This is a genomic window from Nonomuraea guangzhouensis (assembly GCF_019396345.1).
GTDB classification, from domain to species: Bacteria; Actinomycetota; Actinomycetes; order Streptosporangiales; family Streptosporangiaceae; genus Nonomuraea; species Nonomuraea guangzhouensis.
This window is the reverse complement of the sequence record NZ_JAHKRM010000006.1, coordinates 224,324-281,994: the sequence shown is the minus strand read 5'-3', so window position 1 is coordinate 281,994 and position 57,671 is coordinate 224,324. Positions and strand designations below refer to the sequence as shown.

Below are 57,671 nucleotides of genomic sequence, written 5' to 3'. Positions count from 1 at the left end.
CGTTCGGCCGGGTCGACCGCGGTGCCGCCCAGCCGCGCGCTGATCCACTCCGTACGATCGGGCAGCGGCTCGGGGATCCACTCGCCCACGTAGCGCTCCCGCCGGGCCCGGGCCGAGCCGAGCAGGTCCAGGCAGATGCGACTGGCCACCGTCGTCAGCCAGGCGCCGGGCGATTCGATGGCGTCCTGCTGCTGCCGGGACATGGCGTACCAGCGGGTGTAGGTCTCCTGGACGACATCCTCGGCATCGGCCAGGGAGCCGAGCAGCCGGTACGCCAGATTGATCAGCTGACGCCGCTCGCTCATGATCGCGCTCAGGCTCGGGTCTGGGGTGGTCATGGTGTCGTCGGCTCCCTTGGTCGCGGCGGCCCTCACCCGTTCGACGAAACAGCGCCCTGAACTGTGAGGTCGGCGCGTCGCCTCACATTCCCGGCGGTTGTGTCGTCGGCTACTGAAACACCGCTGAAATCGAGAGAGGAAGACCTCGCGATGCCCGCTCAGGACGACCTTCGGTCGCGTCTGCCCTACCCCACCCAGTTCTTTCCCGAGGTGGGAATCATCGCCGGGGCCATGTCCAGGGCCGTTATGAACGGTTCGATTCCGCAGATTACCGTCGGTCTGGTGCAGCTCCGCGCCGGGCAGATCGTCGGCGCCACGTACCATACCGTCCGGCAGACCGGCCTCCTCCGCAAGGCCGGGGAGACAGAGGAGCGCATCACCGCCGTGGCGTCATGGCGGGACGCCCCCTACTTCACCGATGCCGAACGGGTCGCGCTGGAGGTCCTGGAGGCCGTCCTCACCCCGAACCCGTTCGGGGAACGCGTTCCCGACGAGTTGTACGCCAGGGCATCCGCTCACTACGACGACAAGGCACTCTGGTCGCTGACCCTGGCGATCAGCCAGATCTGCTTCTTCATCCCTGTCGCTCTTATCGCCAAGCCGATCCCCGGCAAGCCCGTGGGGAAGAATTACCGGACGTAACAGGTCGTCACCGATCGCGTCGTAGCGGACTATGTGTGTCTACGCCAGGAGCAGTGACACCGGCGGACCATAACGGGAAAGGGGACGATCCACTCCCTTCCACTCTCAACCTATAGCGCACCGGGGGGCTTGCGGCAAGACCCCGGTCGTGCCGCATGATTGCCGACCGTAAGGCCAGAACCTGCGGAAATGGGAGCGCGAAATCGGAGCCAATCACGTGAACCCGCTGACCACCAGCGCGTTTGATCTTCCCGACCACCTCTCTCCCAAGGCCGACCCGAAGCTGATCGCCGGCGACGAGCAGCACTTCGCGGCCATCGCGGACAGCCTTGAGCAGGCGATCGCCGACCTGTCCGACCGTCTCGACGCCGCGCGCAAGGCGCCCGGCGGCAAGGGCCGGCAGGCGTTGGACCGGGACCTGGAGGTCCACCGGCTGACCGCTCGCCTGCGCGCACTGAGGCGCTTCGGTCTGGACCTGTGCCTCGGGCACATGGTCAGCGCGGACGACCCCGAGCCCGTGTACATCGGACGACTCGGCCTCACGGACAGCGCGGGCCGCCGGCTGCTGCTCGACTGGCGCTCCCCCGCGGCCGAGCCGTTCTTCGGAGCCACCCATGGCAACCCGATGGGTCTGGCGAGCCGCCGCAGGTACCGCTGGACCCGGGGCCTGATCAGCGACTACTGGGACGAGGTGTTCACCTCGGACGGGTTCGAAGGGCACGCCGCGCTCGACGACCAGTCCGCCTTCATCGCCAGCCTGGGCGGCAACCGGTCGGCCCGGATGCGAGACGTGCTCGGCACCATCCAGGCCGACCAGGACGCCATCATCCGCGCGGGATCCAGCGGCGCGCTCGTCGTCGACGGCGGTCCGGGTACGGGGAAGACCGTCGTCGCCCTGCACCGCTCGGCCTACCTCCTCTACTCCGACCCTCGCCTCGGTCACCGCCGGGGCGGGGTGCTGTTCGTCGGTCCGCACCAGCCCTACCTGGCCTACGTCGCCGACGTCCTGCCCAGCCTCGGAGAGGAGGGCGTACAGACCTGCACGCTGCGGGACCTCGTCGCCGAGGGAGCCGCGGCCGCGATCGAGCCCGACCCGGACGTGGCCCTCCTGAAGTCGTCCGCGGACCTGGTGAAGGCGATCGAGCCGGCCGTCAGGTTCTACGAGAACCCGCCCACCAAGGGGATGACGGTCACGACCCCCTGGTCCGACATCCGGCTGAGCGCCGACGACTGGGCCGAGGCGTTCGAAGCGGCGGAACCCGGCACTCCGCACAACGAGGCACGCGACCAGATCTGGGAGGAGCTGCTCACGATCCTGGCCGACAAGCACGACGATGAGGACATCTCGCCCGACCTGCTCCGCAAGTCGCTGCTGCGGAACAGGGAACTGCTGACGGTCTTCAACCGCGCGTGGCCGCTGATCGAAGCGGCTGACCTCGTCGGAGACCTGTGGACGGTCCCCGCCTACCTGCGGATGTGCGCTCCCTGGCTCAGCGTCGACGACGTTCGGCGACTGCGGCGCGCGGACGCCCAGGCCTGGACGGTGTCCGACCTGCCGCTCCTGGACGCGGCCCGGCAACGCCTCGGTGACCCGGAGGCGTCACGACGCAAGCGCCGGCAGAAGGCCTCCGTCGCCGCCGAACGCGAGCGCATGGCCGGCGTCGTCGACAACCTGCTCGAGGCCGATGACGACGGTGAAGGCGCGGTGACGATGCTTCGCGGACAGGACCTACGGGACGCCCTGGTCGACGAGGCCGCGCTGCTCAGCACCGAACCGGACCTGCTCGCCGGCCCGTTCGCCCACATCGTCGTGGACGAGGCCCAGGAACTGACCGACGCGGAGTGGCAGATGTTGCTGCTGCGCTGCCCGTCCCGGAGCTTCACCATCGTCGGGGACCGTGCCCAGGCCAGGCACGGGTTCACGGAGTCGTGGCAGGAACGCCTCGAACGGATCGGGCTCGACCGGATCAATCTGGCCTCCCTGAGCATCAACTACCGGACCCCGGAAGAGATCATGGCGGAAGCCGAGCCGGTCATCCGGGCCGTGCTCCCGGACGCCAACGTGCCGACCTCCATCCGCGGCAGCGGCGTCCCCGTCGTACACGGATCCACCTCGGACCTGGGCTCGATCCTCGACACCTGGCTCGCCGCGCATGCCGACGGGATCGCCTGCGTCATCGGTGATCCCACCTTCCGGGCGACGTCCCGCGTACGGTCACTGACTCCGGAGCTGTCGAAGGGGCTCGAGTTCGACCTGGTCGTCCTCATCGACCCCGAGGCGTTCGGCGAGGGCATCGAAGGAGGGGTCGACCGTTATGTCGCGATGACCCGAGCGACCCAGCAACTCGTCATCCTCACAAGCTCCTGACGTCGACCGGACGAAGGTCCGGTCGCGTGGCACCACGGGGGGCGGGGTAGCCGCCGTCGTTTCTCTCCGGCATGCGCGAGCACGTGTCGGAGCGTGGCGAGGACCCGTTGGCCACCGCCCCCATCCTCAGGGAGCGATCAGAACCGGCGTCCCCAGAGGCAGTCCTGCCAGCACCTTGAGCGCGCGAGCAGGCACCCTGATGCAGCCGTGCGTGACCGCCTTACCGAACACCTTCCGGTCCGGCCAGCCATGGAAGGCGACTGTCCCGGGACCGCCGCCGAAGGTGTCGAGCGTCGACGAGTGCGTGCCGAGCGGCAGGATCAGCGGGCTGTAGGCCTTCTTCTTCGGCGACACGAGGGCCAGCAGGAAGGTCCTGCCCACCGGGGTGGGCGTCTCAGGGCCGCCGACGGCCACCGTCCAGGTGCCGAGCTTCTTGCTGGCGGCCATCACGGTCAGCTGCCTGGTGCCCAGTTTCACGATGGCGCGGTAGCGACTGCGCGCCTTCTTCAGGCCCTTGGCCTTGATCCAGCCGGTCACGTGGTTGGGCTTGCTGGGCAGGAGCACGCGGTACCAGCCCTTGCGCGCCTCCACCACCGGCACCCAGGTCTGGCTGCCGAGCTGCTTGGCTGGGAGGGTGGCCGTGGGCTTGCCGCCAGGCAGGGCGTAGACGGCCACCGTGCGTGCGGGGTGAACCACGATGCCGCTCAGCTTGCCGTACGTGTCGGCGTCCTGTGGGAGACCGCTCAACTCCGTGAACGTGGTGGCCTTGGGGAGTGCGGTCGCCGTGACCGAGGCGACGGTGGCGAGGGTGACGGGCGACGCGGCGACGCCGGCGGGGGTCGAGGCGACAAGGCTTATGGCGACGAGCGCGGAGCCGATGACTCGGCAGGGGACATCGAGCGACACGATCGGCTCCTGAGATTTCGATGACACCTGCGTGTCAAGTTTTGCCTGCTAGATAACGGTTTGGAACGGTTGAAGCTACTAGCCCAATAGTGTGACACTTTTGGACAGATGAGCCTAGTGAGGCTCAAGTTCTCTCAGGACACCCGAGGTGCCGCCGTGACTCCTACCACCCCCTCTTCACTTCGTCGCTGGATCACAGCGGCGCTCATGTTCGCAGTGGCAGCGCTGACGGTGCTCGTCATCTCCAATACAGCCTCCGCTGGAGCGGTCCATGGGAAGCCGCCCGGCGACAACGGCGACGTCAAGATCCACAAGTGGACGACGCCGGAGGACGACCAGCGCGACGAACCGAACGTCTGCGTGTTCTATCTGGTCGGGTTCAACTTCGACGCGGCCGAGCAGGTGAGCTGGGAGATCAAGTCCTGGCCGCCCACGGGAGACAAGACCACGGTGAAGAGCAGCACTCTCGTGCTCGACAAGGACGGGCATGGCCGTACCGCCGACATGACCCTGCCTAACGGGCACTACAAGCTGTTCTGGACCTTCGCGGGGGAGCATGGCGCGGCCAAGCAGAAGGTGTTCTGGGTCGCGTGTGAGCCCACGTCCACCCCGACGCCCACCCCGACGGTGACACCCACCCCGACTTCGACGCCAACTGTGACGCCGACTCCGACGCCCACGGGCACGCCCACGGTGACCCCGACTCCCACGCGGACGCCCACCTCGACGCCGACACCGAACAACACGCCGCCCCCTACTCACCCCGGTAGGGATGATCACGGGACGGTGGCCCACGACTGGATCAAGTGGGACGAGAATGTCACGCAGACGCAGGATGAGCCCACGCCCGCGCCCACCCCGACGCCGGTGAAGACCGACATCCCGGTCACTGGCTGACACGCGACACCGAACGCCGGAGGGCCCGGATCAACGCGATTCGGGCCCTCCGGCGTCTTCTGCTGATGCGGATCTCGATGTCGAACGCATACACGACCGAAGCGGACGCGGACCGGTCGGTCGCCGCAATCAGCCGCGGCGGGGTGGCGCGATCGCACGGAACAGCGAATCACTCTGATCACGCTGGGGTCTCCGATCTCGCTCGCGCCAAGGGCTTTTATCAGGCCCTGGGACTGATCCTGTGGGGTCGCGACAAACTCGCGAAGGACTGCGACTGCCCATGGCGGGAGCGGGTAGCAGCCCCCGAGCAGTGACTGGTCCACGTCCACATGCGCGAACGTGGGGACGCTCCGCGTCATCGGTGATCCCACCTTCCGGGCGACGTCCCGTGTCCGGTCGAGGAACAGCCGCCGAGCGTCAGGCATGAGCGGCACCTCGTTCGACAGCGATTTTATCTAGCGGTACCATTTTTTATCTATGCAGATAAAAAAGCAGTCGAGAGACAGCGTCACCAACGCCGCCCGCCGGGCGCAGATCGTCCGAGCGGCCATCGAGACCATTGCCGAGATCGGCTACGAGAAGGCCACCTTCGCCACGATCACCGAGCGCGCCGGCCTCAGCAGTCCCCGCATGATCTCGTATCACTTCGCGGGCAAGCAGGACCTCATCCGGCAGATCGTCGAAGACGTCTACCACGCGGGAGCCGCCTACATCCTGGAGCGCGTCAAAGCCGAGACCACCGCCCCCGGGCGCCTCCGGGCCTACCTTGAGTCGAATCTGGAGTTCCTGCGGGAGCACCCGACCGACCTGGCCGCCCTGACCGAGATCGGACCTCATCTACGGGACCAGGCGGGCGAGCCGTACTCCACCGCCGGCTACCAGGAGCCGAGCGTCCAGGGGGTCGTCATGCTGCTGGAGGAGGGACAGCGCGGCGGTGAATTCGGCGACTTCGACGCCCGATCGATGGCGGTGATGATCCGCGCGGCCATCGACGCGGCGGCCCCTCGGATGCGCGGCGTGCCCGCGCTCGACTTCGACGCCTACCGCAGCACCGTCGTCGGAACATTCGTCCGAGCCACACAGCCGGCCGGGGTGGAGCAGTGAGCGGGCCGCATCGCGGCCTGGTGACCGTCGCCGCCCTGGAGTTCGCCGGACCGCTCGTGATCTTCTACGGGCTCCGGGCGGCCGGGGTGAGCCAGTGGATCGCGCTGCTGGCCGCGGGCACGCTGTCCGCGGCGCGAGCCGTCCACGGCCTGGTCGTCGAGCGGCGCGTCAGCGGGATCACCATGTTCGTGCTCGGCGCGATGGTGATCACCATCGCCATGTCGTTCGTCTCCGGCAGCCCGCGCGTGCTGCTGATCCGCAACGCTTGGGGCACCTGCGCACTGGGCCTGTGGGCACTGATCACGCTCTGCGGCCGGCGCCCGTTCCTGTACGAGGCCATGCGGGTGATCTCAGATCGCGACAAACAACAGCAATGGGCGGCGAACTGGACGGACCATCCCGCGTTCCGCCACCTGCTCCGGATCATGACGGCGGTGTGGGGCGCCGCCCTGCTGACCGACGCCGCCCTGCGCGTCGTCATGGCCGCCACCCTGCCCATCGACGCGGTGCCGCTGCTGGACGACGTCCTGCTCATCGTCACCCTCGCCGCCCTGCTCGCCTTCCAGCGGCTGTACGGCCGCGGCTACCTGCGCCGTCACGGTCTGCGGCTCAGAGGTGTCGAGCTGTCCCGCATACCGGAAGAACCGTCCGGTACGCCCGAGGAGCGACGTTGACCGTGATGCTGATCACCGGCGGCGCCAGCGGCATCGGCGCGGCCATAGCGCGGCGTATGGCGGGTAAAGGCCGAAAAGTGCTCATCGCCGACAAAGACCGTTCGCGTGGGCAGGAAGTCGCCGCAGAGCTCGGCGCCCGGTTCGTCGCGGCCGACGTCTCCCGCCTGGAGGACAATCAGGCGGCCGTGGCCGCGGCGATCTCGGCCTACGGCAGGCTCGACGTGGCAGTATTCAACGCGGGCATCCCGGGGCAATGCGGCTGGCACGACTTCGTCCCCGCCGCGTACCACAAGACCATCGCCACCAACCTGGACAGCGCCGTCTACGGAATCCACGCCGCCCTGCCGCACCTGCGGGGACACGGCTCGATCATCGTCACCTCCAGCCTGGCCGGTCTCAAGGAGGCTCCCGACCCGTTCTACGCCGCGAGCAAGCACGCCCTTGTCGGCCTCGTACGGTCCACGGCCACGCTCCTGGCCGGCGCCGGTGTCAAGGTCAACGCGCTCTGTCCGGGCCTGGTCGACACCCCGCTGCTCGCCCCGTTCCGCGAGCTGCTCGCCGAGGCGGGACATGCCGTCGCCACCCCTGACGAGGCAGCCGACGCGGTGGAGACCATCCTGGCCGATGAGCGGACCGGACAGGCCTGGGTCCTCCTGAACGGGCAGCCCCCCTACCCGGCGCGGTTCCCCGACGTCTCGTAACAGCGCGGTCCGAGACCAGGCCCGTCACCGTGAACCGTACGCGGGCTAGATCGTTTCCAGGATCGCCACGACCTCGCCGACCCGGGGGTCGTCCATGGCCTTCCATTCGGCCAGCGCGGACAGCAGGACGTGTCTGGCCGGTTCGCGGCGGCCGGCGTCCGCCAGTGCCTGGCCCAGATCGGTCAGGGCCGTGGCCAGCCAGCGGCGGTTGCCCTTGCCCTGGTACAGGGCCACCGCCTCGCGGAAGGAGCGCAGGGCCCGGCGCCAGTCCCGCAGGGCCGCGTACGCACGTCCGAGGTGGCTCAGAACGTCGCCGCGCACATCTGTGTTGCCGTTGAGCGTGGCGGCATCGAGGGCCCGGCAGAAATAGTGCACCGCGAGCACGTGGTCGCCGGCCAGGTGGCTCACGGTGCCCAGATTGTCGAGGAGGTGCGCGATTCCGTACTGGCCGCCGAGCCGTTCGTACAGCGTCAGCGCCCGTTCCAGGCAGCGTCTGCCCTCGGCGGGATCGCCGAGTTCGCCGTGGACCAGGCCGATGTTGCCCAGCAGCATCGCCTCGCCTCTGGCATGCCCGGCCTGCTGGAAGTGGGACAGCGACCGCTTGAAGCAGGACAGGGCGACCGGGTGGTCGCCCATGTCGAAGTGGACGCAGCCGAGTGAGTTGAGTGTGTAACCCTGCCCGGCCGGCTCGCCGGCGATCTCGGCCGCCCGCAGCGCCGACCGGGCGAATTCCAGGCCGTCGTGCCAGGGGATGTACCGGTCGAAGAAGGTGGTCATGGCGATCGAGATGCGCCACGCGTGCCCGGCCCGGCCGTTCGCCGCCGCCCAGGCGATCACGGATCGCAGGCAGTGGTACTCCCGTTCCAGCCAGCTCATCGCCTGGCGGTGGTCGCCGAACGCCAGTTGCGGAATCTCGGTGGTGTACGGCTCGACGAAGTCCCGGACGCGGTGCGGCAGCAGGTGCCGATCGGCCTCGACGACGGTGTACAGGTACCAGTCCAGCAGCCGGTCCACCGCGGCGTCACGCTCACCGGCCTGCTCCTCCTCCATGGCGCGGCCGGTGGCGTACAGGTGCACCAGGTCGTGCAGCTCGAAGCGGTCCGGCTGGACCTGTTTGACCAGATGGGCGGCGACGAGCTGGTCGAGCAGCGCGTTCGCCTCCCACGGCGGCACGCCGACCAGCGCGGCCGCGGCCTCCAGCGAAAGATCTCCGGTGGGATGCAGGCCGAGCAGGCGGAACAGCCTGGCCACCGGCGGGGTCAGCGCCCGGTAGGACCACAGCAGGGCGGTGTTGAGGTCGGCGAGCGGGTCGTCCTCGCCGATCCGGAACTGCTCCAGGCGGGCCTTCTCGTCCTCCAGCGCGCTGACGATCCTGGCCAGGCCGCCGCCGCGATGGGCACGTTCGGCGATGACGGACAGCGCCAGCGGCAGGCCGTCGCAGAGCTCCACCAGGCGTACGGCCGCGTCACGCTCGTCGGCCACCTGCCGCGCGCCGATCACCTTCTCCAGCAGCTCAAGGGATTCGGGCCTGGTGAGGGTGTCGAGAGTGAGCTGGCGGGCGCCGTCTCTCGCGGCCAGCCCGCGGAGCTGGTTGCGGCTGGTGACCAGGACCAGCGAGTTGGCTCCCGGCAGCAGGGGCCGTACCTGCGCGCTGTCGCGGGCGTTGTCCAGGAGGAGGAGCATGCGCCGGCCCGCCAGCGTGCTGCGCAGCATCGCCGCGCGCGCGTCCAGGTCGGCGGACAGGCTGGTGGCGGAGACGCCCATCGCGCGGAGCAGCGTCTCGATGGCGACCATCGGTTCCATGGGCGCACCGGGGCCAAACCCGCGCAGGTTCAGGTAGAGCTGCCCGCCGGGGAAGCGGTCGATCATCTGATGCGCCCAATGGACCGCCAGCGCGGACTTGCCCGCGCCTCCCGGGCCGCCGATCACCACGATCTCGGTACGCCCCGGCACATCGGCCACGAGCCGGTCCAGCCGGTCCAGCTCGGCCAGCCTCCCGGTGAAGTGCGCGACGCCGGAGGGTAACTGCTGCGGCGTCATCGAGGCGGCGACCACCTCGCTCTCACCCGCGGTCAGGATGGACTGGTGGGCCCGGCGTAACAGCTCGCCGGGGCGTACGTCCAGGTCCTCGCGGAGCCGGTGGGCAACACTCTGATAGGCCTCCATGGCCTCCGCCTGCCGTCCCGAGCGGTGCAGAGCGCGGATGAGGTTGGCCCACAGGCGCTCGCTGTAGGGATGCCTGGCGGTGGCCGCCCTGAGGACGGCGATCCCCTGCTCCGGCCTGCCCCATTCGAGGTGGAGGTCCGACCAGCGTTCCAGGGTACGCAGCTGCTCCTCGACGAGCAGGGAGATCTCCTCGCGATGAAGCGCCTCCGAGGGAACGTTCGCCAGCAGCGGCTCTCCGCAGAGCGCCATCGCCTCGGTCAGCGCGGCCAGCTCCTCGGCCGGCTCACCTCTCCGGGACCGTCTGCAGATCTCCCGATAACGCAGCAGGTCGAGGCTGTCGGGGGTGGCGGTGATGGTGTAGCTGCCGTCGAAGGTCCGGATGAGACCGGGGGCGCCCAGGGCCTGGCGCAGGCGGGTCAGGTGGGTCTGCAGGGCCGCCCGCGCGTTGGCCGACTCGTCACCGTCCCACATCCGTGTGATCAGGTGGTCGGCTGAGACGCGTTCGTTGGCGTGCAGCAGCAGCGTCGCGAGCGCGATGCGCTGCTTGGGCCCGGACAAGGAGATCTCCGCTCCGGCACTCCTGACTCGCAGCGAACCCAGGACGCTGAAGTGGATCAAGCGACCCGCCCTACACCCCTGTGCATTCGGCTCAGCCTAGGGGCCGCCGACGACAAGTTCAAAGACCGTGGCCGCCATACCAGCCTGTCCGGCCGAGGTGCCTGGGATGTTCGGTGGGGTTCACGCGTCGGCCCGTCCGGCGGCCACCGCCCGAAGCGTTCACACATCGGCCAGGTGGTCGCGAAGGAGGGGGTGAACGAAGTGGTACGTCCCCGAACGTTCGCGCAGCAGCCCGGACTGGACCGCCGCGCTGAGCAGGTCCAGCACGCGGTCGTGCTCGATGCCGGCGTGGAACAGAGCGCTCTTGACGTCAGGGTGGTCGTGGGAGAAGAGGTCCTGGTTGCCGTTCCTGGTCCAGCGGGCCAGCTCCCGCAGGCCACGCGTGACCACGTCCCGGTCGAAACCGGATCCGGCGGTCAGGCTTACCGCCCGTGCGGCATACCAGGGCAGGAAGTCGACCCGCTCCTCGGGCAGGGCGTCGATCCATTTCCGATCGCGGGTGAGGACCGCGAGCAGCTGGGGTGAACTCATCAGTTCGGCTGTCAGTCCCTGCAACTGGGACGGGTCGACATGGTGGGCGGCGAGCACCGACTCGAGCCGGCGGCGGGCTTCGCCGTCGGACACGCCGAGCAACCGGATCTCCGTGAAAGCCGACCCTGACACGGCGGCCCCAGCGGTCATGATGACACCGCACGCGGCGTGTTCGGCCCACCGCAGGAAGCCCACCCACTTGCCCTGGTCCAGGGCGTCCAGGCCGTCGAGGACCAGGACCAGCGATCCCCGCACGACCATCGCGTGAGAGTCGGCGAGAGAGAGCCCATAACAGGCCACGAGGGCGTGCGTCACCCACCGTTCGTGCGCAGCGTACTCGGTCTTGAGTTCGCTGAACCTCAGGTACGCCGGCACCCGTGAGGCGCGCCGACCGGCCAGTCGGCGTGCCAGCCGGCCCACGAGCACGCTCTTGCCCGCCCCCGGCGCCCCCGTGATCATCAGCTTGTCCCCCAGAGCGAGGATCTCGTCCAGCCCGGTCACCTTCGGCACCTGCGCCCCGGGCAGGCGCACCAGAGGATTCAGGAGCCCGTCATCGTGCCTCGCGTCCGGTACCACGTGCTCGTGCACGAGCCCGGCCAGGCGCCCGAGCGTGTCCCTGAACGAGAGTTCCGTCACCGGCTCGAGCCCGGTCACGGGCTCCGCGCCGGCGACCAGATCACTAGGTTTCGACACGGGAGACTCCCGGACGAGGTCGATGTAGTCCAGCACGTTGTCGGGGACTCCAGCCGGCGTCGTACCGAGCCAGCGGACCATGCGGACGGTGAGCTCGCTCCAGCCGTCGGCCGCGACATCGGAGTCAGGCTGCCGCGCGATCCGCTGAAGCAGAGCCGGATCGCGGGTGATTCTTTCGTAGTCGTTGGGGGCGCCGTCCCGCAGCAGCAGGACGGCGGCCAGCGTGGCGACCTCGTAGGGGTCCACTCCTCTGGCCTTGGCGACCCTGTGTTGCAGGTGGAGCACGTTGACGAACCGCTTTATGGTGCGCGGATTGCGTCTCAGCCCGGATCTCAGCATGTCGCCGGCGCCCCGGATCTCGTCCGGCAGCAGATCTTCCAGATAGCGGTCGAAGTCCTTCTCCGACAGACGCGGCATCTCAAAGGGAAACTGGATGATCTTGTCGAGGTATTCGCCGACGGGGTCCTGATACTTCTCCCGCACCGCCGCGATGAGCGGGCCCTTGGCCACCCCCAGCACGAATACGCAGTTGTCGCGATTGAAATGCAGCTTCAATGCCTCCAGCAGCAGGGTGATCCGGTCGGCGTCGCACCGGTCCAGATCGTCGACGAATACCACCAGGCGCTTCTTTCCCCGTGCGGCCAGGGATTCGCGTATGAAGGTGCCGAGGTACTCATCGAGCCGGGTGTGCTCGGAGCGGATCCGGAAATGCTCGCTGTCGTAAGCCTCAATGGATGTGCGCACGTCAGGCAGGCTGACCTTGAGCGTGGCCGACAACACGAGCGAGCCGAGCACGTCGGAGATCGTGCGCAGAGTCCGGCGAACCGTCTCCCTGTTCTCCAGCCCAAGATCTTTGACGATCACGTGCAGCAGGGGCAGCACTGGATTCTCGTCATACTGATGCCGCCAGGGGTCGAACCAGACGTGCGCACATTCAGCTGCCTCCCTGCGCAGGTAATCGCGCACCTGCATCAGCATCGAGGTCTTGCCGGTCCCCCACTCGCCGAAGATCCCGATGACCATGGGCGGCGTCGAGTAACGAGCGAGTTCACCTAGATGACTGGCGTACTCCTCTCGGTTAAGACGGTCTATTTGCGCTGGTTCGTCGCTGTGTGTGAGCTTCGGCGAGCCGGTCGAAGCGGGCACCGGCTCCTCCAACTGCTGTTTCGTTGCGGGATGTCCACGCCTGCGTCGCCGCCACCAGAGCCGCGCCGCGATGCCGCCCATCATGACAACGGCGGAGATCCACACCCACCAGTGGCGCACCAGAAAGGGAGGCTCGGTCACCGTGATGCCCAGCCTGTCGGCGCCGGCCGTTGAGATCAGGACAAGCTGGCCGCCGCCCGCATGCGGCCGCCCGCCGGGCACCAGGATGAGGGTGGCCGTGCCCCCTGTCGGCAAGTTCAGCCGGCCGTCGCCCTGCAGGGCGAGTGCGTCCGCGATCGAGCCCGCGAGCCGCACCTGGGCGCTGACCGCAGGTCCTGGGTTGATGAGGACGATCTGCCATCTGCCGTTCGCCAGTCGCTCCAGCGGGATGGAGACCTGCTCCTCCAGGAACTCAGGCCCGGCGGCAGCCCGGGCACCGGCGAACGGCCAGGCGAGCACGCAGATAACGGCCACCGCAAGCCGCAGAAATGCCACCGCACACCGTTCAGTCACACCTGGATTGCATCCCAAACTGGCGCGTGATGCACCACTCGCGATAAATCAGTTATGCGGCGGGCTGGGCCTGCGGCTCAATGGTGGACGTCAGGCTGTTCCTGAGCCCCCGCACGCTCGTCACGATCACGGCGAACACCGCCATGAGACACCACAGAACCAACATCGTGAGCCCCGACCCGAGCAAGCCGAGAAGCAGGCTCGCCACCAGCGGCCCGATGGCCACACCGCTGTAGCTACCGAGCCGAGATACGCCCACCACGCGGGCCATCCGGTCGTCGGGCACCCGGCTGAGCATCATACGGATCGTGACGTTGCTCAGCCCTCCGACCAGCCCGATGACCAGCAATGCGATCGCGAACGAGACGGACGCCTGAGCGAGGATGAGCGGCACCGCGAGCGCTGCCGCACACGCCCACAGGTGCACCAGCATCACCGAGCGGCCATGCGTCAAGACGAGCCTTTTGAAGCCCACCAGCCGCCGCCGTGGCTCCTTGCCATTGATCTTCCGCGAGATCCGTTCCCACTGCGGGGAGATGAACGCCCCCACGACTCCACCGACCCCCGATGCCGCCAGGATAAGCCCCGCGATCCCCGATGGCAGTCCCTCATCCGCGGCCTCCGACAGGAACACCACGATCAGCCCCTGGACCATAAGGTTGGTGAAGGCTGTGACGAGCGTCGCGTATCTGAGGAAGCCGTTATGCCACAGCTCGACGAAGCCAGCTCCCATATCGGCATGTGCACTCCTCGGATTGGCGCTTTGTGTTGATATGTCGCGTTCCGCCCGAGACAACACTCCAGCGGCAGCAAAGAACATTGCCGCATTTGCGATAAATGGGGCAATATGCGCAATTCCAAAAAGAAGCCCGCCAAAAGGGCGTCCCACCAGCAGCATGCCGTGCACCGAGGTTTCGTGCATGGCCAACGCGGTGTCCACGTTGTCGCGTTTGACGGTGGTCGGGATCAGTGCAGTCTCGGCGACGGACGAATTGACCGACAGCGCTCCCTCGAACAGGGCGATGACCACCAGATGAGGTATGTCCAGCCATCCCATAGCCATGCCCAGGCAGAGCACGACGACCAGCACACCGCGCAGGATCTCGCTGACGATCATCACGGAGCGCCGGCCGAACCGGTCGACCAGCGCCCCGGCCGGGATGTACCACAACAGGCCCGGCACGGTGGAGGCGAACATCACCCAGCCGATCCATGCCGGGGACGAGGTGAGGGTGTAGGCCAGGAGCGGGTAGGTCACGCCGATCATTCGGCTGCCGAGCATGGAGATCGTCGAACCCAGCCAGGACCACCGAAATCGCGGGACATTGGCGAAAAGGTCGATAAATGACCGAATCTGCCTCATGCCCGTCGCCCCGGCTCGGGCTTGCGGCACAACCTGTGCACGATTCGGTGCACGGTTGAGAGCCGAGGCACGAGTCAGAGAATAGAGCACCAGCGGAGTAGTCCCGTCCACGCCATTCCCCAGGAAGGGACGAGAAAGGTTAATCGGCCAGGCGTTCAGCCACCTTGATCATCTGCGGGGGTAAGGGGCGGCTCGTGCTCTCCCGGGCCCGGCCCGCCAGTCGAGCCGCCTCCGAGTCGCGTCCCGCCACCTCCATCACCCGAGCCGTGCGCAGCAGGGTCGTGGCATCGCTGTCGACGTCCAGCGTCGGCACCGCCTCAACCGCACCGCGCACGTCACCACTGAGCGCGAGGGCCAGGGCGTAGGCAGCCTGCGTCGACGGCTGCTCGTGGGGTCGCACCCGGTCGAGGTCGCGCAGGGCGCGCTGTGGCTCGAGATCGGAGAGAATCTCGCCGCGGGCGCGTAGGGCCTCATGGGTGTTCCCGTCGAAACGCAGCGCGCCGTCGAGCACGTCCACCGCGCCGCTCTCGTGGCCGAGATACCACAGCGCCCAGGCCAGCTCAGTCTGAATGGCGGGCTCAGGGCTCCGCCGCACCGCCGAACGCAGTTCGGTGACCGCATCGCGGTAGGCCCCCTGATCGATGAGGATCCGTCCGACGGCGGTCAACAGAGCGGCCACGATCTGGTCGGAGCCGCCCATCGTGGCGAAGATCCGGGTGGCCTCCCGGTAGTGCGTGATCGCTCCATCGAAGTCGTCGCGCAGATAGGCCGCGTCGCCCAGCAGCGACTCGGCGCGGGCCTTCGACCTGACGCCTTCGGGCTGGAGGATCTCCTGGCCCGCGAGCTTCTCCGCGACCTCGAACCAACCCCTGTGCAACGCCGCAGCCGCAGTGTCGAGCCTATCGGCCTCGTCGGGCGGCGTCCGCTTGGTCGGCCCTCGCAGGAAGGGCCGGACGAGCCGGTCCGGCATCTCGTAGCGGCGCTTGTCGCCCAGCTGGAGCACATGGCGCTCCGCCAACGCCTGCGCCACCTGATGCGGAAGTTCCTCTGCGTCCATTCCACCGTCGTCCACCACGCGCCGCAGCAATGCGGCGAGCCTGTCGACGTCGCCCTGCAGATGATCGCGTGCCACGTCCAGGATCGCCCGATGACAGAAGGACGCCAGCACCTCGTCGATGTCGTCGGTACTCACCAGGGTGCCGGCCATCGGGCCGCTCTGATCGCGTACGGACTCCCACAGGGCCGAGCACACCACCTGCAGATGCACCGGCTCGACCATCGGTGTGAGCGATGGCGAGCCGTCGCGGCCCGTGTCAGTGATCCGCAGCGCATTGACGAGCTGCCCCGCCGCCCACGGCGCCAACTCGCGGCCGACGAGGTCGACCGGCCGCTGGCAGGCCTCCAGCGCGGCCTCGAAGCTCAGCGGCTCCAGCTTGTAGGAGGCGCCCCGCTCGATGTGGTCCCGTAACCGGTCGTGCCCGCGCAGCGATTCGAGGTGCTCGTCGTCCACCACGATCAAGAGCCGGAGCCGAAGGTCGTAGTCCAGCGCATCACAGAGTTGGTCGAGCACATGTGATTGGTCATCGGTCTTGCGCCGGTAGGCCGTAAAAACCTCCTCGGCGTGGTCGAGCACTGCCATGATCGGCCGGCCGCCGGGGCTCCAGTGGTGCCAGCGCAGGTAAGACCTGACGGTGAGCCCGACGAAGCGCATCGGGTTCTCGTACGGAGACCACGACGCCAGCAGCGCGAAGACATGCGGATCGCTGTCTTCGGGGATGACCGCCGCCGGCACGAACGGAGGGCGCGCCAGACCGCCCACGGAAAGCACATCGAAGCGGGAGGAGTCGAGACGCGGCAGCACGCCGGCCGACACCAGCGAGGTCATTCCGACTCCGGACGGACCGTGCAATATGGTCAGGCGATTATTCTGCCAGCGGTCGGCCAGTTTATCTATCTCACGTTTCCGCCCGAAGAACCGAGCCGCGTCATCCCGGCGGAAGGGTTGCGAGCCGATGAACGGCTTCAGGCCTCTGCCGCTGGAAGTCATGCCACGCTCCCCGCCCTGAGTCGGTGTCCACATCTTGTCCATTTATCCCGGCAGGGAATTAAGCATTTCGTGCAATCATATTAGCCGAGGGACTCTTGTCCTCAACCTTACTCCAAATAGGCCTCGGCCACCCTCACGGGATTGCCACATGGAGCAGGCACGGCCCCGGCGCCGTTGCCGGGCCGTGCGTCGGACGGCTGGTCAGATCGCCGATTGGAAGCCGGCCACCGTCCCGCGTTCTTCAGCGCACCGCTGCCACGCCCGCACGAGCGCGGGAATGTCGAGCAGTTTAAGATCAGCCAGATCCATGCCACTGACATCGATGAGCCCGGTTGTTGTGTCTTCGCCCATACGCCCTCCATGTCGTGTTACGGCCATCCGTAAATGCCCATTTTCTGCCGCACGCCCGGATTACATCTTCAATTGTGATTGTGTGGCTGCCGTTCGCCAGAATCAATCCGTAGGATCATAATCAGGTTGGACGGGAGGGTGGAGTTGACGTGACCGAACAGCCGAGCCCACAGGGCACGTCCAAGATGCCGCCGATCTGGGGTAAGAAGATCCCTGGTCGCAACAAGCATTTCACCGGACGAGAAATACTGCTCGAGCAGTTAAGGGAAAGTCTGGCCACCGCCGCCACGGCGACAGCGGTCGTTCCCCTGCCACAGACGCTGCAGGGACTCGGCGGCGTGGGCAAGACCCAGCTCGCCATCGAGTACGCCTGGCGCTACCGCGGTCACTACGACCTCGTCTGGTGGGTGCCGGCCGACCAGACGATGCTGGTCCCGAGCGTCCTGGCCGCACTCACCGAGGACCTGAAGCTGGCCCCTGCCAGCACCGCGGGCATCGAGGAGGCCGCCGCCTCGGTCCGCGAGGCGCTGCAACGAGGCGAGCCCGTCGACCGATGGCTGCTGATCTTCGACAACGCCGACGAACCCGAGGAGATCAAGGAGTTCATCCCCCAGGGCGGCCCCGGGCACGTTCTGATCACGTCCAGGAACACCCGATGGAGCGGCGTGGCCGATACCGTCTCCGTGGACGTCTTCTCCACCTCCGAGAGCGTGGCCTTCCTGCGCAAGCGCCTGCAGCGCGATGTGGCGCAGACCGAGGCCGAGCACCTGGCGAGCGAGCTGGGCGACCTCCCGCTGGCGCTCGAGCAGGCCGCCGCCCTGCAGGTACAGACCGGCATGTCGACCGACGAGTACGTCGAACTGCTGGCCAAGCAGACCCGGGCTCTGCTCGGGATGAGCAAGTCCACCGAATACCCGCAGACCATGACGGCGGCCTGGCAGCTGTCGGTGCAGGAGGTCGAGAGCAGACTCCCTGAAGCCGCCGAGGTGCTGCGTTGCCTGGCCTTTTTCGCCCCCGACCCGATCCCGCGGATCATCTTCCGGCGCGGCATCAGGAGCGGCGCCCAGCGCATGGGGCCGATTCTGGCCAATCCCCTTGTGCTCAACCAAGCGTTCGCGGAGCTCAACCGGTTCGCGCTGATCAAGATCGAGCATGAGGTCGGCACAGTGCAGGTGCACCGGCTGGTCCAGGCACTCCTGCGCGACTCGCTCAGCAAGCAGGAACAGGACGAGTTCCGGCACGAGGTTCATCTGCTCTTGGCGGGCGGCGCCCCGGCGGACCCGGAGGACACCGACTCCTGGGACGAATACGCCAACCTGCTTCCGCACGTACGCCCGTCGCGTCTGGTCGAGAGCAACGACGAGAGGGTGCAACGGTTCGCCATCGACATCGTCCGCTACCTCTACCGAACGGCCAACTACCCCTCGGCCAAGGCGTTCGCGGAGGAGTTCCTGACAAGTTGGGCCGAGACCACGGGCAACCCGAGCCACCCCAACGTGCTGCGGCTGCGCCGTCACCTGGGCAACGTGTTGTGGCAGATGGGCTCCTACACCGAGTCGCGCACGCTCAACGAGAAGACGCTGGACCTCATGCGCAAGGAATTCGGCTCCGAGCACGAGGAGACGCTGCGCCTGTCTCTCACCTACGGCGCCAATCTGCGGTCCCAAGGCCGTTTCCGTGACGCCCTGGAGCAGGACGAGGCGACCATGGCCGCGCATGAGAAGCTCTTCCCTTCGTCGCACCCGTCCACCCTGCGCGCGATCAACAACCTCGCGCTCGACTACGCCCTGCTGAGTCGCTACGACAAGGCCGTGGAGCTGCAGCAGCTCGCCTTCGTGGAGCAGACCACCGCGCGGGAGGGTGTCAGCACCTGGGACGTGCAGCTCTCCTGGAACGGCCTGGCGCGTGTGGTGCGGCTCAACGGCAAGCACTCTCAGGCCTGCGACGTCGGCGAGGAGGCCTACGCTCACGGGATCAGGCGGCTGAAGATCGAGCATCCGCTCACGCTAATGGCCGCCAGGGACCTGTCCATCGCCCGCCGCCGTGTCGGCGAGCTCGACGAGGCACTGGAGCTCATTCAGGAGACGCACTCCCGGCTGAACAAGCTCTTCGGCCCCAACGACCCGGAAACGATGGCGGCCACCGTCGCGCTGAGTAACACCCTGCGGCAGAAAGGCCACCACGAAGAAGCCATGGCGTTGGCCCAGGACATTCTCCCGCGCTACGAGCACATCCTCGGCGAGCAGCACCCGTTCACCTACGGCTGCGTCATCAACCTCGCGCTGCTCTATCGCGAGCGCGGCGACGCCCTGCGTGCCAAGGAACTGGACGAGAAGGCGCATGCGGGCATGCAGAAGCGACTCGGGGCGGACCACGCCTACACCTTCACCGCCGGGGTCAACCTCGCCAGCGACCTGGCCGCTCTGGATGACCCGGCCAGAGCACGCGAGCTGGATCAACAGATTCTGACCAGGATGCGTGCCTTCTACGGTGAGAACCACTTGCTTACGCTGGCGGTCGCCATGAACCTCTCGATCGACCTGGGTGCCGTCGGCGACACTGCTGCGAGCAAGGCCCTGCACGAGAGCACGCTGGCCCGCTACGAGGATCAGTTGCCCGTGAGCCACCCCGAACGCGTCCACGCCGCCCATGGCAACCGCTTCAGCTGGGACTTCGACGCGTTCAGTCTGTAGAACAGTTACGGGTGAGCCAGGCCTGCCGGTGCTCGTCCGCCTCCCGCCGCGCGACGTCCAGCGCGGCGGCGGGCACGGACTCGTCCAGCCAGGCCGCCAGGGTACGTCGCATGCCGGTCACGAATGCCTCACCTGTCGCGGTGAGCCGGCCACTGTCCAGCAGGGTGCCCGTCACCGTGTACGCCGATTCCCGCCAGTGCGCGAACTCGATGTGCGGGCGCATGTCACTCTCGAACGCGCGCTGTCTCCGCCAGAATCCCGATACTCCGAGGTACGCGTATGTGCCTTGGATGAGCCCGGACAGCGGGCGCGGGTCCGGACGCCACGGAGCGTAGTAGCGGCCGTCGTCCGGCTCCAGCAGCCGTACGATGTCGAGGATCGCGCCCAGTTTGGCGTGCTGGACCTCGTGCGCGAACGTGGAGGCCAGCCAGCGTCCGTCGGGCGGCGTCGACATGGCGACGGCACCGAACCTGCCGCCGTCCAACGCGCTGTTCATCCCCTGAGACGGCGCCTGGATCGGGGTGAGTACGGAAACGATCGCGCGAGTCTCGTCCGCGATCGTCCAGTGCTGCTTCCGCAACATCCCCCATGCCTCGTCCAGGCAGGTCCGCCAGGCGCGCAGTTCGTCCTCGGGCAGCCGACCGTCGATCACCGTCTGGTCGATCCATCGGTACGGGTCAAGGTCGTCCACCAGCAGGCTGAGGGTTCCGTCGGCGGAGCCCACCTGGCACAGGGGCCGCCAGCCGGGCTGCTGCCCCACCTCGGCACGTACACGCACGCCGCCGGCCTCTACCTGTCCGTCGGCATGGACCACCAGGTCGACGAGTTCCCCGCCGCCCGGGCACACGATCTGCCCGAACGAGGGCAAGGTGATCGTGCCGTCCGTCGCCGGAACCTCCACACGGCAGGCCACCTCGGCCTTGACTGCCGCGACAGACGCGACCGCCCCAAGCTGGGCCGGGTCAGGCTGAGCGGGGTCGAGCGAGCCTGCGCGCTGCTGTGTGAGCGCCTGAACGGTGCACGCGGCCCAGGCTCCGACGGCGGGATACCCGAGCGTGTCGCGCACCGCCTCCGGCCGCTTCCGCTCGATCTCCGCCAGCACGTCGTACGCGTGACCAACCGCCCGGGCATGCGGGTGGCCGGCGGCCAGCCGGGTCACGCCCAGCACTAGCAGGCGGTGCTTGCTGCGCTCGGCCGCGACGAGGTGGCGCGCGGCCTCCTGGCCACCGCCGCCGGACGCGAGCCGAGACAGGATGTCGTCGGGTAACCGGTGGTGCCGCATGCGGCTCCCTTCAGCGCAAGGATCGCCGGAGATCGTCGACGAGGCGAGCGTGAATGTGCTCGATGAGCCGGAAGAGGTCGGCGCAGTAGACCGAGGGGTTGCGGAAGCCCGTGCCCGGCCGGTAGCGGTGGGGGTAGAGCCCGGCGCCGCACACCCTGCCGAACCGACACGCCTTGCAGGTGTCGCTGAGCGCCTCCCAACCCAGTTGCCGGGCCACCATGCCGGGATGCTCCAGAGCCCTGTCGAATCCGTGTTCGGCAAGAGTCAGGCCGGTGGCCGGCGCGCCGTGCCGCACGACCTTGAGCGAGTCGGTCTGCTCAATAGTGCCGTCGGTCTCAATGACGACGAGGGTCGACGGGGTGAGCCCGACGGCCTCACTGGCAGACGCTCCGCCCAGCAGTAGATTGACCGTCTCCTGGAAGAGCCTGACGACGGTCTCTCCGCTGTTTCCGTACCAGCGGTCGAATAGGGTGATCAGCCAGTCGCCGTAAGGTGTTTCCTCCGGATTTCGCGAACCGGGCGGCGGCGAATCCCAGGTACCGTGCGGAAGTAAGAAATCAATCGCCAGCGGCTCGAATTCGAGCAGCGCCTCATAGGTTTCGATCGGGTCGTTGGCCAGGTCCACGGTGCACAGCAGGCCGCTGTAGAGGTGCCGGAACGGCGGGCTGCGCAGTATGCGGAGCGCGTCGGCCACGGCGTCGAAGCTGCTGCGGCCGTCGACGAAGCGCCGGTTGCGGTCGTTGGCCCGCCGGCCACCGTCGAGGCTCACTCCCACCATGACGTCGAGGTCACGGAAGGAACGCAGGGTTTCTTCATCAAGGAGGACCGCGTTGGTCTGCACCGCGGCATCCACGCGCACTTGGGGGCCCGCTTCTGCGCGCACCGTCTCCACGATCTTGCGGAGATACGCATGCCCGGCCAGCAGCGGCTCACCGCCGTGCAGGATCAGCCGGACGGAACGCAGCCCGTGGTCCGCGGCGTGCTCGGCGATGCGCTCGGCGGCGAGGGTGACCACCTCGGGGCTCATCACCTTGGGTCGCGAGCGCCAGCTCTGATCGGCGAGGGTGTAGACGTAGCAGTAGTCGCAGGCGAGGTTACAGCGGCTGTGCACCTTGAGGAGGAACTGCCGGAAGGGGTGGGGGCGCCATCCGCTTCGCAGCAATTCCGCCACGTCAAGAGTATTCGGCCACTCCCGCTCTGATTCCTCCCCCTGAAACGTCAATCTCGCACACCCCGCACAGCCGGGAATATCCAAGTAATCACGATATTAGCTGAGCCGAGATGGATTGTGGAGGACCAATCCCTCTTCCTGGCCAGGACAGCGATATTCCCCCTACCCTCCGGAATGACATATATCCCTATTTTCGGCCGTCCCGGCATATGCGCGATAGGCAGTCGGTTCGGGTCCAGCGACAGACGGCAGGACTCCGAGCACGCCACACGACGTGCACGCCTGCGCCACTTTGAGATCGCGTAGTGGAGCCGGTTGTCGTCGTACAGCTCCCTGATCATCTATGCGTGGCATCCGGCGATTGATCCCGAGCGGGCCACTCGGCGTATCCCCATGTACTACGCGAGCCTGCGGGCGATGCAGCCGATATCCGAGCTGGCCTAGAGCGTTCCCGGCGTGATTCGGTCCTGGTGCGGCACGTAGTGCGGTCGGATGGGACGACGGCATGGTGCGGCGCGTCGGTTCGTCCGGTGATGATCGGTGATTGGTATGTGCCGTTCGTCCCGAGCGGTGCGACCTCATATGGAGCATGCACCCGTAGGTAGCGGCGCAAGTTCGGAACAGCATGGAACGCTGCCTGAACTGGTTTTGGCTCAGCCAGCTCGTCACCGGTGTTCATCGCAGGGTGAGTGGAATCTCGGATGCGATGCGGGTGAGTTTCTCCGGGTTACGGACGTAGTAGAGGCCGGTGATGCGGGCGTCCTCGACCCGGATCGCTATGACGCCGTCGATCTCGCCGTCCACGCGTAGGACGAGTGCCGGGTTGCCGTTGACCACGGTGAGGTCACCGGTGAGCGCGACTCCAGCCTTGCCGCTGCCGCCGACGATCATGCGGGCCACCTTGGTGGCGCCGGTGATCGGCCGTGGCGCGGCCTGCCTGACGCCGCCGCCGTCGCTCACCAGGACGACCTCCGGGGCGAGCACGTCAAGGAGGCCCTGCAGGTCCCTGGTTTCGAGCGCGCGCCGCAGCGACTCCAGAGCCGTCCTGGCCTCGTTCGGGGAGATCACCTCGCGAGGGCGGCGGGCATCGACGTGCAGGCGGGCGCGGCGCGCGATCTGGCGTACGGCGGCGGGGTTCTTGCCGACGGCGGCCGCGATCTCGTCGTAGCCGACGCCGAAGGCCTCACGCAGTACGAAGACGGCGCGCTCGGTCGGCGACAGCGTCTCCAGCACGAGCATCAGCGCCATCGACACGCTTTCGGCGAGCTCGACGTCCTCGGCTACGTCCGGCGTGGTGAGCAGCGGCTCGGGCAACCAGGGGCCGACGTACGCCTCCTTGCGGCGCCTCATTGCGCGCAGCCGGTCGAGCGCGCGCCGGGTCGTGATCCGGACCAGGTAGGCGCGCTGGTCGCGTACCTGCTTCAGGTCGACCTTCATCCACCGCAGCCAGGTTTCCTGGAGGACGTCTTCGGCGTCGGCCACCGAGCCGAGCATCTCGTAGGCGACGGTGAAGAGCAGGTTGCGGTGGGCGACGAACACCTCGGTTGCGGAGTCCATCCGGCCGCCATCAGCGAGCGGCTCGGCTGTGACCGTCGTTGGCTCGCTGCGCTCGTTCATGGCCGGCTCCTGCCGTTCGCTCTCGACTGTGCTCGTCTCACAAGACGACGACCCTCACCCCTGTGTGACATCCGCGATGGTGGCGCACGGCAAGCTCGATCAAGACATCTAATAGCGAATAAAATGCTGTTACTTACTATTTGCAATAATGTGGATCGTGACTGACCCCACCCCGCCCGTGCGGCGGTCCCTGTTCCTCCACGCGCCCATCCGGCGCGGGCCGCGCGCCGTCCTGGAGCGCATGCTCGCCCTCGTGGACGACGACACCCCGCCGGACGGCCCCGATGGCCCGGTCGCGGTGCTCGAACGGCGCATGGCGGCGCTTCTCGGCAAGGAGGCCGCGCTGTTCTTCCCGAGCGGGACGATGGCCCAGCAGGCAGCGCTGCGGGTGCACGCCGAGCGGAGCGGACGGCGCGCCTTCGCCGCGCACCCCCAGTCCCACCTCGACGTGTGGGAGGAACAGGGCTACAACGCCATCCACGGCCTCTGGCTCCACCGGACCGGCGACCCGTTCGAGCTGATGACCGCCGACGACCTGACGGACATCGGCGAACCGCTGGCCGCGGTGGTGTGGGAGCTGCCGCAGCGCGATCTCGGCGGACTCCTGCCCGAATGGGACGACCTGCGAGACCAGGTCGCGATCGCGAGGGCCACCGGCGCCGCCCCGCACCTGGACGGCGCCCGGATCTGGGAGGCCCAGACCTACTATCGCCGGCCGCTGGCGGAGATCGCCGCGCTGTTCGACACCGTGTACGTCTCGCTCTACAAGAGTCTGCTGGGCACGCGCGGCGCGGTGCTCGCGGCGGACGCCGCCACGGTGGCCACCGCCAGGACCTGGCGGCAACGGCTCGGCGGCGGCATCCGCGACGCGTGGCCGCTCGCCCTGTCCGCCCTGGTCGGCCTCGACACGCTCGCCGACCGGATGCCTGCCTACCGCGACCACGCCATCGCGATCGCGGCGGCCGTCAACGCCGACGGCGCCGCCCGCGCCTACCCCGATCCTCCGCAGACGCCGATCTTCCACCTCCACCTGCCGGCACCCCGGCGGGCCGTCGAGCGGGCCGGCGCGGCCATGCTCGCCGAACACGGCGTCCAGTTGTACGGCCGGGTGCGGTCCGGACCGGATCCGTCGCGGTGCAGCTTCGAGGTGACCGTCGGCGAGAACGCGATGGACTTCACCCCCAGCGAGGTCGTCACCCTCCTCCACGAACTCCTCAACCGCGCCTCCACGAACTCCTGAAGGGCATCGGCGCGCCTGACAGTCCCCCTCATACGCGGGTTGCTCGGCGACGACGACCGGCGAACCGACCCCGCCGCGACCATGAGCCCTCCCGGTCAGACCCGATGGGCCGCTGCGTCCACCAGCTTGGAGATCGACTCCAGGGCGTCGAAGCGGGCGAAATCATCCCGGAGTCTCTGCGCCCGAGCGCGATAAGAGGGCGTCGACAGGACGCTGTTCACGGCCGTACGGAGTGTGGCGTCGTCGGGCCGGGCGATGCCCAGGTTGACTCCTGAGCCGCTCCACTCCACCCGTGCGGCGATCAACGGCTTGTCCTCGGTGGCACCCCCGACGACGAGCGGAACACCGTGCCGCAGGGCGGTATGCACACCACCGTAGCCACCGTTGGTCACCAGAACATCGGCAAAGGGCAGCAGCCTGTCGAAGGGGATGAAGTCCGCCAGCCGCGCGTTGTCCGGGACATTTCCCATGAGGTTCCGTACCTCCTCGGCACCATCCGGACGCGCGGTGGCCGCGACGACAAGGACATCGGCGTCGCCGAGCACGCGCACCGTGGGAATCACCAGTTCCTCCAGGTCCGCGTTGGCGAACGTCCCCTGTGTGGCCACCACGACCGGACGGCCGTCAGACAGTTCCTTCCACCATGACGGCTGCTCGAAGGCCCCGGCTGGGGGCGGGGGCAGCGGGCCGACGAAGCGGAAGGAGCTCGGGAGGTCGTCGCGGGGAAACTCGAAGTCGGGGATGGTCAACTGCACGTAGTGGTCAGGGACGGCGATCAGGCTGTCGAGCACGAACTCGGGAAGGGTGACGCCGACCGACTCGAACACCTTCTCCAGATACTCCTGCGCGTCCACGTGTACCTCCGGCCCCCATCCGGTCGCCGGGAACAGTGGGGTGATGCCCAGGCTGACGGTGACGGGACGGGCCCCGGAAGACAGGGAGAGCGGCAGCGCTCCCATGAACAGCCCGTCGCTGATCACCACGGTGGCCGGAAAGTCGGCGAGCAGGCGGCGCAGCGCCTCATGTTGAGCCGGGACCGGGTCACCGAAGACGTGCTTGAGATCGAAGCCGATCTGGACAGGGCCGGGAGGAAGCAGGCTCCGCCCGGGAAACTCCTGGTCCATCCGCCGTTCGTCGTAGTCGGCCCCCTCCGGGAGCGCCGTGAAGAACGCACCGACGGCCTCCGTACGTTCCTTGAACCTCGTACCGGTGAGGACGGTCACCTCATGACCGCGCCCGACCAGATCGGCGGCGACGGTGAGAAGGGGAGTGACATGCCCGTGTACGGGCGTGGCGGCAACAATGATCTTGGACACTGCGATCTCCACTGACCTCGTCCAGGCCGACTGACCTGCTGTTTTTACTGGGTCGCAAGCGTACGTCGATCCCTGTGTGTAAGAAGTGATCGAACGAGGCGGGTATGGAGGGAGGCGGGCAACCCATTGCTGGCATCGCTGCGCTTCACGGTGCTCGGCCCGGTGCGGGCCTGGCGCGATGGCATCGAGCTGGATCCGGGGCCTCCTCAGCAGCGGGCGATGCTGGGGCTGCTGCTGGTGCGGGCGGGGCGATCTGTGACGCTGGGCGAGATCGTGGACGTCCTGTGGGGGAAGAATCCACCGGCCAGCGCGGTCAACGTCGTGCACCGGTACGTGGGAATGTTGCGGAGGCTGCTGGAACCCGCGCTCGCCGTACGGGAGGAAGGCCGGTGGCTCATCCGCGACTCCGGCGGCTACCGCCTTGACGTGGGCCCCGACGAGGTGGACTTGCTGAGCTTCCGCCGTCTGACCGAGGAGGCCCGCCGGAGACAGGTGAGTGGTGAGCCCGAAGCCGCCCTGAAACTGCTGACGGGTGCGCTCGCGCTCTGGCGTGGGCCGGCCGCCACCGGGATTCCTGCGGAGGTGCGGGCTCACCCGGTGTTCGCCGCCCTGGACCGTGAGCAGCTGACCAGCGTCCAGGAGGCGGCAGACCTGGCGTTGCGCCAAAGTGCGGCCGATCAGGTGCTGGGGCAGTTGGGGGAGACCGCCGCGCGGCATCCGCTGGACGAACCGGTGCAGGCCAGGCTGGTCCTCGCTCTCGCCGCCGCCGGCCGCCAGGCGGAAGCGCTGGAAACCTGGCAGGCCGTCCGTTCCCGGCTCGCCGACGAGCTGGGCACCGACCCCGGCCCCGAGCTACGCGCCGCCCAGCGACAGATCCTCAGCCAGCAGGTCACCCCGACGGCCGTCCGTACGTCCTCCGAACACGCCGTACCTCCGCCGAGAACAGCTCCGCCCACGCAGTTGCCGCCGGACCTCGCGGTCTTCGCCGGCCGGCGCGCCGACCTCGCCAAGGTCCTCGCGCTGCTCCCCGAGGACGGGCGGATTCCGAAGACAGTGATCATCGGCGCGATCAGCGGCATGGGCGGGATCGGCAAGAGCACGCTGGCGGTGCACCTGGCGCACCAGATCGCCCACCGGTTCCCCGACGGGCAGTTGTACGTGAACCTGCGCGGTTTCGACCCCAGCGGATCCGTCGTGGACTCCGGCGAAGCGGTTCGCGGTTTCGTGCAGGCCCTAGGAGTGCCGCCGCACCGGATTCCGGCCGGATTGGACGCCCAGACCGCCCTCTACCGGAGCCTGCTGGCCGACCGCCGGGTCCTGATCGTGCTGGACAACGCCCGCGATGCCGAGCATGTTCGCCCGCTGCTCCCCGGCAGCCCCGGATGCCTGGTGGTGATCACCAGCCGCGACCGCCTGTTCGGTCTGATCGTCGCCGAGGGCGCCCATCCCTTGGCCTTGGACCTGCTTTCGGCGGATGAGGCCCGGGAGACGCTCGTCCGCCGTCTGGGTGCGGATCGGATCGCTGCCGCGCCCCAGGCCGTCGACGAGATCATCGCCAAGTGCGCGGGGCTGCCCCTGGCGCTGGCGGTGGTGGCCGCGCGGGTCACCGCCCATCCACGCTTACCGCTCACCGCGATAGCGGGGGAACTCCGCGTGGCGGATGGCAGCCTCGACGCTTTCACCGGGTCCGAACCGGCCGGCGACGTACGAGCCGTCTTCTCCTGGTCCTACCGGGTGCTCAGTCCCGATGCCGCCCGGCTGTTCCGGCTCCTGGCCGTGCATCCGGGGCCCGATATCGGCGTACCCGCGGCCGCCGGCATCGTGGGGGTGCCCGCCGGGCAGGCCCGCCGGCTCCTCACCGAGCTGACCGGGGCCCATCTCCTCGCCGAGCACTCGCCCGGCCGCTTCACCTGCCATGACCTGCTCCGCGCCTATGCCGACGAGCTCACGCACGCGCAGGACTCCGAAGCCGAGCGGCGCGCCGCCGCGCACCGGCTCTTCGACCATTACCTGCGCACCGCGCACGCCGCCGGCCGGCTGTTCTCGCCGTACTGGAGAACGACGACGCTGCCTGCGGCCCAGCCAGGCGTGACCGCCGAGTTCTTCGAGGACGACCGGCAGGCGCTGGCCTGGTTCAACCGCGAACACCTCGTGCTCATGTCCGTCATCGACCAGACCGTCCGCGACGGCTTCGACACCCACGCCTGGCAACTGGCCTGGACCCTTGAGCGCTTCTTCGACCGTCAGGGCCACTGGCACGACCTCCTCACCGTGCAGCGCGACGGCCTGGCCGCCGCCGTGCGGGCGGGACACCGGACCGCGCGGGCCCACCTTCATCGAGGCCTGGCCCGCGCGTCCGCCCGTTCGGGCCACTACGACGACGCCAACGCCCACGTACGGCAGGCGCTCCGCCTGTTCACCGAGCTCGATGACCGGTCGGGCCTGGCCCACACCCACCGCAGCCATGGCTGGATACTCGACCAGCAGGGACGGTATGAGGAAGCGCTAGACGCGGCGGGGCGCGCCCTCGACCTGTACCGGGCCACCGGCGACCGCGCGGCGGAGGGTAGCGCGCTGCACGCGCTCGGCTGGACGCACGCCCTGCTCGGCGATCACCGGCACGCCACCGTCTACTTCGAACAGGCCCTCGCCGCGACGGACAAGAACCGTAACCGCTACGGCGCCGGCGGCACCCTGGACAGCCTCGGCTACGCGCACCACCATCTCGGCGACCATGCGCAGGCCATCGCCTGTTATGAGGAAGCCCTCCGCCTCTACCGCGACATCGGCGACCGCTATCAGGAAGCCGGCACACTCAAGCGCCTCGGCGAGACCTATCTCGCGACCGGCGATCGGGGCACGACCCGGACGGTCTGGCACCAGGCCCTGGCCATCCTCGATGCCGCCGATCCGCCGGCCGCCGCCGAGGTCCGCGCGAAACTGAGCCGGCTCGGCTGAGCCGAGGACGGCGACAGCACTTTTTGTTCACTCCACCCTCTCTAGATTTCCGAGGCCAGCGGAGGCCGGGCCAGGGCTCGGTCTCCTGACCATCGCAGACAGCAGGGGGATGAAACGTGAGCTACTTCACCGTGGGTGACGGTCAACTCTTCTACACCGACGAGGGCACCGGCGGAGAGACGGTGCTCTTCGTCCACGGCGGCACGTGCGACTCGCATGACTGGGCTCCGCAGATCGAGCCGTTCATGGACCGGCATCGGGTGATCGCGCCGGATCTTCGCGGCCACGGCAGATCGTCCTCGGTCTCGGGAGGCCTCGCTCCTCACGACTTCGCCGGTGACCTGGCGTCGCTGCTCGACCAGCTCGAATGCGGGCCCGTCGTCGTGGTGGGCCACTCCCTGGGCGGGGCGGTCGCGTCCGTGCTCGCCGTCGAGCGCCCGGACCTCGTCCGCGCCGTCGTCGCCGTCGATCCCGGCTACGGTTTCGACACCGGCTTCGCCGCGGAGATCGCCGCCGCCTTCCGTACTCCTGACCCGGTCGGCGTGGCCGCGGCCGTACTGGCCGCGATGGAGGGGCCAGAGGTCGAGCCCGCGCTCGCCTGGCTGCCTGCCTGGCATCGCCGCCGGACGCTGGGCACCTCTCCGGAGACCACCGCCGCGGTGTTCCTGGGGCTGTTCGATGCGCCGAACGAGGTGACGTTGCGCCCCGCCGCCGAGGGTTATCTACGCCGGAGGGCCTGCCCGGTTCTGACGGTGTCCGCGAACGCCTCTTTGAAGGCGAAGGGCATAGACCTGGATTGGGACGAGTCGGTCAGCCCGCATCCGTACAGTTCGGCGGTGGCCTGGGACGGGGTCGGTCACTGGATCCATCAGGAGAGAGCGACGGAGTTCAACGAGCTCGTTCTCGGCTGGATCGCCGGGTTGCCCATGCATTAGATGGCAAATGCGACGGCCACGCAAACCACGGCGAGGACGATCTGCACGATGAACACCAGGATGGATTTGTCGGCGAAGCCGAGCAGGTAAGCGATCCCGGTGCCGACCGCGGCGGCGACGGCACCCGCGGCAATGGTGGCGAACAAGCCGATGTTCTGGCGTCCGGGCAGGATGAGGCGGCCCAGGCCGCCGGCGATGGCCCCGGAGATCACGCAGCCGAGCAAGAAAAAGAGCATTTCATTCTCCTTGGATGGGTGTTGCAAAACGACGAGCGCGGGCTATCCGCCGGTGCTCTGTGATGGGGCGTCCTGCTTCGCGAGTTCGCCGCAGGTGAAGTCGTCCTCACGCTCGGGGTCGAGCTGGATCCGGCTGAGGTTGGTGGTCTCCATGGGCCTGCGGAAGGTCTCGAGCTTGTCGCAGTCGTACAGGACGTACGTGCCGTCGCTCTCGCCCAGCAGCATCATCCAGCGACCGTCGTAGAGCGGTTTGTCGTCATCGGCGCTCTTCACCACCGTCCACTGGTCCTGGAAGCCGACATAGCCCAGCAGGTCGTTGGCCTGTCCGGTCTCCTGGACCTCGACCGCGCCCTGGATCAGACCGAGGATGAGGAGGAAACCCAGGCCCAGCCCGGTCAGGCCGCCGACGACCACCTTCGACCCGGCCCGCCCGACCGGCTTGCGGCGCAGCAGCCGGAAGGGAACCAGGAAGGCCAGCACACCCAGCGCCACCGCGATGACGACCATGAAGGTCAGTTCCACATCGCCGATGAGGTGGAAGAAGCCCCAGTACGTCGCCCCGCACCACAACGCCGCGACGGTGGCGGCGATCCAGGGCCGTTCCCTGACTCGCTGGATGAGCCGGCCCGCCATGCCGCCGGTCATCCTGTCGATCAGCCAGCCCAGGCCGACGAGGAACCCGAGCAGCGGGATGCCCGCCAGCAGGAGCAGGACCAGGGTGCCCATCATGCGCCCGAGCAGGACCGACTGGTCGACCCCCACCTGCTGCGGGTTGACGCCGAAGACGGAGTACATCTGCTCGACGCCGATGTAGAGAACCGCGTAGAGCGCCACCCCGATGGGCACGACGACGGAACCGATGCGTTCGAGCAGCGCCAGGACGCCGTTCTCCTGAGGCGCGGGAGCGGCGTCTGTGTGTTCCGGCGATATGGGATGACTGGACATGGGGCTCGACCGTAGGGCTCGCCCCGCATGTGAAACGTTGACGGCGCGTATACGTGGTGGCCGGGCAGTCAGTTCTTAGGCACAACGCCTGCCTACGATGGCCCGTGTCCTGGTGGCCGCTGAGGTGGAGAACGATCGATCATGGGCACGGAGTTACGGTTCGCCCTGCTGGGGGCGGTCCGAGCGTGGCGCGGTGACACGGAACTCGATCTGGGCTCACCCCAGCAGCGAGCGGTGCTCGCCTTCCTGCTGCTGCGCGAGGGTGACATGGCGTCGGCCGAGGAGATCGTGGACGCGCTGTGGGGAGAGCGGGCGCCGGGCAGCGCGCTGGCCGTCGTACGCACCTATATCTGCCGGCTGCGGCGCGTCATGTCCCCCACCGAGGTCGACGACCAGGTGATCAGGTCATTGGGTGGCGGCTACGCCATCGCCGCCGGCACGGTGTTCGTGGACTGGGACGCCTTCCGCCGGCAGGTACGCGAGGCGCAGGCCATGCGCGTGCGGGGACGCCTGGCCGAGGCGGTCGATCTGCTGCGCGACGCGCTGCGGCTTTGGCAGGGCACCCCTTTGGGCGGAGCACGCGGCGACTACATCGAGCAGGAACGTACGCGCCTGGTCAACCACAGAGTGGCCGCGCTGGAGGAACAGCTGGCCCTCGCCCTTGACCTCGGCCTGCACGCCGAGGTCAGCGAGGAACTGGCGGCGGCCGTCGCCGCCGCGCCCATGCGCGAACGGCTGCGCGAACTGCGGATGATCGCCCTGTACCGATCGGGCCGGCAAGCTGAGGCGCTGTCGGCCTACGACGAGGTGCGGCAGCTGCTCGCCACGGAGCTCGGCATCGACCCCGGCGCCGGCCTGCGTGATGTGTATGTGCGCATCCTGCGCGCGGACCCCGAGCTGGCCGCCCCGGCACCGCAGCCGGCTCCGGCCCTCGCGACCGAACGGCCGCCCGCCCAGGTGCCCGCCCTGCCGCCCGGTTTCGTGGGCAGGGACGTGGAGCTCGCCGGCATCCAGGACGCGCTCCGCCCCGCCGGGTGGACGCCGGTCGTCGCGATCACCGGGCTCGGCGGTGTGGGAAAGACCGCGCTGGCCATCAGGGCCGCGCACGCGATGCGGGACCGGTTCCCGGACGGTCAGGTGTACGCGGACCTCGGGGCGGCCGGCGGTCGGCCGGTGGCCCCCGCCGCGGTGCTGGGCTCGTTCCTGCGTGCTTTCGGCGTGCCGGAGCAGCGCTTGCCCGGCGGGCTTGCGGAGCGGGCGGCATTGTGGCGGACCGTGCTGGCCGATCGACGGGTGTTGATCCTGCTGGACGACGCGAGTGACGCAGACCAGGTACGCCATCTGCTGCCGGCGGCGCCGGGTTGTGCCGCGATCGTCACCACGTGGCGGCACCTGATCGACCTGTCCGGCGTGCGCTGGGTCAGGCTGGACACCCTGCCCCAGGCCGACGCGCTGGAGATGCTCGGCCAATTGGCCGGCCACCGTCGGGTCCTCGCGGAGCGGCAGGCCGCCGTGGAGCTGGTCGGCCTCTGCTCCCACCAGCCACTGGCCGTACGCGTGGCCGCCGACCTGCTGCAGGCCGGACCGCACCGGACGGTGCGGCAGGTCCGCCTGCGACTGGAGGACGACCTGCACCGGCCCGCGGGCACGAACGACGGCTGCGCGCTGATCGAGGCGCCCTTACTGCTGGCGCAGAGCCGGCTCGGCGCGCAGCAGGCCACGGCCTTCCGGCTCGCCGCGCTGCCCGACTATGGCGAGCTGACGCCGGAGTCGGCCGCGGCGCTGCTCGACCTGCCTCGCCTTCTTGCGCATCAGCTGCTGGAGTCGCTGGTCGACGCGCATCTGCTGCTCGCCGGGCCCCGCGGGACGTATCAGTACCACCGGCTGGTCAAGGCGTTCGCCAGACGACAGGCATGGGCGCACGAGGGCGTCGAAGAGTGCGACGCGGCATTGAGCAGGCTGCTGCGGTTCTACGCGGAGCGCCTCGCCACCATGCCGGCGTTGCCCATGGTCTGACGCGGTCACCGGTGGCCGCCGAGTTTGGCGAGGATGGCCGCTCTGGCATCGACCCGGGAGTCGTAGAGGCGTTCCAGCGCCGCCCGCCAGCTCGACCGGGCGGCCTCGTGCTCGCCGACGGCGTGCAGGGCGTCGCCGAGCCGGTCCAGCACCAGAGCCTCATGGTCACGACCGTGCCATCCCTGAGCATCGCCCAGTGACCTGCGGTAGTTGTCGATGGCGGCACGGTGCTCGCCCAGAGCGTGATGCGCCCAGCCAATGGTGTAGTGATTGAAGCTCTGGCCGATCACGTTGCCGATCTCGGTGTGCAGAGCCAGTGACCATCGGCTGTATGCCAGGCCCGCGCGGTGTTCGCCCAGCCGGATGAGCACCCAGCCCACCGCGTTCAGGGCGCCGGCCTCCTCGAAGGTGCCCGCCCCTTCCCGCCGGGACAGTTGGAGAGAGCGCCGCGCGTGGTGCAGCGCTTCCGGGTAGCGGCCTTGCCTGTCGTGCAGGCGGGTCAGCTCAAGGTGTACGACGGCCTGGCCCTTCACGTCCCCCAGTCCGGTGAACAGCCGCAGCGCGTGCCAGTAGTTCTCGTACGCCTCTTCGGGCAGTTCGGCACGTGTACACGCCGATGCCAGAGCGTGCTTGGCGTGGGCCCGCATGGACGTGTCGCCCAGCCCGGCCGTGGCTCGCACCGCGATCCGCGCCAGGGCCAGCGCGCTCTCCGCGGGCCGCAGCAGGATCAGGTAGGTATGCATCGACCAGGCCAGATGCCCGACATGGTGGTCGAGCCCCAGCCGGGCGGCGTGCTCGACCGTGACGAGAATGACGCTCTCCTCGGCGCTGAACCAGGCCAGCGCCGCCGGCGTGTCGACGATCCGGTCCGGAGTGACGCCGTCACGCGGCTCCGGCAGGGGGATCACGTTCTGGCCCGGCTTCATCAGCTCCGAGCAGCGGTGGGCCGTACGGAGGTAATGGTCGAGCAGCCGGTGCTGGGCGGCCGTGAGATCGTGGGCCGTGTCCTCCGCGGTGGCAGTCTCGGCGGCGTACGCGCGTACCAGATCGTGGAACAGGTAGCGGCCCGCGACGTGCTCGGTGAGCAGGTGCGTGGTGGTGAGTTCCGCCAGCAGCGGGCGTACGCGGGAGGCGCTCTCGCCGGCCAGGCTGGCCGCGGCCGACGCGCTTATGTCCGGCCCGGGCGCGGTGCCGAGCAGCCGGAACAGCCGGGCCGCCGCCGGGGTGAGCGCGTGGTAGGACCAGGAGAACACCGCCCGGGGAGCGGCCGCCGCGTCGAAGCCGGTGAAGGCGTCCAGGCTGCCGCGCTCGCGGCGCAGCTCCGCCGCGATGGCCGCCAGCGTGAAGGACGGATGGGTCAGGGCGTGGGCGGTGACGATCGCCAGCGCGAGCGGTAGCCCGCCGCACAGAGACCGGAGCTGCGCGGCCGCGTCAGACTCCGCGTTCACCCGCTCCGCACCCAGCCGGGCACGCAACAGGTCGGCGGCCTCATGCTCCGGCAGCGGGCCCAAGGCCATCGAACGGGCCGCGCCGGTGAGCCCGCCGAGCCGGTCGCGGCTGGTCACGACGACCAGGCAACCGGTGGCGGCGGACAGCAGCGGGCGTACCTGCTCCTCGTCCCGGGCATTGTCCAGCAGCAGGAGCATCCGCCGTCCGGCCACGCGGCCACGGAACAGGGCGGCCCGCGCTTCCACGGCGGACGGGATCTCCGCCGCGGCCACACCGAGGCCGGCCAGCAGGACGCTCAGCGCCTCACCGGCGCTCATCGCCCGCTCGCTGGGGTGAAAGCCGCGCAGGTTGACATACAACTGCCCATCGGTACAGCGGTGGGCGACCTGATGTGCCCAGTGCACGGCCAGGGCGGTCTTCCCGATGCCGCCCATGCCGCAGATGACCCTGATCCCGGCGGCATCGTGGTCCTCCAGCGCCGCCAGCTCCGCGTGCCGCCCGGCGAAAACCGGCGAATCGGCGGGCAGCTGCGCGGGCCTGCTCACACCTTCCTGCGGCCCATACGCTTTGCCCGGGTCGCGGAGGGCACTCCCAGCGGCGGGTCGGCCCAGTACGCCTTCTCCGGCCGCCATCAGTTCGGGCCCGGGGTCGATGCCCAGATCCTCGGCCAGACGCTCGCGGACCTTCCGATAGACACCGAGAGCCTCGGCCTGGTGGCCGGTCGCGGCCAGCAACCGAACCAGCCTGGCCTGCGACAGCTCGTCCAGCGGCTCCCGCTCGGCAGCAGCCCGCACCGTCGGCAGCAATCGCGCGGACAGGCCGGCGGCCAGCGCGTAGTCGGCGGCCTCGCCCACGGCGGCCGTGAATTCCCGGTCCAGAGCGACGAACACCGGCCGGGCCCGCACTTCGGGCGTGATCCCGGCGCCTGCGGCCCCTCGCCACAACCGCAGCGCCCGCGAGTAACCTTCCACCGCTTCGGCCGGTCGTCCCTCGGCGGCGGACACCCGGGCCCGCACCATGTCCTCGCGAAATCGCAGGAGGTCCGCACTGGTCGCGTCGACTACGAGCCGGTAGCCTCCCGCCGCCCGTACCAGCCACCGGCCTGCCTCGCGTGCTCGCAGGTCCGGCTCCAGCGCCCGGCGGAGCATCCCCACAGTGCGATACAGCACGTTGAGCGCGGTACGCGGCGGATCCTGCCCCCACAGCCCATCGACCAGGTCCTCGACGCCGACCGGCTGCTCGCCGGAGGCCAGCAGCAAGGCCAGGAGGGCACGCTGCTGCGACCCGTCCAGAGCGACCTCGCGCTCCTCCCGCAGGACACGTACCGGACCCAGTACGGCGAACCACATCCGCCCGGGCAGGACAAACCACCACCCTTCACTCCGAGAACGCCGGAGAGAGCATATGGCGGCGTGAGTGCATAACTAGTGACGAGCGGCTGTGTGCGCGTTGTCAATGAATCGTGTATGGCCCGTCCGGCAGAGTCGCTGCGAGCAAAGTGCTCGAAACGGAGGGGTACATGAAGACCGAGATCCGTCACCCTGGTTCGTTCGCGGTCGCGCGCTGCCATCTGGACGGCGGGGAGACTCTGCGCGTCGAGGCGGGCGCGATGTACGCGACGAGTGCGGGGGTCCAGCTCCATGCCAAGGTGGAGGGTGGTCTGCTGCGTGGGCTGGCGCGTTCTGCGCTGGGCGGGGAGTCGCTGTTCACCACTCGCTACACCGCTCCGGACGGTGGCGGTTGGGTGGACGTGGCGCATCATCTGCCAGGCGATGTCCAGGCCGCCGAGGTGCGGAGCGGCAGCGCGCTGATGCTGACCAGGGGATCGTGGATCGCGTCCAGCGAAGGCGTGGACATCGTCACCAAGTGGGGAGGAATGTCCAACCTCATCGGCAGCGAGGGCGGCTTCCTCATCAAGGCGCAGGGTGACGGCGTCGTCGTGCTCGGCTGCTACGGCGCGATGGACGTGATCACGCTGGCGGATGGGCAGCAGGTCGTGGTGGATTCCGGGCATCTGGTCGCCTACGACGAGACGGTCAAGAGCAATCTGCGCCGGGCGGTCGAGGGTAAGACGGTCCAATCACTCAAGTCCGGCGAAGGCTTGGTCTTCGAGTTCACCGGACCGGGCCGGATCATGACACAGACCAGGAATCCCGGGGCGTTGATCCTCCACCTGACGGAAGTGCTCCCCTTCGAGCGCGCCTGACCCCGTCAGCCACGACGTAGCTCCTTGATCAACTTGGCCTGGGCGCTCACCTTGCCCAGCAGCCAGCCCTGGAAGAGGCCGATCGCGAAAGCGGCGGCGATCGGCACGTACCTGGCCACGCCCTGCGGCCTCAGCATCGACAGGCCGTCCAGCTCCTTCGCCGTGACAACCGCGGCGGCCGCGGTCGGGGCACCGGAGCGGTCGGCCTCGATCAGGGCGGCGAGGTTCCCGGCGAACTGCCGCAGCAGCTTGTCGGAGACGGCCGTGATCGCGCCCTTGCCGAACTGGACGATCTTTCCCCGGATCAGCAGGTCGGTCCGCATCCGCAGCACCGCGCCGCCTGCCGGCTCCGCCACCGTCAGGGTGACCTCAGCCTCGGCGTCGCCACTGCCATGGGTGTCGGCGCCCCAGCCCTGCAGCCGGGCTCCCGCCTTTTTGCCCGTTTCACCCGCCATGCCCCTACCTATGCATGAAGCCGCCGGGCCCCTTCACCTCCCGGCGCTGCCGGGCCGGGTCGACTTCGGTCACGGCCGTCTTCCCGTCCAGCTCCCAACCCTTCCCGTACGCCGCGGCGAAGGCTTCCTCGCCCAGCGCGGCCTGCCCTCGGTGGGTGAGCTCGCGTACCTGCTGATCGGTGCGGTCGTGGGTGCCGCGCAGCCGGGAGGCGGCGCCGAGCAGGACGGCCGACTCGTGATGCCGCCCGTGCGCCGCCGCGAGCGCGGCCGCGGTCACCGCCCCCAGCGACAGGATCGGCAGGTCCCGGGTCTCCAGCGCCGCCGCGTACGCCTTCGCCAGCGTCTCCTCCGCGCCGGCCAGGTCGCCCAGCTCCAGGCGGAGCGCGGCCCGCACGTTGCCGGCCAGCGCCCGCGCGTGGTGACCGGGGAACGTGGTGTCGCCGTGCAGAGCCCGTTCGGCGCCGTCAAGCAGCGCCCGCGCCCGGTCCAGCTCGCCGAGCCGCACCCGGAAGGCGGCCTCCCACGCGTCGACCAGGGCCGGCAGCTCCGGCGAGTTCGCGCGCAGTGCCCGCTCGCGGGCCGAGTCGATCATCGCGATCGTCGCGTCGGTGTCGCCGCGCCGCAGGTGCAGGTCGATCCAGCGCAGGTCGCTGAACACCTCGTCGCCGAGGCTGAGTGAGCCGAACTCGCCGGCCAGCGACTGCGCCTCGCGCAGGTCGGCCAGCGCGCCGTCGAGGTCGCCGTCGTACTGACGCTGCTGGGCGCGCATCGGCAGCACGGTGGCCTGGCCCCAGCGGTCGCCGGCCTGCCGGAAGCAGGCCAGGGCCGCTTCCACGTCGGTGCGCATCTTGTCCAGCTCACCGGCGTTCTCGGCGAACTGGGCCCGGAACATACGCGCCAACCCGGACAGCCACACGTCGTCGCCGTCGGCCAGGCGCTGGATGATCGTGAGCGTGGTCTTCACCTCCTGCCCGAACGCGAGCGGGAGCGCGGCGAGCGCGCCGTACGGGCCCGGCAGCTCGGGGTAGGCGAGCAGCCGGTCGGCCAGCTCGCCCATCCGCGCCTGGTCGTACGCGGCCTCCTCGGCGGTCGTCCCCGGCCGGGTGCCGACCCGGTTGATCAGGTAGATCGCGTGGGCGCAGTCACGGTCGGGCGTCGGCTCACCGCCGGGCACCGCCAGTGCCTCGCCCAGCCAGTAGGCCGCGTCGGCGTGTCGGCCGAGCATCTGCCAGTACCAGGTCAGGTTCAGGGCGAGAGCGACCGCGCCGGTGGCGTCGCCGGTGTCGCACCGCCGGCGCAGGGCGGCCAGCGTGTTGTCATACTCGGCGCTGATAACTCGCATGGCCGCCAGCTGGCCGGGGCCGCTCAACTGCGGGTCGCACCGGGCCATCAGCTCGGCGAAGTATCCGGCGGCCAGGTCGCGGACGGTGCCGAGGTTGTCTGTCTCGGTCTGGCGGTCGGTGCCGAGGTTGTCTGTCCCGGCCAGGCCGTCGGTGCCGAGGTCGCCCCTCTCGGCCAGGCCGTCGGTGCCGAGGTTGTCTGTCCCGGCCAGGCGGACGGTGCCGAGGTCGCCCCTCTCGGCCAGGCGGTCGATGCCGTACTCGCGCAGCGTCTCCAGCATGCGGTAGCGGCCCGGGTCGGGCGCGAGCTGCAGCAGCGACCGGTCGACCAGGCCCGCGAGCAGCTCGGGAATCTCGGCGGCCGGCACCGCCGTGCCGGCGCAGACCGCGGTGGCCGAGGCCGGCGTGACGCCGCCGGACAGGATCGAGACGCGTTCGGCGACCGTACGCTCGTGCTCGCTCAGCAGCTCCCAGCTCCAGGCGATGACCGCGCGCAGCGTACGGTGCCGGGGCAGCGCGGTGCGGCTGCCGGTGGTGAGCAGCCGGAACCGGTCGGACAGCCCGTCGGCCAGCTCGGGCAGCGACAGCGTGCGCAGCCGGGCCGCGGCCAGCTCCAGCGCCAGCGGCATCCCGTCCAGGCCGCGGACCACCCGCCGGACCTCGGGCAGCGTCGTCTCGTCCACGTCGAAGCCCGGGCGCACGGCCGCGGCCCGTTCGGTGAACAGGCGTACCGAGGCCGCCCGCCGGGCCTGCTCGACGCCGTCGTCCGGCTCGGGCAGCGCGAGCGGGCCGAGTGGCACCAGCGCCTCGCCGTCGACCGCGAGGGGCTCGCGGCTGGTGGCGAGCACGCGCAGCCCAGGGCAGCGGGGCAGCAGTGCCGCGACCAGGTGGGCCACAGCGTCGATCAGGTGCTCGCAGTTGTCGACCAGCAGCAGGCTCTCCCTGCCGCCGAGCTGGTCGACGAGTACGTCCAGCTCGTCGCCTTCGATCCGCATCCGGGCCTCGAACATCGCGCCGCCACGCAGCCCGATCCCGGCGAGCACGGCCGCGCCGACCTTGGCCGGCTCGGTGACGGAGGCGAGGTCGATCATCCAGGCGCCGTCGCGGTACTGGTGGCGGTGGCGGCGGGCGGCCTCGACGGCGAGGCGCGTCTTGCCGGCGCCGCCCGGGCCGAGCACGGTGACCAGGCGGCCGGCGGCGAGCAGCGTGTCGATCCGGGCGAGGTCGTCGTCACGGCCGATGAAGCTGGTCAGGGGCGCGGGCAGGTTACTAGGTCTGGTCTGCGCGGCGACGGCAGTGGTGTCGGCGGCGGTGGCGCTGGTCTGCGCGGCACTGGTGACGGCGTCGGCGGTTTGCGCGGCGCTGGCGGTGGTGGTGGCGGCGGGTCGATCGGCGCGTAGTAGGCGCAGGTGGCGCTCGCCCAGGGCGGTGCCCGGGTCGGCGCCGAGGACGTCGGCCAGGGTTTCGCGGACCCGTTCGTACAGGGCCAGGGCCTCGGCCTGGCGGCCCTGGGCGGCGAGCGCGTCCATGAGCAGCGCGGCCGCCCGCTCGTAGACCGGCTGCTCGGCGAGCAGAGCGGCCAGGCGGGCGGCGGCCGCGTCGGCACGCCCCAGGGACAGCTCGGTCTCGGCGAGATCGGCGACGGCCTCGACCGAGGCGTGGGCCAGCCGGGTCGCGACGGCGGGCGCTACCGCGGCGACGACCGTGGGCTCGGCGCCGGGACGCTCGCCCCACAACGCCACGGCCTCGCCGAGCAGCAACGCCGCGCCGTTCGGGTCGCCGGCGCGCAGACGGTCACGGCCGGCGGCGGCGAGCTGCTCGAACCGCAGCGCGTCCACGTCGGCCGCGTCCACGTCCAGCCGGTAGCCGCCCCCGACCTGCGCGACGTCACCGGCCGAGCCGAGGGTCCGGCGCAGCCGCGAGACAAGGGCCTGCAGGGCGTGGGCGGGACCGGCCGGCGGGTCCTCGGCCCAGATCGCGTCGACCAGGACGCCCTGCTCGACCGCGCGCCCGCCGGCGAGCGCCAGCCGTACGACCAGTCCCTGCAACCGCGCACCCGGAACGGGCAGGGCGGCGTCATCGCGAGACGCCTGAAAGCCGCCGAGCAGCGTGACGCGAAGCCGCGCACCCCCGTCCATCTCCCGATCCTCGCGCACGCACCCTCGGGTCCCCAAATCATCCGCTCACGGGCGTTGTCATGCCGACCTGAGCAGCCCGCCGGGTGCTCGATCGAACGCAGCGCGAACCGCGTCGCAGGGCGCGAGTGTCAGCGCCATGTGCGCCCCCGTGAGCGCCGTGTGTGCCCCGTGTGAGCGGCCCGCTTCAGTCTTTGGGTGCCTGCGGAGAAGCAGGACGGCGAGCTTCGAAGCCTCGGAAACCTCGATGCGTCGGTGCCTCGGAAAGGGAGTTCTCGTGCATGACGTAGTGATCGTGGGCGCCGGCCCGGTCGGTCTGTTCCTTGCCTGCGAGCTTGGCCTCGCGGGCTGCTCTGTCCTGGTGCTTGAGCGGGATCAGGAGCCCCGCTCGCCGTGGAAGGCGGACCCGCTCGGGATGCGGGGCCTGTCCGCCGCGTCGGTCGAGGCGTTCTACCGCCGCGAGATGCTGCACCCGCTGCTGAAGGCGTCGGGCGTCAACGACTATCCCGACGGGGACGAGCCGTCACCATCCCCTCGTGGCGTGGGCCACTTCGCCGGCATGATGCTCGATCCGGCCAAGGTCGACGTCGCCGCCCTGCCGTTCCGGCTGCCCAGCCCGGCGACGGAAGGCGTGATGACGAACCTCGAAGCGATCGAGACGGTACTGTCCGAGCGGGCATCCATGCTCGGCGTGGAGATCAGGCGCGGCGTCATGGTCTCAGCCATCACGCAGGACGATGAGGGCGTGGTCGCGCGAGCCGGCGAGCACGAGTACGCGGCGCGCTGGCTCGTCGGCTGCGACGGCGGCCGCAGCGCGGTGCGCGGGCTCGCGGGCTTCGACTTCGTCGGCACCGAGCCGCAGTTCACCGGCTACGCCGTGCACGCCACCATCGCCGATCCCGAGAAGCTGCGCCCTGGGTTCAATCCGACGCCGACTGGCATGTACCTCCAGACGCCCCTGAAGGGGCACATCGGCATGATGGAGTTCGACGGCGGCGCGTTCGATCGCTCGCGGCAGCCGACCCTCGAACATCTCCAGGCGGTTCTGCGCCGTGTATCCGGCACCGACGTGACGCTGAGCGAGGTCCATCTCGCCTCCAGCTATACCGATCGGGCGATGCAGACGACGACCTACCGGCAGCGGCGCGTCCTGCTCGCGGGCGACGCCGCTCACATCCACTCCCCCCTCGGAGGGCAGGGACTCAACACCGGCATCGGCGACGCCCTGAACCTGGGATGGAAGCTCGCGGCGACCGTACACGGGCACGCGCCGGACGGGCTGCTCGACACCTACACCCGCGAGCGCCATCCGATCGGCGCATGGGTGCTCGACTGGACGCGCGCCCAGGTGGCGGCCATGAGGCCGGACCCGCATGCCCAGGCGATCCAAGGAGTGGTTCGCGACCTGATCGGGACCCGTGACGGTACGACGTACTTGTTCGACAAGATGTCGGGATCGTCGATCCGCTACGACCTTGGCAGCGAGCATCCGCTGGTCGGCCGTAACGCGCCGGATTTCCGTTTCGAGGACGGCACTCGCCTCGGCGACCTGATGCGGGACGGACGAGGCGTCGCGCTCGATTTCAGCATCGACCGACGCCTACAGGGTTCGGCGATGGGCTGGGAGAGCCGGGTTCGGTATGCGGCCGGGGCGGCGAGAAACGACCTCGGATCAGGTGCCGTGCTTGTCCGACCTGACGGCATAGTCGCCTGGGCAGGTGACCGCGACCCTGATCGTGAAGCTTTTGAGCGGGCCGCCGGCCATTGGTTCGGCAATCCGGCCAGCTAGTTCCTTTATCGGCGCCGCAGGCCTTGAAAACGGCGCTCAGAAAATAAATTCGCCGCCCGAACTTCAACGTTTTCATCACTCAACCGAGTTATTGGAGCGCACATGACAATCTCCCTCCGACCGGGAAGCACCGTAATGTTCACCGGCGATTCGATCACCGACTGCCAGCGACTTGAGAGCGAAGACGGTCTCGGGTTCGGCTACCCGCTGCGCGTCGCCGGAGAGTGGGGACTCCGGCACCCGGACAGGCCCATGACCTGGCTGAACACCGCCATCGCCGGCGAAAAGGTGATGGACCTCGAAGCCCGATGGCAGGCGGACGTGCTCGACGCGCGCCCGGACGTGGTGTCGATCCTCGTCGGCGGCAATGACGTGGCCTGGCACACGTACGACCCGGACGGCTACGTGATCTCCGCGGAGGAGTACGCGGCGGGTTACGACCGCCTGCTCGCCCCCCTCGCCGAGGCCGGCACCGACCTGATCCTCATCGAGACGTTCCTCCTGCCGATCAGCGGAAGCGTCGAGGTCGGCGACGTGTACGTCGGCGAGAAGGAGCGGAAGGAGTGGCGCGCCGACCTCGACCCGAAGATCCAGGTCGTCCGCGAGCTCGCCCGCAAGTACGGCGCGCACCTGCTCGCCGCCGACGGCATGTTCGCCGAACTCGCCGCGACGACCGGGCCGGAGTACTGGGCCGCGGACGGCGTACACCCGACGCCGGCCGGTCACGCCGCACTCGCGGCGGCCTGGCTGCGCCTGGTCGCGTGACCGCACCTGATCGCGTGCAGCGCCAAGCCGAAGGGTCCCAGGGCCCTTCGGCTTGGCCGCGCAACCAATAGACGGCGAGGGCTACATTCTCCCGGGCGTGGTGGTCCAGCCCGTCTCTGCACGCCGAACCAGCATCAAAAACATGACCAGCACCGCGCCCGCTGAATAGTGCAGGATCGGCCCGGACTCCACGATTTTCCAACCTCCGAAACGGAGCGTGTCCATGCACCCATCCATGACGATCTGGATGGCGTAGGGAATCGTGAACACCCCAGCGATCACCACGAACAACGCCGCCGTCACCCACCCGGCGATTGTCCCTATGGTCTCCCCGTTGATATCTATCAGCCAGCCGACATTCGCGAAGGGTTCAATAGCACATGAGATGCGGATAAAGCTCTGCGTCGAATAGTCCGGTCCTTCGGGGAAGTACCACCAGACGGTACGCAAGGCGGGAGCCGCCAGGGTCAACAAAGGCACCCCCCAGCGCGGGGGAACCACCGGTAACGGAAGCAAGAGGGCCGCCACGTGGTCGTAGATGGAGCCGCCCAGCCTAGATCATCTCTGGCAGCAGTAGAGCAGCTGGTCGTTTTCTCGCGCTCGACGTGCCAGGCCGACAAGATCCGTGGTGAGATGCCTTGCCGTCCGTGAGAGCATCAGCGGCTGTGACAGATGCTCCCCATCGACTGCTGTGTCGGCTTGACGAATACTTCCACGTCAGCGTTGTCGCCTGCCCGAATGACTTGAGCGTGGTGCTGGCCGGGGCCGGTGCGACCAGTAACAACGATCTCGGTGAGGTGCTGTTGCTGCGGCCGGATCCCGACGCCGAAGAGCCGAACCAGATTGCCGTACTGGCGGAGCAGTCGACAGCGGTGGACGCGGTGTTCAGCCCTGACGGTGCGCGGGTGACCGTCGGGTACACGGACATCGGCGGTGGCAGCGATGGTCCGGGAACATACGGGCTCGACGGAGTCCTCCGACATAGCTTCGCCATCGGTGAGGAGTTCGAGGCGGATGGCGACTGGGAGGGTGACATCGCCTTCGACCGACTCGCCCAGTCCGGCGACGGGCAATTGCTTGCCGGTGGCAGCCTCGTGGTGAACGCGGTGACCGTGGCCGACTCGGCAACAGGTCGTATCCTACTGACCATGCCGGATGCGACCGGGCCTGCGGCACTGGACCACACCGGCGGGCGCCTGGCGTACGCCCGACCAGACGGCCGGGTCTCGGTACGAGAGATGATTTCCGGTGCTGCCCTGTCCACCTGGGACACCGGCCTTCCTGCGGTACACGCGTTGGCATTTTCCCCGGATGGCGCCGGGCTTGTCGCAGCCGGTGGAGACCGTCCGACCGCTTGTCTGTTCACCGCGGACGGGGATCGAACGGACGTGATGGTGGCCGATCCCGCACTCACGATCGATGCCACGCTGCCCTGGACGGCCATATCGACGCGAGCCTGCTGGACCAGCCGCGGCCCAGCCGTGTTCACCGCTGACGACTACCTGGCCGTGCTGTTCGACGCCACCAACGGCCGCGTTCTTTGGACCGGCTCCGACCAGACCGTCGCCTCGTTCACCCCAAATGGTCGAATATTTGTTGCATCGAGCTCCGATGGCATCAGCGCCTGGTTCCTCGACGCGCTTGCCTGAGATGCTCCAGGGTTGATGATCTTGCGGAGACGTTCGTCGGCTGCGTGATTAACATGCCGTCGTGTCACGGGGGTCCGGAGAGGACCCCCGTGACGAGCTGTGGCTGTGCGGGGCGACATTCATCAAGCGGCGTCGAGGGCTGCGGTGATCTTGCGGGCCATCTCGGCCAGGGTGGGGCTGGGCTCGCCCTGATGGGTCTGGGCGGCTGCGTCGATGGCGACGATGACGGTGCCACGGAAGTTGTCGGCCTCTGCCGGATCCTGCTCGTTCAGCAGGACCATGGCCGCCGTCAAGGCCGGCAGCACCTGATCGGCCAGCTCGGCCACGGACTTGCCGTACTTCACGCCCTTGGGCGCCTTGGTGACCACGTGCCCGACCAGGCCGGTCGCCGACGTCAGCGCGATCGAGCCGTGCGTGGCGACCTTGTGGGCCGAGCCGGCGGCGCCAGCGGCCGACATCAACGAGACGGCACCCCACGCGGCGACCCGCAGAGTGAGCTTGTCCTGGTCGGAAAGGGTGACAGACATGGCGGTGTGCTCCTTCGCATCAAATGGACGGCCGGTGGCCGCGATCGCTGAGCCGTTCATGGGTCAACCATCGCCGACCGCTCTGATACCGGACCGTCGCTGCACTGACACGGCCACTGACACGACACGCCGCATGTGTCGGTGCGATGAGTTTTGGCCGGGTCGCGAGTCTGTTCAGATGACCGTCGTACGACGCCGCCTGTCACGAGACACCACGGAGGACACCATGACGACTTCGCCGAGTGACCCGACCACCGCGCTGCCCGGCCGCCCGCCCATCGTCGACCTGGCCACCTGGCAGGCCGCCCGTGACGAGCTGCTGGTCCGCGAGAAGGCCCACACCCGCGAGGGCGACGCCATCGCCGCAGCCCGCCGCCGGCTGCCGATGGTGGAGCTCGACGGGACGGTCGAGGTCGTCGGACCTGACGGTCCGGTCCCGTTCCTGGACCTGTTCCAGGGCCGCGACGAGCTCGTGGTCTACAAGCACATGTGGTACGACGGCGCGCCGCATCAGGGGCAGTGCGAGGGCTGCACCACCATGGCCTGGCACCTGAAGGACGCCGTCTACCTCAACGCACGCGGCGTCTCGTTCGCCATCCTGACCACGGGCCGGTGGGAGGAGGTGGCCTCCTACGTCGAGTTCATGGGCTACACCCAGCCCTGGTACTCGGTGCGCGACGTGGACGCGCCGATCGGCGGCAGCATGGGTTACCTCACCGGCTTCCTGCGCGACGGCGACCGCGTGTTCCTCACCTACTCCACGACGGGCCGCGGCAACGAGGCGGTCAGCGGGTCCTTCGCCCTGCTCGACATGACGCCGTACGGCCGGGGCGAGACGTGGGAGGACAAACCCGAGGGCTGGCCCGAGGGGGCCCACGCGTGCTGGTACTGGCGCTCGGACGCGGACGGGAGCGCCACCTGGGGCCCGACCAGCCGCCCCGTGCCGCAGTGGACCCGCCCCGGCGCGACCCCCGTGGAGACCCTCGGCCGGAACGGCCACCACCACTGACAGGCCTTCGTCGCCGGCGAACGTGGTTGGCCATCATCGGGGAGAGTAACGTGATCGCATGGAACAGCGAATCACTCTGATCACGCTGGGGGTCTCCGATCTCGCTCGCGCCAAGGGCTTTTACCAGGCCCTGGGCTGGCGGGGGCAAGAAGTCGAGGAGACCGTCTTCTTCCAGGCCGGGGGCCTAGGACTGATCCTGTGGGGTCGCGACAAACTCGCGAAGGACTGCGGTCTGGAGCCCGGGCCGGCGGTCGGTTTCGGCGGGATCGCCCTGGCACACAACGTCCGGTCCGATGCGGAGGTTGATGCTCTGCTCGCGGCGGTGGAGCGGGCTGGTGGGAGCATCACCAAGCCCGCGGCCACCAATGCCATCGGGTTCTACTCCGGTGCCTTCGTCGATCCGGACGGCCACGCCTGGGAGATCGCGCACAATCCCGGGTTCCCCCTCGCGGAGGACGGTTCGATCACTCTGCCTGACTTCGGCAGCCTCTAGCTTCGGTCTGCGGGGGGTAGCGGATCCGCCGCCGCCCCTGATCTCGGCTCTTTCCTACATTACTTCAGGCACTTGTCGGTCGCTTTCCAATAGGGCTTGTTCGACGGAGTGAGACCCTTGATTTTCTCGTCCGAGATCGAACCCTCGATATAGCGTTTTAGGTCGTCCCCATCGCCGTACTCCAACGCGAGTTCGGCCAGGCAGGACATAACCGACTCAGACAGGTCCCCAACGTCCGGTTCGCTCTTCATCTTCTTCAGCAGGGCGGCCTTGGTGACGCCTCCGCGAGGGCTCGGCCGGGGGGTCTTCTTTTTGCTGGTAGCGGTGGTGGGGCTGGAGTCCTGGCCGGCGTCGGCCGCGGCGGTCTGGCTTGCGGCGGTCCCAGAAGTACCGCAGGCGCTGAAACTGGCGCACAGGATCACTACTCCCATCCCTAAGGCGAGGCGATGGGCAGCGCGAGGTATATTCATGGAATTCTCCCTTGAATGCTATGTGCCAGTTAATGGCAGGTCAGCGACGCTCTTCGCCGGATGGCGTGGACCTTAAAGGCCTTGCACCAACGGATGACGCGCCGTCACGACGCACAGGCACTCGGTCATCACTTCTCCTGTTTGGTCGCGGCCGACCTTGAAGGATTTTACGAGGCCGATCTTCCGTTCCTCTTCCGTTCCGGTTCCGTTGGGCGGCAGTAGGCTACCGAGCCAGCAGTGCCGCGGACGTGGACCGCTCCGGTGCGCCGATGACCGTGAACAACGCATGGGCCTATCCCCAAAGCCCCCGGGACTCCTCACGCCCCCTTCCCTTCACGGCATAACCGAGCGTCGTAGTCCAGCCCCGGCACGTTCAGAAGATTGGACGTGAGCGCCGGCCTCAGCGGCCGGTCCGTCTCGTCACGTGCGTCCGCGTACCTGCCCTGGCGGTAGAGGAACTCCGCGCGGCTGACGGTCGTCTTCGACGGCGAGGCAGGGATTCTCGGCCGCCCCGAGCTGAACATTTTCGTCGCGGTGCCGGAGCCGGGCGCGGTCTTCGTCGCAGCGCTTCAGGAGACCGGCTCGCTCGACGAGGCCACCGCGGGCCGGCGAGGTCGCGGGCGAGCAGGTGGACGGCACGGACTTCGTCGAGGGGCTCACCGCAGCGGGCCTGCTCGACCCACCGGCCGGCGTGCTGCCACTGGCCGTCTCGCTGGGGCGCTGGGCCCTGACACAGCTCGGTGGCAGCGCGATCGGCTCGTCGGGGTTCTGGGAGGCGCTCGCCGTGGCCGTGTACATACTCGTGCAGCTGGGCCTGCCGCCACTGCTGGCCCTTCGCGAGCGCCGCCTGCGCCGGGCCGGCGAACTCCTCTGAGGCGCCGCTGCTCCCGGATCACAGGCTGCGGGCGGTGATGTCGCCGTGGGAGGTGGTGGCGTGGATGTCGAGTTCGGTGGTGCCGTCGTTCTTGAGGGCGTTGGTGATGCGGCCGTGGCTGGTGCCGGCGTTCAGGGCGGCCGAGACGCCGGTGGCGGCGGTGATCGAGATGTCGCCGGACTGGGTGCGGAGCACGACCTTGCCGCCCGTGGCTTCGGCGATCCGGATGTCGCCCCGGGAGGTGCTGATCTCCGCGGGGCCGCCCAGCCGGCCGACCTCGACGTCGCCGTCGACCGCGGTCAGGCGGACGCTCGCCGCCTCGTCGATGCTGATCTGGCTGTAGGCACCGTCGAAGACGACATCGCCGAGGCGGCCGACCGCCTGGAGTTCGGTGCTGGCCGCCTTGGCCTCGATGCGGGAGCCGGCGGGCAACTGGATCGTCACCTGGATGGATCCGGACGGGCCGAAGTACTGGTTGTTCGCCTCGGCGCTCTCGATCCGCAGGAGGCCGTCGGCGTAGGCGACCGTGGTCTGCTCGGCCGCCTTCACATCACGGCTCTTGGCCGCGTTCACGGGCACGATCTCGACGGTGGTGTCGGCCCGGTCGGCGGCGATGAACCGCACGCGCCCGGCGGGGATGTCCAGGACGGCGGAGATCGGGGCGGGGGTGTCGAACGTCTGCATCATGCTCTCCTGCGTTGTTGTCAGCTGGTCGTGGCCCAGTTCGCAGCCCCGAGGCCGCGATCGCTGAACCGTTCATGGCTCAACCATCACCGACCGCTCTGATAACGCACCGTCGCCACCCTGACGCCGCCACTGACATGGCCGACACCTTGGCCCCCGTACGTCAGTGCTTCGCGGCGCAGTCGTAGAGGGTGGTGGCGCCTCCCATGGCGCCACCGGTCGTTGGGCTGCCCGGCGTGGGGCTGACGGGACGTCCCCCGTACGCGCTGGCGGGGACTTCGGTGCAGTTCTGCTTCATCCATTGCGAGCGTTGTGTGCTCGTTTCGCCCATCATGGCGCCGAAACCGCCCCAACCGGATCCCATGACGAAGCGCAACTGCCCGGAACTCGTCCACTCCTCCAACTGCCGAACGCTCGGCGCATCGTCAATACCGATGAAGCCGCCCATGCCGATGACCGTGGCGTCGCTGTTCAGGATGAACGTGGAGGCGAACATGGCGCCCCCCTCGGCCGCGAGCTTGATCCGGGCGGAGCCGGAGTTCTTGACGGCATAGTCGAGGATCTTGCGCTGGTCGGTGGTGAGCTCGGCGCCTCCGCCTGGAAAGCCTCCGGAGAACCCAGGTGGCATGCCACCGCTCCCGCCGGGGAAGCCTTCGGGAAGCTCCATCCCTTCCGGCAACTCCATCCCTTGCGGCAGCTGTGTTCCTGAAGGGAGCTCCATGCCTGGTGGGAGTTCGAACCCGCCCATGGCCGGGCCGCCCCCACGGCCGAAGGGCATACCCGACGGACCTGCGGTGGGGTTGGCGCCACCCATCGCCGAAGTGGAGCCGGGGACGCTGAACGCCCAGGCCGCCGGAGCCGACAGAACTGCCAGGACCGCGACGCCGAAGGCGGCGGGAAGAAGCCGTCGCCGACCGGCGGACAGGAGCAGCAGCACGACCGCCGCCACTCCGGCCGCTACCACAAGCCACACCAGCCAGCCGTTCCAGGACGGGACCCGCTCGATCACGACATATGCCCAGACCGTGGTCACCGCGACGGCGCCGACTCCCAACGGGAGTGGCCAGCGGGCCCCCGCGCGGTGGGCGCGGGCCAGCGTCGCGGCGAAGCCGGCGGTGATGGCGGCGATGGCGGGGGCCAGTTGCGTCGTGTAGTACGGGTGGAAAGTTCCCTGCTGCGTGGCGAACACCAGGCCGCAGACCACCAGCCAGGTGCCCCACAGCACCCATCCGGACGCGGCGAGCGGCTCACCGAGCGTCATGACTCCGCGCCGGCGCAATACGGCAACGGCCACGGCCAGCACCAGCGCCACCCCGCACAACGGCAGCAGCCAGCTGATCTGCCCGCCGACCTGGTCGTTGAACAGCCGTCCCAGACCGGCCGCGCCGCCGAAGGAGACGCTGAAGCCGCCCGCGCCGCCGCTGCTCCCGCCGAGGATGCGCCCCAGCCCGTTGTAGCCGATGACCAGGTCCCACGCACTGCCGTCGGTGCTGCCGCCGATGTACGGGCGCTCTCCCGGCCAGAACGCGACCATCGCGACCCACCACAGCGAGGACACCACGAGAACGACGCCGCCGGCCAGCAGCTTGGCGAGCCGGCCGAGCCAGGGACCGCGCGCACCGACCAGCCATGCCGCCGCGAAGGCGGGGATCACCATCCAGGCGGCCAGCATCTTCGCCATGAAGCCGAGGCCGATCAGGAAGCCGGCGGCGCACAACCACCGCAGGCAAGCCCGGCCGGAATCCGTCCGCAAGGCCCGGGTCAGCGCGTACGCCGCCCCTACCAGCGTCAGCACCAGCAGGGTGTCCGGGTTGTTGTCGCGGTTGATCGCCACGGTGATCGGGGTCAACGTCAGGACCAGCGCGGCCAGCAGTCCGGCCACCTCTCCCGCCCACAGTCGTACGGTGCGATGCAGCACGAACACCGCGGCGACACCTGCCAGCACCTGGGGCAGGATCATCGCCCAGCCGTGCAGGCCGAAGATCTTGGTGCTGAGGACCTGCGGCCACAGCGCCGCCGGCGGCTTGTCGACGGTGATCACACCTGCTGGGTCGAAGGAGCCGAACAGGAAGTTCGTCCAGCTCTGGCCCATCGACTTCACGGCGGCGGAGTAGTAGCCGTTGCCCCAGCCGAGGGAACCCAGGGCCCAGCCGTACAGGCCGGTGGCCAGGAGCAGGATCACCGCGAGCGCGGCCGGAGCCGCCCAGCCGGGCAGCGGTCGGCCGGCGATGCGTGGCGGCGAGGGGAGTTCGGTGGTGTCGGTCATCTGTGTTTCTTCTTCTCCGAAGACGGTCAGGGGGTGCTACGGCGGAAGACGGCCAGCCGCAGCACCATGAAGCGGACGGCGGTGACCAGTACGGACGAGGCGGTGAGCACCAGCGTCTCGGCCCCGGCCGACGCCTCCGGCTGGACCTGGCGGAACAGCAGCACAGCGGCGGAGGTGACGACGTACCCGATCAAGAACAGGGCACCGGCCCCCAGGTGCGCGCGTCCGACCCCAGTGCCGGACCAGCGGAAGGTGAGACGCCGGTTGGCCTCGGTGTTGAGCACCGTCAGAACGATCAGCGAGACGAGGTTCGCGAGTACGGGCGGCCACCATGCGCGCAGCAGCCAGTACAGCAGGGCCTGCCCGACCGTCGAGAGCACGCCGATGGCGGCGAAGCAGCCGACCTCCCAGGTGATGCGGGAGCGCGCCCTGGCGGGGGCCAGTACGGCGTCGGGGTGCTCGGCGGCCGGGGCGGGGCGGGTCGGCAACGAGGCCCGCGCGGCGCCCGACGCCTTCATGCGGGCCACCCGCCACAGTCCGCGCAGGTCGTCCGTGGCGGTGCTGACGACGTCGACCCGGGTGTCCACGTCCTCGACCCAGTCGACCGGGACCTCGTGGATGCGCAACCCGTTGTGCTCGGCGAGCAGCAGCAGCTCGGTGTCGAAGAACCAAGCGTCGTCCCGCGTCCGTTCGAGGAGCGGGCCGAGCGCGTCCGTACGGGCGGCCTTGAATCCGCACTGCGCGTCGCTGAAGCGGGCTCCATGGGTGAGCCGGATGATCGCGTTGTAGCAGCGGGAGATCAGCTCGCGGCGCGGTCCGCGCACGGTACGCGAGCCGGGGGCCAGCCGGCTGCCGATGGCGAGGTCGGAGTGGCCGCTGGCGAGCGGGGCGATCAGCGGCAAGAGGGCGTCCAGGCGCGTGGACAGGTCGACGTCCATGTAAACGACGATGTCGGCCTCGCTGGCGCCCCACACCGTACGCAGCGCGAGCCCGCGTCCTTTCCTGTCGAGGTGGACCACGTCCGTTCCGGGCAGTTCGGCGGCCAGTTCCCGAGCCACCTCCAGCGTGCGGTCAACGCTCGCGTTGTCCGCCACGGTGATCCGCCAGGGGAACGGCATCCGCTCACGCAGGTGCGCGTGAAGGGTGCGCAGGCATCCCGGGAGCGCCCGCTCTTCGTTGTAGACGGGGATGACGATCTCCACCGTGGGACCCGGTGGGCTGAGCGGATCCGCTCTGTTCGAAAGCTGGAAGTCGCAAAGGGCGCCTGGGCCGCGCGTGTGCTTGGTCATTGATTTCCTCGAAGGGGAAACGGCGGGCGGGGCTCGGGTCAGCCGGAGGGGACCGGCTCCACGGCCGGCTCGGTCACGGTTGGTGCGGTCAATCCCGCTGTCAGGGTCACTAGTCAAGCCTCGTGGCCTCGCCCTCGGGGAACGTCCGCCCGAAGGAGGGTTCTGAGCTGCGACGATCGTGGTAGACGAGAACACGGGCTACCACGCCCGTGGTTACCGGCCGACCGCGCAGTCCCTGGGCGACAACGACTGGCGCGCTCAAGACAACAAGGCCCCGGCCGTGCCCGCTTGATCCGCTGCAGGAGCACGTCGGGCCACGCTGAATCGCTGGGCTTACTGGGCTTGCTGGGCTTAGGAGGCGGGCTGGCGCAGCGCCGGGAGCATGACCGCGTCCACGAAGTTCAGCACGTCGCCCTGGTCGGCCGGACGCCCCTCCATCACAGGAATGATCACGCTGAAGGCGATCAGCAGGTGCGCGCAGTAGGGGCGGGCGGGCGTGTCGGCGGGAATCTCGCCGCGGTCGACCGCCCGCCGCAACACCTCCTCCAAAGCCTCCTGCGCCGGTACGGTCAGTTGCTCACGCATTGTCTGCGCCAACTCAGGGTCGCCCAGCGCCGCATGCGAAAGCCCTGCCATCAACTCGTGCTCGGCCGGGGCGCCCGAGGTCACCTGGCGGGCGATCTCCCGCAGGTCGCCGCCCAGGGTCCCGGTGTCGACGTTGAACACATCGGGAGGCGGCTGGTGATGCTTGAGCGCCGCGAGGACCAGACCCGGCTTGCCGCCCCACTGCCGGTAGAGCGTGGCCGTGCTGGAGCGAGAGCGGGTCGCGACGGCGGGCATGGTGAGCGCCTCATAGCCGACCTCGCGCAGCAGCTCAACGACGACGCCGTACAACTCCGCCTCCCGCGCGGGGGTCAGACGGGTACGGCGGGCACCGGCGGCTTTCTCCGTGGCGGGCATCGGCTCCATCCGCATCACCAGAAACAGAAACGAGTCGTTTCGATACTAGGTGAGCCCACGGGGAACATGCCAGCCACCGGGCATAACTCGTAGAGGTCGCCCCACCAGCGACGCGCCTTGTTGTCCCAGATCCGGTAGCCGCCGGGGACGCCACGGCGGACGGCAAGACCTACCGGCCGTCCGTGAAGGTGCCGATCTCCCGTCCAGGCGCCCCGGGCGAGTCCCTGACCCAGGCACCGGTTCAGGCTGTTGGCGAAGGCAACTCGTCAAAAATGGTGACCCAGTCCGTTGAGGACGGCCAGTCGCGTTCGGGGCGGTGGGGGTGGACGCCGACGACGGCCAGCGGCGGCAGGCCGTCGAGTTCCGACAACTCCCGCCATTGGTCCTGGGTCACCTCCAGGTACCGCAATCCTTCCAGCTCAGCCACCGTGGCGATGTCGGCAACGGATGCCGCCGCGATGTCCAGCGCCCACAGGTTCGGCAGCGTACGGAGCGGAGCCAGCTCGACGGGCCGCGCGCAGGTGACCGACAGGGAACGCAGCTCCCGGTTTCGGGCCGGCACCGTCAGGTCGGGCGACTCCACATCGAGCTCCAGATACTCCACCGGACGGCCACCAAGTGGGGTCAGGTCGGGCGAACCCGTGCTCGACAGCGCCAGCGAACACACGTCGGGCACCGCGGCGAGGAACGCGCAATCCTCTACGTCGACCACCCGGGCCTCCTGCACACGTGAACCGGCCTGCATGGCCCGCGCGAGGGAGGGCCCACCGTCGCTGTAGATGGAGTGCTCGCCGGGCAGATCCGGCAGGTCCGCGTCGATCCACAGGCTCTTGTCGTGACGACGGTAGTCACCGCGTTCCAGCGCTTCCACCAGACGGCGCAGAAACGTGGTCACCGAGTCAGCGACGTACGTCGGCCCGTACGTGTAATCGACTCCGACCTTGATGACCTGTCCGGGACGACCGTTCGGCCCTGGATCCATGTCCACGGCGAGCCAGTTGCCGCCGGTGTCGAACGCGAACCGGATCCAGCCCGTACGCAGCGGCGACCTCCGGACGGTATTCGGGGGCTGGGTATCGAACACTGTCTGGCGCCAGGGTTCGTACTGCCATTCCCGCGCGATGTCGAGCCACTCGTCATCCTGGTCGCCGATCTCGGAAAGAGGGAGCCACTCTTGCCGGTCGAACAGCGGGTTGACGAGATCACCGTCACCGTCGGCGATGCCGTACAGCGCGCGAAGGTCTGGAGGCAGCACAACCCCGAGCTTCTTCTCCACCGCGGCGAGGTCCTCCTCACTCGCAGGCTCGGGGAGTGCTTCCTCGTATCCGAGGATCTGCGCCATCAGCCGCCGGTAGTGATGGAAGAGCCGCACCGCCTCGTCCGGATCACCAGCGGGCACCGCAGACTCAGGCCCTTCCTGCTCGTCACCCCGATCGGGCGGAACGAAGTCCCCGTTGATCACATAAAGGGACGGTGGCTTCTGCCGGGAGGATGTCGCCATGCCACCGCAACGTAGCAGCGGCCCCCGACAACCCCCACGTACTTTCGTATGTCCCTGCGCACGGGAAGCCGTACGCCGCCACCAACCGGCTCGTTCGGCTCTGGCTCGAGACTCGTTGGCACACCGACTTTCCGACCTAGCGGACGCTTCCGGGGTTCTGCGACCGTCTTCCTGTTCCGCGCATGTTCCGGATCTTGATGGCGCCTCTACGAGAGCTGGGAGACTGTGTGACATGAGCGAGATCGAGCGGCCACTCGTACGTGAGTTGTTCCCCGATCTCGTCGCCGAGCTCATCGCGTGTCTGAGAGAGGAAGGGGAGGAGGATCTCGCCATCGCCGTCTGGGACGTGCGGTTCCATGAGGCCTGCGGATGCGGTGATGATTTCTGCCAGAGCTTCTATACGGCCGAGCGACCGAATGGAGCGTACGGTCCCGGGCACAGATGCGTGCCGCTGCTTCCGGCGAAAGGCGATCTGATCCTTGACGTCGTTGAGGGACGGATCATGTACGTGGAGGTCCTGCACTACCCGAAGCTGCGGGCGAGCTGAAGCCGCAACCCGCGGCGGTGCGGCGGTCGGTCGGCGCGTTCGGTGGCTACGGCGCTACGGCGACGCCCCGCGCGGCGCGGCATCCTGCCGGGTCGCGGTCACGCGGGGCGGTCACCTTCAGCTCACCTTCCCGCGAACCGATCCGCTCGCCGCTCTCCCCCTACCTGAGGCGCCGACCGTGGGACCGGTCGAGATCGGCAAGTATCACCCCTTACGCTGCCGGGAGCCACCGGACACGGGCGGCCGGCTCAGCTGCAACGCGCGACGCGGGTCACGGAATACGGCTTGTAGACAGCGGCGTAGAACTTCTTCTTGCCCTTGGTGTGGGCGTTGACCGTCATGCAACGGTACTTGGCGGCCTTGTCGCCGACCGAGCCCTTCCGCACGAACATGATCTTGGCGCTGACCTTGTGGCTGCAGTGGTTGTTGAAGTAGATGGTCGCGCTCGTGTTGCCCTCGCCCCACGAGTAGTTGGCCCACTTGCCTCTGGGCTTGGAGCAACGGATGCTGTCGCGCTCGACCCCGGCCTGAGCTGACGCGGTGGTGGCCTTCGTCGCGGCGGTCTCCGTGCTCGTCCGTGCGGAGCCTGCCTGTGCGGAGGCTGCGTTTGCCGGTGCCAGCAGCATGGCCGTCGTGGCGGCGGAGCTGAGCAGAACGGATGTGAGCTTCTTGCAGTGCATGCTTCAACCTCATAAGAGCAAAGATCTTGACCGAATCAACCGTATCGGCCATCCCAATACTCTGTAAAATCGCGATTGTCCGCCCGTCAAGAAGATTGTTCGCTCAGCCCGGTGGCCTGCACGACCTCCGCGATGCCGGTGACCTCGGCACCGCGCTCCCAGAACAGGCGCACGACCCGGTCCAGCGCCACGTCGGGATCAAAATGCTTGACGTCCGGCAACTTCCTAGGCGCGCTTTCCGGTTCTTACAGAGGGAGTATCGCGGTGAGCACCTCGACGGCCTTGCGGACATCAGCGTCCAGCGGGCGGTCAGGGTCGACCGGGGGGATCGCCTCGGCCAGGGAGTCGAGGAGTGCCGCGCAGCCGGGGGACGTGGGGCGGCGGGCGCCGACGTGTACTGCCTGCCGCAGTCCCACCGCCAGCGAACCGCAGAGCAGGCGCAGTAGGGCGGCCATGTCGTGGGCGCGAAGGGCGGCCTGGGTGCCGAATGGCACCACGTCCTGGTTGTGCAGGTTGGTCGGCAGGCTCTGCATGCTGGCGGGCACGGCGGCGCGGCGGAGCTCGACGACCAACGCGGTGGTGGCGAGCTGTACCCCCTGCATCCCGTGTTGGCGTCCAGGTCCGGCGGCGAGCATCGGGGGCAGACCACCATTGCGGGCCGGGTCGACAAGGAGGTCGAGCTGCCGCTCGGCGAGGTTGCCGAGCTGAGCGGTGACCATCGCCAGGACATCGGCGGCGAACGCGGCGGGCTGTCCGAAGAAGTTGCCGCCATGCACGACCAGGTCGTCATCGGGGAAGAACAGCGGGTTGTCGCTGACGCTGGACAGATCGGCCTCGACCACACCGTCGACGTAGCGCAGGGCGTCCTCGGCGGCGCCGAGCAGTTGCGGGGAGCAGCGGATGCTGTACGGCTCCTGCAGCGCACGTGTGCCGGTCGGGCTGGTCCCGGCAAGGGTCTTGCGCATGCCGTCAGCGACGTCGATCGCGCCGCGGTGGCCATAGGCGTCGAGTAAGCGCGGGTCGAGGAAGGCCGGGTCGCAGCCGAGCAGATCGACCAGCAGACAGGTGAGCGCCTGCAGCGCGCGGTGCGAGGACCGGATGCTGTCCAGGGCCAGG

The 57,671-nt window shown here is 68.9% G+C and carries 46 protein-coding genes (2 of these 46 running past the window's edge); 19 read left to right on the top strand and 27 right to left on the bottom strand.

Annotated features, from left to right (window positions below; genetic code table 11):
• Positions 1–338, bottom strand: partial view of an RNA polymerase sigma factor SigJ gene (gene sigJ, locus KME78_RS14235; RefSeq protein WP_219529327.1) — the 5' portion only. It extends 586 nt beyond the left edge of the window; only the first 338 of its 924 coding nucleotides appear in the window; the start codon lies at positions 336–338; its stop codon lies beyond the left edge, outside the window.
• A gap of 150 nt (positions 339–488) precedes the next feature.
• Here sigJ and KME78_RS14230 point away from each other — a divergent pair, with 150 nt between their 5' ends.
• Both KME78_RS14230 and helR read left to right on the top strand, forming a co-directional pair.
• Positions 489–980: a carboxymuconolactone decarboxylase family protein gene (locus KME78_RS14230; RefSeq protein WP_219529326.1), complete on the top strand. Its 492-nt coding sequence runs from the start codon at positions 489–491 to the stop codon at positions 978–980.
• 217 nt (positions 981–1,197) lie between these two features.
• Positions 1,198–3,348, top strand: a complete 2,151-nt coding sequence (helR, locus tag KME78_RS14225; protein ID WP_219529325.1) for an RNA polymerase recycling motor ATPase HelR — start codon at positions 1,198–1,200, stop codon at positions 3,346–3,348.
• A gap of 126 nt (positions 3,349–3,474) precedes the next feature.
• On the opposite strand, the gene ldt-CoaP is transcribed toward helR, so the two are convergent.
• Positions 3,475–4,254 (bottom strand): L,D-transpeptidase, encoded by a 780-nt coding sequence (ldt-CoaP, locus tag KME78_RS66130; protein ID WP_219529324.1) that lies wholly within the window; start codon positions 4,252–4,254, stop codon positions 3,475–3,477.
• Positions 4,255–4,461: 207 nt separating this feature from the next.
• On the opposite strand from ldt-CoaP, the gene KME78_RS14215 reads away from it, so the two are divergent.
• From KME78_RS14215 to KME78_RS14200, 4 genes are all read left to right on the top strand, one after another.
• Positions 4,462–5,151, top strand: coding sequence for a hypothetical protein (locus tag KME78_RS14215; protein WP_219529323.1), 690 nt, complete (start codon positions 4,462–4,464; stop codon positions 5,149–5,151).
• Between the two features lie 477 nt (positions 5,152–5,628).
• A complete protein-coding gene (locus tag KME78_RS14210) occupies positions 5,629–6,255 on the top strand; it encodes a TetR/AcrR family transcriptional regulator (protein WP_219529322.1) in 627 nt (208 codons plus the stop codon).
• On the top strand, positions 6,252–6,929 hold the full coding sequence (locus KME78_RS14205) for a VC0807 family protein (protein ID WP_219529321.1): 678 nt from the start codon (positions 6,252–6,254) through the stop codon (positions 6,927–6,929). The genes KME78_RS14210 and KME78_RS14205 overlap by 4 nt, the downstream gene beginning before the upstream one ends.
• Positions 6,930–6,934: 5 nt before the next feature.
• On the top strand, positions 6,935–7,630 hold the full coding sequence (locus KME78_RS14200; protein WP_246651109.1) for an SDR family NAD(P)-dependent oxidoreductase: 696 nt from the start codon (positions 6,935–6,937) through the stop codon (positions 7,628–7,630).
• Positions 7,631–7,675: 45 nt separating this feature from the next.
• Here the strand turns inward: KME78_RS14200 and KME78_RS14195 are convergent, their stop codons facing one another.
• From KME78_RS14195 to KME78_RS14175, 5 genes are all read right to left on the bottom strand, one after another.
• Positions 7,676–10,414 (bottom strand): AfsR/SARP family transcriptional regulator, encoded by a 2,739-nt coding sequence (locus tag KME78_RS14195; RefSeq protein ID WP_219529319.1) that lies wholly within the window; start codon positions 10,412–10,414, stop codon positions 7,676–7,678.
• A gap of 159 nt (positions 10,415–10,573) precedes the next feature.
• Entirely contained in the window at positions 10,574–13,279 is a 2,706-nt protein-coding gene (locus tag KME78_RS14190) for a P-loop NTPase fold protein (RefSeq protein ID WP_219529318.1), read from the bottom strand.
• Positions 13,280–13,349: 70 nt separating this feature from the next.
• Entirely contained in the window at positions 13,350–14,660 is a 1,311-nt protein-coding gene (locus tag KME78_RS14185) for an MFS transporter (protein ID WP_219529317.1), read from the bottom strand.
• Positions 14,661–14,799: 139 nt separating this feature from the next.
• A complete protein-coding gene (locus KME78_RS14180) occupies positions 14,800–16,707 on the bottom strand; it encodes an nSTAND1 domain-containing NTPase (RefSeq protein ID WP_372454909.1) in 1,908 nt (635 codons plus the stop codon).
• 201 nt (positions 16,708–16,908) lie between these two features.
• Positions 16,909–17,058, bottom strand: a complete 150-nt coding sequence (locus KME78_RS14175) for an FxSxx-COOH-like cyclophane-containing RiPP peptide (RefSeq protein WP_219529315.1) — start codon at positions 17,056–17,058, stop codon at positions 16,909–16,911.
• 149 nt (positions 17,059–17,207) lie between these two features.
• Here KME78_RS14175 and fxsT point away from each other — a divergent pair, with 149 nt between their 5' ends.
• Positions 17,208–19,751 carry an FxSxx-COOH system tetratricopeptide repeat protein gene (gene fxsT / locus KME78_RS14170; protein WP_308126943.1) on the top strand — a complete coding sequence of 848 codons (2,544 nt, stop codon included), beginning with the start codon at positions 17,208–17,210 and terminating at the stop codon, positions 19,749–19,751.
• On the opposite strand, the gene KME78_RS14165 is transcribed toward fxsT, so the two are convergent.
• From KME78_RS14165 to KME78_RS14155, 3 genes are all read right to left on the bottom strand, one after another.
• Entirely contained in the window at positions 19,741–21,033 is a 1,293-nt protein-coding gene (locus KME78_RS14165; RefSeq protein ID WP_219529314.1) for an HEXXH motif domain-containing protein, read from the bottom strand. The two genes, fxsT and KME78_RS14165, sit on opposite strands and share 11 nt — an antisense overlap.
• Positions 21,034–21,043: 10 nt before the next feature.
• A complete protein-coding gene (locus KME78_RS14160) occupies positions 21,044–22,204 on the bottom strand; it encodes an FxsB family cyclophane-forming radical SAM/SPASM peptide maturase (protein WP_308126942.1) in 1,161 nt (386 codons plus the stop codon).
• Between the two features lie 675 nt (positions 22,205–22,879).
• The gene (locus KME78_RS14155; protein ID WP_219529313.1) at positions 22,880–23,821 is read right to left on the bottom strand and encodes an RNA polymerase sigma-70 factor; all 942 of its coding nucleotides are present in this window, start codon (positions 23,819–23,821) and stop codon (positions 22,880–22,882) included.
• Positions 23,822–23,978: 157 nt separating this feature from the next.
• Between KME78_RS14155 and KME78_RS14150 the strand changes: the two genes are divergently transcribed.
• Positions 23,979–25,061 carry a threonine aldolase family protein gene (locus KME78_RS14150; protein ID WP_219529312.1) on the top strand — a complete coding sequence of 361 codons (1,083 nt, stop codon included), beginning with the start codon at positions 23,979–23,981 and terminating at the stop codon, positions 25,059–25,061.
• Positions 25,062–25,156: 95 nt separating this feature from the next.
• On the opposite strand, the gene KME78_RS67150 is transcribed toward KME78_RS14150, so the two are convergent.
• Positions 25,157–26,377 carry a glycosyltransferase gene (locus KME78_RS67150; protein ID WP_219529311.1) on the bottom strand — a complete coding sequence of 407 codons (1,221 nt, stop codon included), beginning with the start codon at positions 26,375–26,377 and terminating at the stop codon, positions 25,157–25,159.
• A 126-nt stretch (positions 26,378–26,503) separates the two neighbouring features.
• On the opposite strand from KME78_RS67150, the gene KME78_RS14140 reads away from it, so the two are divergent.
• Positions 26,504–29,335 (top strand): AfsR/SARP family transcriptional regulator, encoded by a 2,832-nt coding sequence (locus KME78_RS14140; protein WP_219529310.1) that lies wholly within the window; start codon positions 26,504–26,506, stop codon positions 29,333–29,335.
• A 116-nt stretch (positions 29,336–29,451) separates the two neighbouring features.
• Positions 29,452–30,270, top strand: a complete 819-nt coding sequence (locus KME78_RS14135; protein ID WP_308126941.1) for an alpha/beta fold hydrolase — start codon at positions 29,452–29,454, stop codon at positions 30,268–30,270.
• Here KME78_RS14135 and KME78_RS14130 read toward each other — a convergent pair.
• Together KME78_RS14130 and KME78_RS14125 are read right to left on the bottom strand one after the other, a co-directional pair.
• Entirely contained in the window at positions 30,267–30,506 is a 240-nt protein-coding gene (locus KME78_RS14130) for a GlsB/YeaQ/YmgE family stress response membrane protein (protein WP_219529309.1), read from the bottom strand. The genes KME78_RS14135 and KME78_RS14130 overlap by 4 nt on opposite strands.
• A gap of 42 nt (positions 30,507–30,548) precedes the next feature.
• On the bottom strand, positions 30,549–31,451 hold the full coding sequence (locus KME78_RS14125) for a hypothetical protein (protein ID WP_219529308.1): 903 nt from the start codon (positions 31,449–31,451) through the stop codon (positions 30,549–30,551).
• 141 nt (positions 31,452–31,592) lie between these two features.
• Here KME78_RS14125 and KME78_RS14120 point away from each other — a divergent pair, with 141 nt between their 5' ends.
• The gene (locus tag KME78_RS14120; RefSeq protein WP_219529307.1) at positions 31,593–33,467 is read left to right on the top strand and encodes an AfsR/SARP family transcriptional regulator; all 1,875 of its coding nucleotides are present in this window, start codon (positions 31,593–31,595) and stop codon (positions 33,465–33,467) included.
• Between the two features lie 5 nt (positions 33,468–33,472).
• On the opposite strand, the gene KME78_RS14115 is transcribed toward KME78_RS14120, so the two are convergent.
• Positions 33,473–36,265, bottom strand: a complete 2,793-nt coding sequence (locus KME78_RS14115) for an AfsR/SARP family transcriptional regulator (RefSeq protein WP_219529306.1) — start codon at positions 36,263–36,265, stop codon at positions 33,473–33,475.
• 170 nt (positions 36,266–36,435) lie between these two features.
• Here KME78_RS14115 and KME78_RS14110 point away from each other — a divergent pair, with 170 nt between their 5' ends.
• Positions 36,436–37,122, top strand: a complete 687-nt coding sequence (locus KME78_RS14110) for a TIGR00266 family protein (protein WP_219529305.1) — start codon at positions 36,436–36,438, stop codon at positions 37,120–37,122.
• A 5-nt stretch (positions 37,123–37,127) separates the two neighbouring features.
• Here the strand turns inward: KME78_RS14110 and KME78_RS14105 are convergent, their stop codons facing one another.
• Positions 37,128–37,577 (bottom strand): SRPBCC family protein, encoded by a 450-nt coding sequence (locus tag KME78_RS14105; RefSeq protein ID WP_219529304.1) that lies wholly within the window; start codon positions 37,575–37,577, stop codon positions 37,128–37,130.
• A 4-nt stretch (positions 37,578–37,581) separates the two neighbouring features.
• The gene (locus KME78_RS64250) at positions 37,582–41,055 is read right to left on the bottom strand and encodes an AfsR/SARP family transcriptional regulator (protein WP_246651037.1); all 3,474 of its coding nucleotides are present in this window, start codon (positions 41,053–41,055) and stop codon (positions 37,582–37,584) included.
• Positions 41,056–41,329: 274 nt separating this feature from the next.
• Here KME78_RS64250 and KME78_RS14095 point away from each other — a divergent pair, with 274 nt between their 5' ends.
• Together KME78_RS14095 and KME78_RS14090 are read left to right on the top strand one after the other, a co-directional pair.
• Positions 41,330–42,841, top strand: a complete 1,512-nt coding sequence (locus KME78_RS14095) for an FAD-dependent monooxygenase (RefSeq protein WP_308126940.1) — start codon at positions 41,330–41,332, stop codon at positions 42,839–42,841.
• Between the two features lie 102 nt (positions 42,842–42,943).
• Positions 42,944–43,606 (top strand): GDSL-type esterase/lipase family protein, encoded by a 663-nt coding sequence (locus KME78_RS14090; protein WP_219529303.1) that lies wholly within the window; start codon positions 42,944–42,946, stop codon positions 43,604–43,606.
• Positions 43,607–43,687: 81 nt separating this feature from the next.
• On the opposite strand, the gene KME78_RS14085 is transcribed toward KME78_RS14090, so the two are convergent.
• Positions 43,688–44,077 (bottom strand): hypothetical protein, encoded by a 390-nt coding sequence (locus tag KME78_RS14085; RefSeq protein ID WP_219529302.1) that lies wholly within the window; start codon positions 44,075–44,077, stop codon positions 43,688–43,690.
• A 194-nt stretch (positions 44,078–44,271) separates the two neighbouring features.
• Between KME78_RS14085 and KME78_RS14080 the strand changes: the two genes are divergently transcribed.
• Entirely contained in the window at positions 44,272–45,255 is a 984-nt protein-coding gene (locus KME78_RS14080) for a WD40 repeat domain-containing protein (protein ID WP_219529301.1), read from the top strand.
• Between the two features lie 122 nt (positions 45,256–45,377).
• Here the strand turns inward: KME78_RS14080 and KME78_RS14075 are convergent, their stop codons facing one another.
• Positions 45,378–45,782 carry a hypothetical protein gene (locus KME78_RS14075; protein ID WP_219529300.1) on the bottom strand — a complete coding sequence of 135 codons (405 nt, stop codon included), beginning with the start codon at positions 45,780–45,782 and terminating at the stop codon, positions 45,378–45,380.
• Positions 45,783–46,008: 226 nt separating this feature from the next.
• On the opposite strand from KME78_RS14075, the gene KME78_RS14070 reads away from it, so the two are divergent.
• Positions 46,009–46,791, top strand: coding sequence for a DUF899 domain-containing protein (locus KME78_RS14070; protein ID WP_219529299.1), 783 nt, complete (start codon positions 46,009–46,011; stop codon positions 46,789–46,791).
• Positions 46,792–46,849: 58 nt separating this feature from the next.
• Complete coding sequence (locus tag KME78_RS14065) at positions 46,850–47,284, top strand: VOC family protein (protein ID WP_219529298.1); 435 nt, start codon at positions 46,850–46,852, stop codon at positions 47,282–47,284.
• Between the two features lie 59 nt (positions 47,285–47,343).
• On the opposite strand, the gene KME78_RS14060 is transcribed toward KME78_RS14065, so the two are convergent.
• Positions 47,344–47,754 (bottom strand): hypothetical protein, encoded by a 411-nt coding sequence (locus KME78_RS14060; RefSeq protein ID WP_219529297.1) that lies wholly within the window; start codon positions 47,752–47,754, stop codon positions 47,344–47,346.
• Positions 47,755–48,382: 628 nt separating this feature from the next.
• On the opposite strand from KME78_RS14060, the gene KME78_RS14055 reads away from it, so the two are divergent.
• On the top strand, positions 48,383–48,628 hold the full coding sequence (locus KME78_RS14055) for a hypothetical protein (RefSeq protein ID WP_219529296.1): 246 nt from the start codon (positions 48,383–48,385) through the stop codon (positions 48,626–48,628).
• 18 nt (positions 48,629–48,646) lie between these two features.
• Here the strand turns inward: KME78_RS14055 and KME78_RS14050 are convergent, their stop codons facing one another.
• From KME78_RS14050 to KME78_RS14030, 5 genes are all read right to left on the bottom strand, one after another.
• Positions 48,647–49,312 carry a DUF4097 family beta strand repeat-containing protein gene (locus KME78_RS14050; protein ID WP_219529523.1) on the bottom strand — a complete coding sequence of 222 codons (666 nt, stop codon included), beginning with the start codon at positions 49,310–49,312 and terminating at the stop codon, positions 48,647–48,649.
• A 163-nt stretch (positions 49,313–49,475) separates the two neighbouring features.
• Positions 49,476–51,578: an ArnT family glycosyltransferase gene (locus tag KME78_RS14045; protein ID WP_219529295.1), complete on the bottom strand. Its 2,103-nt coding sequence runs from the start codon at positions 51,576–51,578 to the stop codon at positions 49,476–49,478.
• A 26-nt stretch (positions 51,579–51,604) separates the two neighbouring features.
• Positions 51,605–52,780 carry a bifunctional glycosyltransferase family 2/GtrA family protein gene (locus tag KME78_RS14040; RefSeq protein WP_308126939.1) on the bottom strand — a complete coding sequence of 392 codons (1,176 nt, stop codon included), beginning with the start codon at positions 52,778–52,780 and terminating at the stop codon, positions 51,605–51,607.
• Positions 52,781–53,218: 438 nt separating this feature from the next.
• Positions 53,219–53,836 (bottom strand): TetR/AcrR family transcriptional regulator, encoded by a 618-nt coding sequence (locus KME78_RS14035; RefSeq protein WP_246651036.1) that lies wholly within the window; start codon positions 53,834–53,836, stop codon positions 53,219–53,221.
• Positions 53,837–54,068: 232 nt separating this feature from the next.
• On the bottom strand, positions 54,069–55,169 hold the full coding sequence (locus tag KME78_RS14030) for an SMI1/KNR4 family protein (RefSeq protein WP_219529293.1): 1,101 nt from the start codon (positions 55,167–55,169) through the stop codon (positions 54,069–54,071).
• Between the two features lie 391 nt (positions 55,170–55,560).
• Here KME78_RS14030 and KME78_RS14025 point away from each other — a divergent pair, with 391 nt between their 5' ends.
• Complete coding sequence (locus KME78_RS14025) at positions 55,561–55,875, top strand: hypothetical protein (RefSeq protein WP_219529292.1); 315 nt, start codon at positions 55,561–55,563, stop codon at positions 55,873–55,875.
• Positions 55,876–56,123: 248 nt separating this feature from the next.
• Here the strand turns inward: KME78_RS14025 and KME78_RS14020 are convergent, their stop codons facing one another.
• The 3 genes from KME78_RS14020 to KME78_RS14015 all read right to left on the bottom strand — a co-directional run.
• Positions 56,124–56,555, bottom strand: a complete 432-nt coding sequence (locus tag KME78_RS14020) for a hypothetical protein (protein ID WP_219529291.1) — start codon at positions 56,553–56,555, stop codon at positions 56,124–56,126.
• An 86-nt stretch (positions 56,556–56,641) separates the two neighbouring features.
• Complete coding sequence (locus tag KME78_RS66125; protein ID WP_281428720.1) at positions 56,642–56,776, bottom strand: hypothetical protein; 135 nt, start codon at positions 56,774–56,776, stop codon at positions 56,642–56,644.
• Positions 56,777–56,800: 24 nt separating this feature from the next.
• Positions 56,801–57,671 carry the 3' portion of an aromatic amino acid ammonia-lyase gene (locus KME78_RS14015; RefSeq protein WP_219529290.1) on the bottom strand. It continues 623 nt past the right edge of the window, so only the last 871 of its 1,494 coding nucleotides appear in the window; its start codon lies off the right edge, out of view; it ends in the stop codon at positions 56,801–56,803.

Coding starts and splice junctions, on each gene's coding strand:
- KME78_RS14230 (WP_219529326.1), top strand. CDS start 489: ATGCCCGCTCAGGACGACCTTCGGTCGCGTCTGCCCTACCCCACCCAG.
- KME78_RS14215 (WP_219529323.1), top strand. CDS start 4,462: ATGTTCGCAGTGGCAGCGCTGACGGTGCTCGTCATCTCCAATACAGCC.
- KME78_RS14210 (WP_219529322.1), top strand. CDS start 5,629: ATGCAGATAAAAAAGCAGTCGAGAGACAGCGTCACCAACGCCGCCCGC.
- KME78_RS14200 (WP_246651109.1), top strand. CDS start 6,935: ATGCTGATCACCGGCGGCGCCAGCGGCATCGGCGCGGCCATAGCGCGG.
- KME78_RS14185 (WP_219529317.1), bottom strand. CDS start 14,660: ATGAGGCAGATTCGGTCATTTATCGACCTTTTCGCCAATGTCCCGCGA.
- KME78_RS14180 (WP_372454909.1), bottom strand. CDS start 16,707: ATGACTTCCAGCGGCAGAGGCCTGAAGCCGTTCATCGGCTCGCAACCC.
- KME78_RS14175 (WP_219529315.1), bottom strand. CDS start 17,058: ATGGGCGAAGACACAACAACCGGGCTCATCGATGTCAGTGGCATGGAT.
- KME78_RS14165 (WP_219529314.1), bottom strand. CDS start 21,033: ATGCGGCACCACCGGTTACCCGACGACATCCTGTCTCGGCTCGCGTCC.
- KME78_RS14155 (WP_219529313.1), bottom strand. CDS start 23,821: ATGAACGAGCGCAGCGAGCCAACGACGGTCACAGCCGAGCCGCTCGCT.
- KME78_RS14130 (WP_219529309.1), bottom strand. CDS start 30,506: ATGCTCTTTTTCTTGCTCGGCTGCGTGATCTCCGGGGCCATCGCCGGC.
- KME78_RS14125 (WP_219529308.1), bottom strand. CDS start 31,451: ATGTCCAGTCATCCCATATCGCCGGAACACACAGACGCCGCTCCCGCG.
- KME78_RS14120 (WP_219529307.1), top strand. CDS start 31,593: ATGGGCACGGAGTTACGGTTCGCCCTGCTGGGGGCGGTCCGAGCGTGG.
- KME78_RS14115 (WP_219529306.1), bottom strand. CDS start 36,265: ATGTGGTTCGCCGTACTGGGTCCGGTACGTGTCCTGCGGGAGGAGCGC.
- KME78_RS14110 (WP_219529305.1), top strand. CDS start 36,436: ATGAAGACCGAGATCCGTCACCCTGGTTCGTTCGCGGTCGCGCGCTGC.
- KME78_RS14105 (WP_219529304.1), bottom strand. CDS start 37,577: ATGGCGGGTGAAACGGGCAAAAAGGCGGGAGCCCGGCTGCAGGGCTGG.
- KME78_RS64250 (WP_246651037.1), bottom strand. CDS start 41,055: ATGGACGGGGGTGCGCGGCTTCGCGTCACGCTGCTCGGCGGCTTTCAG.
- KME78_RS14090 (WP_219529303.1), top strand. CDS start 42,944: ATGACAATCTCCCTCCGACCGGGAAGCACCGTAATGTTCACCGGCGAT.
- KME78_RS14075 (WP_219529300.1), bottom strand. CDS start 45,782: ATGTCTGTCACCCTTTCCGACCAGGACAAGCTCACTCTGCGGGTCGCC.
- KME78_RS14070 (WP_219529299.1), top strand. CDS start 46,009: ATGACGACTTCGCCGAGTGACCCGACCACCGCGCTGCCCGGCCGCCCG.
- KME78_RS14065 (WP_219529298.1), top strand. CDS start 46,850: ATGGAACAGCGAATCACTCTGATCACGCTGGGGGTCTCCGATCTCGCT.
- KME78_RS14060 (WP_219529297.1), bottom strand. CDS start 47,754: ATGAATATACCTCGCGCTGCCCATCGCCTCGCCTTAGGGATGGGAGTA.
- KME78_RS14050 (WP_219529523.1), bottom strand. CDS start 49,312: ATGCAGACGTTCGACACCCCCGCCCCGATCTCCGCCGTCCTGGACATC.
- KME78_RS14045 (WP_219529295.1), bottom strand. CDS start 51,578: ATGACCGACACCACCGAACTCCCCTCGCCGCCACGCATCGCCGGCCGA.
- KME78_RS14035 (WP_246651036.1), bottom strand. CDS start 53,836: ATGGAGCCGATGCCCGCCACGGAGAAAGCCGCCGGTGCCCGCCGTACC.
- KME78_RS14030 (WP_219529293.1), bottom strand. CDS start 55,169: ATGGCGCAGATCCTCGGATACGAGGAAGCACTCCCCGAGCCTGCGAGT.
- KME78_RS14025 (WP_219529292.1), top strand. CDS start 55,561: ATGAGCGAGATCGAGCGGCCACTCGTACGTGAGTTGTTCCCCGATCTC.
- KME78_RS14020 (WP_219529291.1), bottom strand. CDS start 56,555: ATGCACTGCAAGAAGCTCACATCCGTTCTGCTCAGCTCCGCCGCCACG.